Raw genomic sequence first — 43,679 nt, 5'->3', positions numbered from 1 at the left:
CGCACCAACGCACCAACGCACCAACGCACCAACGCACCAACGCACCAACGCACCAACGCACCAACGCACCAACGCACTGACGCACTGACGCACTGACGCACTGACGCACTGACGCACTGACGCACTGACGCACTGACGCACTGACGCACTGACGAGCATTGCACCCCCGCCCCCAGCGCGGACATTCGTTCAAGACCTACCCGAGCTCCCCGCGCGACAGTTGATCCATGACGTCCTCTCTCGACAATCGGATTCGCGCGATCGAACAGCGAGTTGCCAGCGCACACGGTCTGACCATCACCGAACATCGAGTGCCGCAACGTGATCCGCGTGTCAGAGTGCTCAGCGTCGGCTCGGGAAGTCCGTTGATCTACCTCAACGGCATCACCGCACCAGCGCTAGGCTTCGCACCGCTACTGGCCGAACTCCCCGGTTACCGCCACATTCTGGTCGAATTCCCTGGTCACGGACTGGCCCCCGCACCGCAGTGGACCGGCCCTTCACTGCGCGAATTCGCCGTCGCGACGCTTACCGGAACTCTCGACGCACTCGGCCTGCCGAAAGCGACCGTCATCGCCAACTCCCTGGGCGGCCTGTGCACACTCTGGACAGCATTGGACGCGCCCGACCGAATCTCGCGCGCCGTACTCATCGGCGCACCGGCTACTGCCCTGCCCGGCGCACGGCCCGTTCCCGCGATGGTCTCTCTCACCACCTCGTTCCGTGGCCGCCTGGAACAGGCGCTCATGGGTCTGCCCTCACCGCGGTTCCTCGCCGAAGCCGCCCTCACCGAGGCCCTCGGCGAGCAGGCGGTAGCCGCGATGTCCGACGACCTCGTCGACCTGCACCGGCTCCCCCTCCGCCGACCGGGTCAAGCCGCCGCCTATCGCTCGCTGCTGAGGCGGCTACTCGACGGCCGTGCACCACGCCCCGAAAATAGCCTCACCCCAACAGAATAGAGCCGACTCGACATCCCCTTGCTCTTCGTCTGGGGCCGCGACGACGTCATCCTCTCCCCCACCGACGCTCTCTCCAGCATCGAACACATCCCCACAGCGCACCTCGAAGAAGTCCCCGGCGGCCACAACCCCTGGTTCGACGACCCGGCCGCCTGCGCCACCCCGGTCCACGCCTTCGTCACCACCGGGCACGGTGCCGAAACCGACCCGGCACCCCACCCGATCCCCTGACGATCACCGACCGAACCCGTCTCAGAAGGGCCGAACCATGCGCAAACACGACCCCATCACCACCGCGAAAACCCTCGCCCAGTTCGACTTCCGCGAACTGGCCCCGTTCAACACCGGAGCGTTCTGCATGTATCACGGCGCCGAACTCCCCGGCTCCGACTGGGAACTGCACCCCGACACCGACGAATTCCTGATGGTCCTGCACGGCAGCGTCACCGTGGAGATCCTCACCGACGACAGCAGCCACCGAAACCGGCTCACCGCAGGACAATTCGTCGTCGTGCCGAAGGGCCACTGGCATCGCCACCTCGACATCGACAACGTCGTGGAGCTGTACTACACCCCGGGTGAGACGATCGAATCCACCGCCGACGACCCCAGGCTCGGCTGACCTACAGCGACCCGATCCAGTTGCGCAGCAACTGGGCACCCGCGTCGCCGGACTTCTCCGGGTGGAACTGGGTGGCCGAGAGCGGGCCGTTCTCGACAGCGGCGAGGAACGGCACACCGTGCTCGGCCCAGGTGAGTTTCGGCGGCGGGATGTGGTCGGCTTCGGGCAGCTCCCACTGCTGGGCCGCGTAGGAGTGGACGAAGTAGAAGCGGGTGTCGGCGTCCATGCCGGCGAACAAGGTGCTGTCGGCGGGGGCTTTCACCGTGTTCCAGCCCATGTGCGGGAGGACGGGGGCCTCGAGCCCCGCGACCGTGCCCGGCCATTCACCACAGCCCTCGGTCTCCACGCCGAACTCGACACCCCGGTCGAACATGATCTGCATGCCGACGCAGATGCCGAGCACCGGGCGTCCACCGGCCAGACGCTGCCCGATGATGCGCTCACCACGCACCGCGCGCAGCCCGGCCATGCAGGCCGCGAACGCGCCGACACCGGGGACGACGAGCCCGTCGGCCGCCAACGCCGCGGTCGGGTCGGCGGTGACCTCCACCTGGGCACCCGCCCGCACCAGCGCGCGTTCGGCGGAGTGCAGGTTGCCGGAACCGTAGTCCAGCAGCACAACGGATTTCACAGCACACCTTTCGTGGACGGCACACCGCTCACGCGGGGGTCGATCTCGACGGCCGCACGCAGAGCCCGTGCGACAGCCTTGAATTCGGCCTCGGTGATGTGGTGCTGGTCGCGCCCGTAGAGCACCCGGACGTGCAGGGCGATCCGCGCGTTCTGCGCGATCGACTCGAACACGTGCTTGTTGAGCACCGTCGAGTACGACGCCCCGGGGCCCGCGCTCGGAATGATGGTGTGCACCAGGTGTTCCGGCTCGCCGGTGAACACGCAGTACGGCCGGCCCGACACGTCGACGGCGGCGTGGGCGAGGGTCTCGTCCATGGGAATGAAGGCGTCGCCGAACCGGCGGATGCCCTTCTTGTCACCCAGCGCCTGCCCCAGGGCCTGCCCGAACACGATGGCGGTGTCCTCGACGGTGTGGTGTGCCTCGATCTCGATATCGCCTTCGGCGCGCACCACCAGGTCGAACCCCGCGTGGGCACCGAGGGCGGTGAGCATGTGGTCGTAGAACGGCACACCGGTGGAGATCTCGGTCTTGCCGCTGCCGTCGAGGTTCAGCTCCACCAGGATCGAGGATTCCTTGGTGACCCGTTCCACCCGCGCTGTTCTGCTCATGGTCTGTTTCTCCACGCTTTTAGTGAGTGAGGTCGGTGGCGGCGATATCGCGGCTCACGCGCAGGAACTCGTCGTTCTCGGCGGCGAGCCCGATGGTGGCGCGCAGGTAGCCGGGAATGCCGACATCGCGGATGAGTACCCCGGCGTCGAGGTAGTGCTGCCAGGCGCGGGCCGCGTCGGTGAACCGGCCGAACAGCACGAAATTGGCGTCGCTGGGGATCACCTGGAACCCGAACGAGGCGAGCGCCGCGGCGACCCGATCGCGCTGGGAGGCCAATTCGGCCACACTGGCGAGGGTTTCGTCGGCGTGGCGCAGGGCGGCGCGGGCGGCGGCCTGGGTGACCACCGACAGGTGATACGGCAACCGGACGAGCAGGATCGCGTCGATCACGGCGGGCGAGGCCGCCAGGTAACCGAGGCGACCACCGGCGAAGGCGAACGCCTTGCTCATCGTGCGGGTGACGACGAGCTTGGTCGGGTACCGGTCGATCAGGGTGATCGCGCTCGGCGCGGCCGAGAACTCCCCGTACGCCTCGTCGACCACCACGATGCCCGGTGCGGCGTCGAGCACACGCTCGAGGTCGTCGATCGGGACACTGTGCCCGGTCGGGTTGTTCGGGCTGGTCACGAACACCACGTCGGGACGGCGTTCGGCGATCTGCGCGACGGCGTAGTCGATGTCGAGGGAGAAGTCGCTGCCGCGCGCGGCCTCGAGCCATTCGGTGTCGATGCCCTCGGAGATGATCGGGTGCATCGAGTACGACGGCACGAAACCCAGTGCGCTGCGGCCCGGTCCACCGAAGGCCTGCAACAGCTGCTGCAGGATCTCGTTGGACCCGTTGGCCGTCCACACATTGCTGGTGTCGACGGCGACACCGGTCTGGCGGGTCAGGTACTCGGCCAGATCGTGGCGCAGCGCGACCGCGTCCCGATCCGGGTAGCGGTGCAGATCGGCGGCGGCGGCCCGCACCGACTCGGCGACATCGTCGATGAGCGCACGACTCGGCGGGTGCGGGTTCTCGTTGGTGTTGAGCTGCACCGGCACCGTCAATTGCGGTGCGCCGTACGGAGATTTGCCGCGCAGGTTGTCGCGCAGCGGCAGCTGATCGAGAGTCGCCGAGGCGCCGGGCACAGTCGGGGTGCTCATACCGTCACCCCGCAGGTGCTCGATGCAGGAACCACACGCGAGTCGGTCACGACAGCGCCTCGAATCGCGCCTGCACAGCCTGGCCGTGCGCGGGCAGGTCCTCAGCATTCGCCAGGGCCACCACGTGTCCGGCGACATCCTTGAGCGCCGCCTCGGTGTACTCCACGATGTGGATGCCACGCAGGAAGGTCTGCACACTCAACCCCGAGGAGTGCCGCGCGCAACCCGCGGTCGGCAGCACGTGATTGGACCCGGCGCAGTAGTCACCGAGACTCACCGGCGCCCACGGACCGACGAAGATCGCGCCCGCGCTGCGCACCCGCGCGGCTACGGCCGACGCGTCGGCGGTCTGGATCTCGAGGTGTTCGGCGGCGTAGGCGTCGACCACCCGAAGCCCCTGGGCGATGTCGTCGACGAGCACGATCCCGGACTGCTTGCCGCTCAACGCTTCCCGCACCCGGTCGTGGTGCTTCACCACGGCCAGCTGGGCATTGACGGCGGCGTCGACCGCGTCGGCGAGGGCGACGGAATCGGTGACGAGCACGCTGGCGGCGAGCACATCGTGCTCGGCCTGGCTGATCAGGTCGGCGGCCACGTGCACCGGGTCGGCGGTGGCGTCGGCCAGCACGGCGATCTCGGTGGGCCCCGCCTCGGCATCGATACCGACCAGGCCACGGCACAGCCGCTTGGCGGCGGTGACATAGATATTGCCCGGACCGGTGATGAGGTCGACCGGCTCCAGCGCAGCACCGTCGGTATCGGTGCCGCCGTAGGACAGCAACGCCACGGCCTGCGCGCCACCGACGGCCCACACCTCGTCGACACCGAGCAACGCGGCAGCCGCCAGGATCGTCGGGTGCGGCAGCCCACCGAACTGCGCCTGCGGCGGCGAGGACACCACCAGCGATTCCACACCCGCGGCCTGCGCCGGGACGACGTTCATCACGACCGAGGACGGGTACACGGCGTTGCCACCGGGCACGTACAGGCCGACCCGTTCCACCGGCACCCACTTCTCGGTGACGGTGCCGCCGGGGACCACCTCGGTGACCGAGTCGGTGCGGCGCTGATCGGCGTGCACCTTCCTGGTCCGCTCGATGGCGACCTCGAGCGCGGCGCGCACGGCGGGGTCGAGGGCGTCGAGGGCTTTGCCCAGCTCGGCGACCGGCACCCGGACCGCGCTGGGGCGGACACCGTCGAACTTCTCGCTGTAGTCCAGCGCGGCTTCGGCGCCCCGGTCGCGGATGTCTTCGACGACCGGCCGCACATGATGCAGCACCGAGTCGACGTCGACCCCTCCGCGCGGCAGCGCGGTGCGCAGCTCGGCGGCGGAGGGAGTACGACCGCGCAGATCGACGCGGGCGAGCTCGATGCGGGGAGTCATATCGGAGTGCGGTCCTGTTCTGTGCGTGGCATCAGGTCAGGTACCAGCCTAATGGGCGGCAACCACCGGTTTTCCGCCACATCCTCCTCGCGCGCCGATCCGCCCGTGTGTATCGGGCGGACCAGCGGTTTTCGGCGGCTGAGCTAGCGGGTGTCGCCGTCGATGCGCAGGTTGCCGTTGTAGTTCACCACGCGCATGACCATGGACTTGGTCTGGCCGTCGATGGTGATGCTGGCCAGGCGCATATCGGTCGAGCCGTCGGCGTTGTTGCCGCTGACGGCGGTGATGCTGGTGAAGCTGGTGATGACGCGCGAGTTCCAGTACTGCCGGAACTCGGCCTCGCTGCCGTACACCTGTTGCGCGGCGGGGGTGAGCATCGACCACGACCCGGCGGGATCGCTGAAGAAGTTCTCCACCAGCAGACCGGCCGAGCCGATGTTCACGGTGCCGGTATTGGGCGCCTGACCCAGCGCGGGGATCGCCGAGGTCGTCGTCGGCGCGACAGCGGCCTGGGCCGTCGTCGTCGAATTCGCCTGCACCTGAGGCGAATCGGAGTCCGACCCACTCATGGCGCTGATCGCGACGGCGATCGCGGCGATCACCGCACCCACACCCGAGCCGATCAGCACCGCACGACCCTTGCCCGGCTGCTTGCGGGGCGCGGGGGCGGGCTGGGCCTGGGTGGGCGGATGCGCGGCGGTGTCGTAACGCGGCTGCGGGCGCGGCTGCGAACGGATCTGACGGGTCGCCGCGCTGGACGCACCCGCGTGCGAGGCCCGCCTGCCGCCGGACTGCCGGATCACCTGCGTGGTGGCGGCCGAATTGCGGCGGCCGTACGCCTCGCTGGCGGGGACGAATCCCGCGGGCACCGCGTCGGCGTCGTCGGCGAAGGCGGCCAGCGCGTCGCGGGCCTCGGTCATCGTCGGACGATCGAGCGGTTCCGGGTTGAGCAGGTCGAGCAGGAAATCGGTGGCCGGACCGGCATTGTGCGGTTCGCGCACCTGGCCGTTGGCGGCCGCGTAGAGCACGGCGAGCGGGTTGGCGTTGGCGCCGTAGGGCGGTTCGCCTTCCAGCGCGTGGAACAGGGTGGCGCCGAGGGCGAACACGTCGGCGGCCGGTGTCGGGTCGGCGCCGCGCGCCACTTCGGGCGCCAAGTACGCGGCGGTGCCGCAGATGAGGCCGGTCTCGGTGAGGGTCACATCGCCCGCGGCCCGCGAGATGCCGAAGTCGGTGATCTTCACCTCACCGTGCTCGCCGAGCAGGATGTTGCCCGGCTTCACGTCGCGGTGCACGAGCCCGGCCTGGTGGGCGGCGATCAGCGAGGACGCCACCTGCTCACCGATGCGGGCCACCTCGAGCAGCGGCAGCGGGCCCTTCTGACCCAGTTCCGCGGCGAGGCTCACCGACTTCAGGTATTCCATCACCAGGCACGGATCACCGTTGTGCTCGGTGATGTCGAAAACGACGATGGCATTGGGATGCTGGAAGCGTGCCGCGTTGCGAGCTTCGCGAATCGCACGCTGGCGCAGCACATCTCGCTCGGCCTCGGGCAGGCTCGGCTTGATGTGGATCTGCTTCACCGCAACCGAGCGTTGGAGGCGTTCGTCGACAGCGCGCCATACAACGCCTGTGCCGCCGCTACCAATACGCTCGACCAGGCGGTAATGCTCCGCGATCTTCTGACCGGTATCGATGGCGCCTACTCCGAACCTTCTCGAAATTGTGACATCCCGCGTATTGACCATGGATATGGCCCGCCGACGAGTGTAGCTCGACTGGTGGTGACCGCGTGCGGCAGCGGGGGGATTGCACGCCTGCGGAGAGTGAGATGGCTCATCGTGTCACACGAAGCATCCTGCCCGCCGACTCGACCGCCGGTCCGGAGCTGCCCGCGTCGGCGACGAACACCGCGAAGGCGAGGTCGCCACGGATTCCGACGAACCACCCGTGTGCGTGTTCGTCGTCGATGTACTCGGCGGTGCCGGTCTTGCCGAGCAGGCCGGGAATGTCGCGCAGGGCGGTGGCGGTCCCAGCGCTCACGGTCTCGGCCATCATGGCTTCCACCTGCGAGGTCACCGCGGCGGGCACCGGTTCGGTGCGGCGATCGGCGGTGCCGGGACGGCCGACGACGACCGACGGCGCGGGCGCGGTTCCGTGGGCGAGCGAGGCGGCGACGAGCGCCATCCCGAACGGCGACGCGGTGACCGTGCCCTGTCCGATGCTCGCCTCCACCTGCTGCGCCGGATTCTGCGCGGCGGGAACTTTCCCGGTGACTGTCGTCAAGCCGGGTGTCACATAGTCCACGCCGAGTCCGAGCTGCGCGGCCGCCTGGGTGAGCCCGTCGGCGGGCAGGCGCACACCGAGCTGCGCCATCGTCGTATTGCAGGACCGGGCGAAGGCGGTGTGCAGCGGCACGTCCCCGAGGTCGAAACCGTCGTCGTTGGGGATGGTTCGGCCCTCGATGGTGGCGCGGCCGGGGCACGGCAGGACGGTGTCGGCGGTGACACCGCCCGCCTGCAACGCGGCCGACACGGTGACGGTCTTGAATGTCGATCCCGGCGGGTAGAGCCCGGTGAGCGCGATGGGGCCCTGCGCGTCGGCGGGTGCGTTCTGCGCGACGGCGAGCACCTCGCCCGTCGAGGGCCGCAGCGCCACGATGGCGGCGGGCGTCGGCACGGGTGCCAGCGCACCTTCGGCGGCGTTCTGCAGGTCGATGTCGAGGGTGGTGGCGATGTCGGTGGTCGCGGTGGCGTCGGGACCGGCGATGCGCTGGGTCCCCGAGGGGGTGTTGGCACGTATCGCCCAGCCCGCCGCGTCGTCGGCCTGGTGCTGCCACAGTTCGGTCAGTCCGGCCAGGGTCGGTGCCGCGAGGGTCTTGTCGACGGTCAGCAGCCTCGGCTGCGGTGCGAGGGTCACACCGCGCAGCCCGGTCAGCGTGTCACGAACCGGTGCGATGTCGGCCTCGCGCAGGGCGACCGCGGTGATCGGTTTGCCTTGGGCCGCATCGAGATCCGTTCTCAGGGTGGCCTCGGTGACGCCGTGCGGCGCGAGCGCGGCGGCCACGGCGGGCAGGTCGGCGTCCGGGGCGACGGTCACCAGCGTCACCACCTGCTCGGTCATCAGCTCACCACCGCTCGCGTCGAGTACGCGGGCGGGTTTCGGCGGTACGGGGCTGTAGCTGAGCGGGCCGAGGTCGAGGCCGGGCGCCACGGTGGCGGGGTTCCAGTCGATCGTCCAGTCGTTCTCGTCGGCCGTTCCGGTGCTGGTGTAGGTCCATTCGTCCTGACCGCCCGTGCCGAGCTTCCAGGTGGATTCGAGGGTGAAGCTCGCCTCGTCGGTGGCGCTCACCCGCACGGTGTCGTTCTTGCCGAGGTTCTCGAACAGGGTGGTGAGCGTCTGACGGGCCTGGTCGGGCGCGTCGGTGAGGGCCGCGGCAGCCGCCGCGTCACCGCTGCTCAGGGCCTTCGCGAAGGACTCGGCGACGGTCTGTGGCTGGTCCGGTCCGGACGAGCACGCGACGGGCACGACAGCGAGCGCGACGAGCAGGACCGATGCCTTGCGGGGTATGCGCACCGGTCCGAGGGTAGCCGGATCCGCGGCGCGCGTGGTGATCTCGCTCTCACCACCAGCCGGTGACGGCGGCGATCTGGCGGCCCAGTTCGGGGGCCAGTGATCGGGCGTAACTGGCGGTGAGGTGGTGTTCGTCGCGATAGATCAGCACATTGCCCTCCACGACCCGGCAGCGTTGCGGGCGGCACACGGCATCGGAGAGATCGAGCAGGTAGATGTTCGGATAGCCGGCGGCCGGTTCGGCGGCCGGGTCGACCGCGTCGAGCGCCTCGGCGCGGTCCATCCCGCAACTGTCGGGGTCGCCGCGATGGGCCAGACAGTCCGGGGCCCGGTAGAACACACCGTCGCGTCGCAGCCGCGGCGTGTCGCGCAGGGCGAGCACATTGAGCCCGCGATCCTGCAGCGCCGACCACACCTCGAGATATTCGCCGGGCACCTCGTCGCCCGGTGCGTCCTGGCGGTAGCGGGTCGACAGCGTGACCACCCAGTCCGGTTGCTCGGCGGCCAGCCGGTCGAGCACTTCCACCGACCATTCGTGACATTCGGGGAAGGGCCATTCGGCGTAGGACGGCTCGTCGACCAGCACCAGCGGGCACCCCTCCTTGAGGTAGGACACCACCCGGAAGCCGTGTTCGGCGCCGAGCACCTCGAGTGCGGGCAACCAGTGTTCGGAATGCGAACCGCCGACGAGCGCGATCGAGCGGGTGGCGTCGGGGTCACCGTAGACGCAGGTGCGGACCTCGCGGTTGGGCGTGATGCACCCGTCGGTGGTCGGCGACGGAGTGTCGACGTGACCTTCGAACACGGTGGGCCGCATGGGCGCCTTGGGGAATTCGGCGCCGGAGAGCAGCGCGGTTGCTCCCGGGTAGCGCAGGCTGTCGAGGTTTTCCGGTGGCACGGCCGGGTTGGCGAGCAGCACCATCTGCCAGCCGAGGGCCGAGGCGAGCACGGCGACGGTGAGCGCCCCGACGAGCGTCCCGGTGGCCCGGTGCGGCGGTGTCTCCTGACCGCGCGGCCCCATCCGCAGGGGTGCCTCGATCCAGCGCGCGGTGGCATAGGCGGGGATCAGGGAAACACCGATCACCACCAGCCCGTCGACGACACCGGCGTCGGTCCGCCCGGTCTCGCCCAGGTAGAAGATGAGAATCGGCCAGTGCCACAGGTACAGCGGGTACGCCATCGCGCCCAGTTCGGTGCACACCCGTCCCGACAGCAGCCGGGTCGCGGCGCCCGGTGTCGTGCCCGATCCGAAGCCGGCGGCGATCACCAGGCAGGCGGCGGTCACCGGCCACAGGGCGGCGACGCCGGGAAACTGGGTGGCGCCGTCGAAGAGCGGACCGCACGCGAACACCATGAGGAGCCCGACCGCAGCCGCCAGGCCGCGCAGCCGGGTCGGCAGGCGCAGCCAGGGCGCGGCGACCGCGAGTACAGCGCCCGCGAGCAGTTCCCACCCACGCGCGAGACTGTCGTAATAGGTCCAGGCCTGATGGTGGCCGGTGCCGATCGTGGCGTACCAGAACGAGAGCAGCCCGATTCCGGTCAGCGCCGCGATGAGCGTCGCCCGGTCGGCCCTGCCCCGGCGGCGCAACCACGCCCACCCGGCCAGCAGCGCGAAGATCACCAGGTAGAACTGTCCCTGCACCGACATCGACCACAGGTGTTGCAGCGGACTCACGGTCGGGTCGGGCGCGGTGTAGTCGAGTTCGGCGACGGCCAGATACCAGTTCTGGACATAGAACATCGAGGCGAGAGTCTGCGCGGCGGTTTCGCCGAGCAGGGTGTAGGGCCGCAGGGTGATCGTCGCCACCGCGACCGCCGCGAGCACGACGACCAGCGCGGGGGTGAGCCTGCGCAGGGTCCGGCGCGCGGTCTCGGTGGCGGCCACCCGGCCGCTGCGTTCCACCCCGCGCACGATCGCGCCGGTGAAGAAGAAGCCCGAGAGAACGAGGAAAACGTCGACGCCACCGGAGACCCGGCCCGCCCACACGTGGAACGCCACGACCAGCGCGATCGCCACGCCGCGCAGCCCGTCCAGGTCCGACCGCCAGCCGGGCCGGGCAGCGGCCCCGCTCGAACGGACCCCCTGCTCCGGCTGACCCGGCCACGCGAAATGAACCTTCGGCACAAACGACCCCACTGAATCGGACCCCACCGCAGCGATCGGGGTTTGTTTCCCGGCAAGTAACCATCAATTTGCCGTAGCGACACGATGGAAGCAAACCGCCGAGCCGTGTCGGTGGGACCGAAATCAGCTCAGGCGGTGCGCCAGGGTGTGGTGACGAGCACGTCCGCGTCGGCGGGCTCGAGTTCGATGTCGAACACCTCGGTCAGCACTTTCGGCAGGTCGGTGGCATCGATTTCGCGGCTTTCGCTGGTGCCGTCGGGGTATTCGGTCACCAGGGTGAGGTCGTCGAGCACGTGGTGGACGTCGGGCCGGAAGCGCTGCAGGAACGGCCGGGTGGTGAACGGTGAGTGTGGCGAGGTCGACACGAAGTGGTTGCCTACCGCGAAGTCGATGCGGTACTGCGGGTTCTCGGTGAAGGTGTAGCGGTCGATCCAGCCGTCACGGCCGAACTGGTAGAGCACCCACAGGTTGTCGCGGTGCTCGAGCCGGAAGCGCCAGGCGCCCATCGTGAATTCGCCCGCGCTGTCGGCCAATTCGAACGGTGCGAGTGGACCGGCACCGAACCCGACATCGCAGATCCAGACCCGGTCGTCGTCCGGGGCGGTGACGCGAAGCAGGGCGTGGGTGGCGGGCCGGATCGCCCCGGTGGCCAGCGAGCCGAACGTCACCCGGCCGCTCAGGCCACGCACCTCGAAGCCGAGGCGTTCCAGCGCGGCGGCGAAGAGACCGGCGTTCTCGTAGCAGTATCCGCCGCGAGCGTGCCGGACCAGTTTGTCCTGCAGGGATTTCAGGTCGAGCGGGATGCCGCGGCCGAGGATGATCTCGAGGTTCTCGAAGGGGATGGTCGTGGTGTGGGCGCGTACGAGGGCGCGCAGGGTGTCGACCGAGGCCGTGCGCGGCCCGTCGTAGCCGATCCGTGCCAGATAGGCGTCCAGATCGAGCTCCTCGCCCAGCCAGCGTTCGTCGCGTGCCACGGCCTCGGTCATCGCATCCTCGTTTCGGTCGGCGTCTGTTTCGCACAACCGAGCCACGCCACGGGTTGTTCCCGCACAGCACACGGTCCCCGTCACCCCTGGTAGCCGGGGGTGGCGGGGACCGTGGCACCCGCGTGTCGGGCGCGGGTGGCGGCGGGCGACGTCAGCGCAGGGCTACCTCCGAGCCGCGGTGCAGCTCTACGGGCGCGGTCTTGCTCGCGGTGTCGGCATTGATCCCCTTGGCGGCCGGATTCGCCTGCTCGAGTTGGGGTTTGCGGTCGAGCAGGGTCTTGGTGAGGACGCAGGCGAGGTTCGCGTCGAGGTCGTCGCGGACCACGAGCAGGTTGGGCACGACCACGGTCGGCACGTCGGCACTCAGGCCGTAGGTGGCGGCCGGGATCGAGCCCGCCTCGTAGACGGGGTTGATCTCCTTCAGCTTCGGCAGCGCCCCCGTGATGTCGAGGAACCTGACCTTGTCCTTCGCGGTGGTGAACAGGTCGGTGATGCCGGGCGTCGGCAGGCCGCCCGACCAGAACATGGCGTCGATCGAGCCGTCCTTGAGACCGTCGACGGTCTTGGTGAGGTCGAGGCGCTGGGCGGAGATGTCGGTGTCGGGGTTGAGACCCGACGCCTGCAGGACGCGCTGGGCGATCACCTCGGTGCCCGATTTGGGCGAGCCGGTGGAGACCCGTTTGCCGCGCAGGTCGGCCAGGGAGTTGATGCCCGCGTCGGCGCGCACGATCACCTGGGTGTAGTTGTCGTAGAGCCGGGCCAGCGCGCGGACCGGCTGGACGCTGGTGAAACTGCCCTTGCCCTGCACGGCGTCGGCGGCGGAGTCGGCCAGCGAGAAGCCGACCTGGTAGGTGCCGCCGACCACCTGCTGGATGTTCTGCACCGAGGCACCGGTCTCGGCGGCGGTCGCCTTGACCTTGCCGTCGGTGGCGGCCGAGATCTGTTCGGCGTAGGCGTTGCCGAGCGCGAAGTACACGCCGGTCGCATTGCCGGTGGCGATGCCGATCCTGGTGTCCTGCTTCACTTCACAGCTCACCTCGCCACCGGTGTCCGCCGTCGGCGAGTCCTGCCTGCCGCCGCAGCCGGTGAGCAGGGCGGCGGCGGTGCTCGCCGCGACAACGATGCCAAGTGTTCTGATCATGACGACCTCTCTCCTCGACGGCGGCGCCGCCTGCTGACCGATCACGGTGTGCCCGTGGCTTTTCGATGACGCACGCGTTCGACGACCCCCGCCGCCGCGGCGACGGCGAGCACACCGAGCCCGATCGCCGTCGCCGTCGGATGCGGGTACAGCAGCGTGAGGCCGGCGGCGCCCGCGAGCACGCGCGGCACCGCTCCCACCGCGCCGAGGCCGAGGATCCAGCCTCCGGTCGCGGCCGCCAGCGCCGCGACGCCGACGCACGCGGCCGCGGTCACCCACAGCACGTCGAGCAGCGCGCCACGGCCGAGCAGGTGCTGCCCGGAATCGGTGAGCACGAACATCAGCGGCACGAGGAACGCGGGCAGCGCGTAGCGCAGCGCCGACCACATGGTCGGCATGGCCTTCGCGCCGGTGACGGCGGCGGCGCCGACGGCGGCCAGCGCGGTCGGCGGGGTCACCTCCGAGAGCACCGAGAAGTAGAAGACGAACATGGCGGCGGCGGGCGCGGCGACGTGCAGGTCGAGCAGGGCGGGCCCGATGATCACCCAGCCGATCACGAACGACGCCGTCACCGGAACCGCGAGACCGAGCAGCGACAACGCGATCGCGGCGAGCAGCGCGGTGGTGGCGAGCACGACGGCGGGGTCGTCGGACAGCACCGAGCCTGCCCGTACCAGCAGCGAGGCCAGCTGGGCGCCGAGACCGGTCTTGGTGGTCATCGCGGTGATCACACCCGCTGCCGCACACACGGCGACGACCGGCAGCGCCGAGCGCATCCCGAGTGAGAGCGCGCGCAGGGCTTCGAACACGAACCTCTGCAGTGTTTTTCGCGTCCAGAGACCTGTGGGGGTCGACGGCTGTGCCGCCATTGCGCCCGACGACGCGTCGCCTTTTGACGCGTCGCCCGTTGACGCGTCGCCTGCCAACGTGCCCGATGCCGACTTGCCGTCAGTCGACGGGCCATCGGTCGACGTTTCGCCGGTCGATGACGCGGGTCCGTTCGCCTCGCGAGCTCGCAGCATCCGGTCCGGCACGGCCAGGATCAAGGCGAGTGCCGTGGCGTAGACGACGGCACGGGTCGCGCTCACGCCGGCGAGCAACAGCACCACGATGACGATCAGCGACGAGAAGTGATACCCGAAGCGTCCCAGCAGTTTCCACCACGGGGTCGGCAGCGGGCCGTCGGCGAGATCGGCCGGGGCGCGCCCTTCCGCATGGATGCGACGGGCATCGATCTCCACCGACAGCAGGATGCCGAGGTAGTACAGCAGGGTCGGGATGAGCGCCCAGCCCAGCACGGTCACGTACGACACGTCGAGGTATTCGGCGACGATGAACGCCGCCACCCCGAGCGTCGGCGGTGACAGGATCGCGCCAACACCCGCCGCCGCGAGCATGCCGCCCGCCTGTTCCGGCCGGTAACCCGCCCGCTTCAGAATCGGCCAGGTGACCGCGCCGGTACTCACCGCCGTCGCCGTGCCCGACCCGGACACGGTGCCGAGCAGGAATCCCGACGCCACCGCCGTTCGCCCGGCCGCACTGTGCGAGCGCCGGAACAGCGACACCGACAGGTCGACGAAGAACCTTGCGGCGCCGGAGAATTCGAGTACCGCGCCGTACAGGGTGAACAGCACGATGTAGCTGGCCGCCACGTCGAGCGGAGTGCCGTAGAACCCGCTGCCCGAGTTGTACAGCGCGTCGACGATCTGATCGATGTCGAGCCCGGCGTGCGCGATGGCCCAATTCTGCGGCAGCAGCCCGCCGTAGTAGCCGTAGGCGAGGAACACCAGGCACACGATCGGCAGGATGACACCGGTCGTGCGCCTGCATGCCTCGAGCACGAGGACAAGCAGCAACCCACCCATCGCCACATCGAGCGGGGCGAGCATGCCCTGGCGGTCGAGGAAGGCGTTGTAGCCGCCGCCCGCGTCACCGAAGGTCACCGGCAGGATCGGATACAGGCACACCACCAGGGCGATCGCCGCGAGCACCCAGTCGAGCACCGAGGGCGCGTCGGCCCGGTCGAGCCTGCCCCACCAGGACCGGTAGCTCAGATACACCAGCGGCAAGGCGATCCCGAGGAACACCACCAGGTAGTACTGGCTGCCCTGGGCCAGCGGCCGGAAGACCTGCCAGATCGACAGCAGCGCCACCGTGAGCGCGACGATCCCGACCAGCCTGGCCGGGAATCCCGACAGGGTCCGTGCGGGCCGTTCCTCGTCGTCCACGCCCAGCTCAGCCGCGGTGACAACGGGTGGCGCAACGCTCATGTGCGGACGATAGCAACGGGATTCGGGCGTCGGAGCGAAAACGGTGACCGGGCGGTCTGCACAAAATGGACACTATGTGGGCGGGCGTTTCTGTCGGTGCCCCCGCTTAGGATGCGGCCCATGGTCTCGATCGATAGCGCGCAGCGGCGGGCCCGCCTGGCGATCCGGCATCGCCTCGCCCCCTCCGCCCGGTCCACCGACCCGGTCGACATCGCCCGGTCGATGGTCGTCCTGCACGCCACCGACCCCGCGACGGTGTTCCTGTCGGTCGGCGCGCGCGGTATCGACCTCACCCCGGCGGATGTGGAGAAGGCGCTCTACGCCGACCGCACCCTGCTACGTCTGCTCGCCATGCGCCGCACCATGTTCGTCGCCCCCACCGAGCTGCTCCCGGTCCTGCAAGCCTCCACCTGCGACGCGCTCGCCCACAAGCAGCGCCGCGCCTACGGCCGCTATCTCGAGCAGGCCGGGATCGATGACGTCGACACCTGGTTGCGCGAGGTGGAGGCCGAGACCCACGCGGCGCTGCTGGCGCGCGGAGCGGCCACCGGCGCCCAGCTGGGCAAGGACGTCCCCCGGCTGCAGACCAAGATCGATACCGCGCCCGGCAAGTCGTACTCCAAGCCGACGAGCATCACCACCTGGGTCCTGGTGATCCTCGGCGCCGAGGGCCGCATCGTCCGCGGCCGTCCCAATGGCGGCTGGACGAGCAGCCAGTACACCTGGTCGCCGGTGGAAACCTGGCTCCCCCAGGGCTTTACACCGATGCCCGCAGACGATGCCCGCACCGAACTGGTTCGCCGGTGGCTCTACACCTTCGGTCCCGCCCCTCTCAGCGACCTGAAGTGGTGGACCGGCTGGACCCTCACCGAGGTCCGAAAGGCCCTGTCCCCCTTGGACACCACCGAAGTCGATCTCGACGGCACCCCCGGCATCATCCTGTCCGACGACCTCGCCCCCGTCCCCACCCCCGAGCCCTGGGCAGCCCTGCTCCCCGCCCTCGACCCCACCCCCATGGGCTGGCAGTCCCGCGACTGGTTCCTCGGCCCCCACGCCCCCGCCCTCTTCGACACCAACGGCAACATCGGCCCCTCCATCTGGGCCGACGGCCGCATCGTCGGCGGCTGGGCCCAACGCCCCGACGGCGAAATAGTCACCCGCCTCCTGGAAGACGTCTCCCCCGAAACCCGAAAACTCATCGACACCGAAATCGACCGCACCACCACTTGGTTCGGCACCACCCGCGCCATTCCCCGCTTCCGCACCCCACTCCAACGCGAACTCACGGCCTGACAGCCGGTCTATCCGGCAATATCCTGCCGATTTGCTGCATCATGTCGACGAATACGGCCGAAATCTGCGAATTCGGCAGAATATTGCCGATTACCTGGTGCCGAGCGTATGCTTCGGAGCGAAGACGATCATTTCGGCAACATTCTGCCGATCGGAGGCGATGGTGGGCACACTCGAAGACATCGGCGGGAAGATCCGGGCGGAGCGGCGACGTCATCGACTGACCCAGGAGGAACTCGCCGAGATTGCGGCAACTTCCACCCGCACGGTTCGCGATATCGAACACGGCCGCGGTTCGACCAGTATCGGAACGGTCGCCGCGGTGGCCGACGCTGTGGGCCTGACATTGACGGTGGTGCCGTGACCGATTTCGAAGCATTGCGCAGAGCCCGCAGCGCGGACGTCTACAAAGCGGGCCGTCTCGCCGCCAGGATCAGCAGGACGGCCGACGGAGGCACCGAGTTCCGCTACGAACCCGGCTACTCCGGTGATCCGCTCGCCTCTACCTTGCCTCTTCACACCGCACCGGTTGTCAGCGGATCGGGGTCCGTTCCGCCGTTCTTCGCAGGACTCCTGCCCGAGGGCCACCGCTTGACCGTGCTTCGCCGCGCGGTGAAGACGAGCGCCGACGACGAGCTCAGCCTGCTCCTGGCTGTGGGGGCGGACGCACCCGGTGACGTTCAGGTGTTTCCCCACGGCACAGACCCGATAGACGTTCCAGCGCTCGTCGACTGCATGTCGCCCGGAGAGCTCGAATTCGGCCGTCTGATCGATCATGTCGACCGGCAGGCCATCCCCGGTGTCCAGAACAAGGCCAGCGCGTCCATGATCAGCGCACCGATCGCAGCCGGCTTCGGTCGGTTCATCCTGAAACTCCCACAGCCGGAGTATCCCTACCTGATCGAGAACGAGGCCACGCACCTGTCCGCGGCTCGCGCATTGAAACTCGCAGTCGCCGATTGGGATCTTGTGCACGACAAAGCGGGGCAATCAGGCTTGCTCGTCCGCCGCTTCGACCGCCTTCGCGAGGGAGATACCTGGCGCCGCCTCGCGTTCGAAGACGCCACCCAGCTGCTGGGTATGCCGCCGTCCGCCAAATACAATGTCGACGCGGTCCAGGTTGTCGCAGCCGTCACCGGTGTAGTGCGCACCCCACTCCTCGCGGCACGAAACCTCTACCTACAGTTCCTGTTCGCCTGGTTGACAGGCAACGGCGACCTGCACGCGAAGAATGTCGGCGTCCTTCAGGACAGCGAGGGCCGCTGGGATATCGCGCCCATCTACGACATTCCCTGCACCTTGATCTACGACGACGAATCCATGGCACTGCCGATCGCCGGTCGGACCAAGGGCTTACGCGCCCGGCACTGGGCAGATTTCGCCACGGAGATCGGTTTGCCGGCCAAAGCCTCGGCTTCGGCGCAACGACTCGCGCTCCGCGCGGCTGCCGCGGTGGATCTTGACCGGATTCCCTTCACCGGTTCACCGCTGAACCGAGCGCGCCGCGAGCTGCGCCTACGTCGCGGCGAGCTCGAGCAAGCACTCGGCTCTTAGCACTGGCAGAGCTCCGCCGAGCGCCTCGGCGCTGGTGGCAACTCACATATCCAAGCCCAGGTCGAGGACGCGGACCGAGTGGGTGAGGGCGCCGATGGCGAGGTAGTCGACGCCGGTGCTCGCGTAGTCGGCGGCCTGGTCGAGGGAGAGTCCGCCCGAGGACTCGAGTTTCGTGTCGGGGGCAGTCGCGTCGCGGCGCTGGACGGCGGCCTGGGTCTGCCAGAGGGGGAAGTTGTCGAGCAGGACGAGTTCGACGTTCTCGGCCAGGACGGCGTCGAGTTGTTCGAGGCTGTCGACCTCGACCTCGCAGGCGATGTCGGGTGCCAGTTCCCGGACGGCGCGCAGGGCCTCGACGACCGAGCCCGCCGCCACGACGTGGTTGTCCTTGATGAGCGCGGCATCGCCGAGGCCCATGCGGTGGTTGACTCCCCCACCGACACGGACGGCGTACTTCTGCAGTGCGCGCAGGCCGGGCAGGGTTTTGCGGCTGTCGCGGATCTGGCACCGCGTGCCCTCGACCGCGTCCACCCAGGCCGCGGTGGCGGTGGCGATGCCGGACAGGTGACAGACCAGGTTGAGCATGGTCCGCTCGGCGGTGAGCAGACCGCGCGTCGGCGCGACGACGCTCAGCACGCTGGTACCCGGTTCCACCCGGGTCCCGTCGGCGACCCGGCCGGTGATCTCGTAGCTGCCCGCGCCGAGCACTTCGTCCAGCACCAGCAGACCGACATCGATGCCCGCTACGGTGCCGTGCTGTCGCGAAACCACCGACGCCTTGCTCACGGCGTCGGCGGGCACGGTCGCCACCGTGGTGACATCGGGTCCGTATCGCAGGTCCTCGTCGAGGGCGGTACGGATCAAGGCCAGCAGTTCGTCCTGGTCCAGCGCGGCATCGAGAGTCATTGCTGCACTCCTGTTCTCGGGGCGCACCTCGCGCCGGGTCGAGCGGGAGGTCATCGCCTCACCACAATTCGTCGGGTACTACAGGTTTTCGCCGCGCCGCCCAGGTGAGCGGCCGCCGGCGAGGGGCCATCGGCGGATCGGCCTGCGCGAGACCGTCGACGACCTCCCCGCACTGCGGTTGTCATCGGAACGGCCGACGACGCTCATCGCGCGCAAACCACCGCGGTAGCTGCCGGCATAGCCGACACATCGAATCCACCCTGCGGATCGAGGCGGACGATCGTGCTGTGCCGCCGGCCGTCGACAGCATCCGGGTGGTCCGTGCGGGTGTGACACCCTCGGCTCTCGGCGCGCACCGCCGCCGCACGCAACAGCGCCCGAGCGGTGACGGTCAACGCCGCGTCCTCGACATACCGCAGATGTCGCGCCCACACGGACGCGGATTCGCCGGCGTCCCCGAAAGCCACACCGGGCTCGGACTGCATCACCCCGCGAGAGTCGGTCAGCCCGGCCGCACCGGGTACCGACACCACGTCGGAAGCGGGCGGCCGCGCCTCACCGGAACAGGGATCCGGCACCGTCACAGTTCCGATCGCCGCCTCGATGCGCTCGAGCGCGTGCGCCAGACCGTCCCCGTCACGGACCACCGAGGCATGTTCGGTCATCGCCTGCTGCACAACCGCCCGCTCAGCGAATTCGGCTGTCCACGAACCGATCTCCGTAACCCGGGCCCGCACGCCAAGGCGTTCCACGGCGGCCGCGCCCGCACGTTCACCGACGACGAGCCCCTCGAGCAGGCTGTTGGACGCCAACCGGTTCGCCCCGTGCAGTCCGGTCCTGGCGACCTCGCCCGCCGCGTACAGCCCGGGCACTTCGGTGCGCCCGTACGTATCGGTCGATACTCCACCGCACTGGTAATGCGCGGCGGGCGCGACCGGAATCAGCTGTTGGGCCGGGTCGATACCCGCGGCCAAGCAGGATGCGGTGATCGTCGGGAACCGCTGCGCGAAACCGGGGAGATGACGCGCGTCGAGGAACACGTGATCGGTACCGAGCGCCCGCATCCGCGCCGCGATGGCCCGCGAAACCACGTCGCGTGGTGCGAGATCACCACGAGGATGGACCCCGGCGGTCACCGAATCACCGTGGGAGTCGACGAGTTTCGCACCCTCGCCGCGCACGGCCTCACTGATCAGCGGCCGCCGCCCGACCCCACCGGGGGTGAAGAGCACCGTCGGATGGAACTGCACGAATTCGAGATCGGCCACCGCCGCTCCCGCCCACAGCGCCAGCGCCACCCCGTCACCGGTGGCGCCGGGCGGATTGGTGCTCGCGGCGTAGAGTTGCCCGAGCCCACCGGTGGCCAGCAGCACCGAGGGTGTGTGCACCACGCCGAAACCGTTGTCCGACACCGCGACAACACCGCACACGCCCTCCGGACCGGTCACCACCCGCAGCGCGGCGGCACCGAAGAGCACCGGCAGTCCGGCGGCATTGAGCGCCCGCTGCACCTCCGCGCCGGTGGCGTCACCGCCGGCGTGAATGATGCGCCGCGTGCTGTGCCCACCCTCGCGGGTACGCGAGATCTGCCCGTCACGGCCGAGGTCGAAGACCGCGCCCAGGTCGGTCAGCGCCGCGATCGCCGCCTGACCGCCCTCGACGATCGAGCGCACCGCGTCGATCTCGCACAGTCCGGCACCGGCCTCGACCGTGTCGTGCACATGCGAGTCGACCGAATCACCTTGCGGTGCGACAACGGCGATGCCGCCCTGCGCGTACTGGGTGGAGGTGTCGGTGGGGCCGCCCTTGCTGAGGGTGAGCACCCGCAGGCCACGCAGCGAGGCGGTGCGGGCCGCGGTGAGCCCGGCGACGCCACCGCCGATCACCACCAGGTCGGCCTCGGCCTCCCACGAGACGTTCATGATCGTCTATCCGCTCGATCGCGCGGGGGAGATCACTCCCCACCGCCGGGATTGCCGATCGCGATCATCCGCTGCACCGACGCGCGACCGGCCTCGGCCATGGCCGGGTCGACGTGCACCTCGTCGGCGTTCTCCACCAGGCAGCGCAACAGCGCGGCGGGGGTGATCATCTTCATGTACTTGCAGGAGGCGCGGTCGTTCACGGCCTGGAAGTCGATGCCGGGCGCGGCCTTGCGCAGCTGGTGCAGCATGCCGACCTCGGTCGCCACCAGCACCTGGTTCGACGTGGACGCCTTGGCCGCGTCGATCATGCCGCCGGTCGAGAGGATGTGCACCCGCTCGGCCGGGAACGCGCCCTCACCCGCGAGGTAGAGCGCCGAGGTGGCGCAGCCGCACTCCGGGTGCACGAACAGTTCGGCGTCGGGGTGGGTGCGGGCCTGCTCGGTGAGTTCGTCACCGTTGATGCCCGCGTGCACGTGGCACTCACCGGCCCAGATGTGCATGTTCTCGCGGCCGGTGACCCGTTTGACGTGCGCGCCGAGGAACTGGTCGGGCAGGAAAAGCACTTCGGTGTCCGGGTCGATCGAGGCGACCACGTCGACGGCGTTCGACGACGTGCAGCAGATGTCGGTGAGCGCCTTCACCTCGGCCGTGGTGTTCACGTACGACACCACCATCGCCCCCGGGTGCTCGGCCTTCCAGGCGCGCAGTTCCTCGGCGGAGATGGAGTCGGCCAGCGAGCAGCCGGCCCGCTGGTCCGGGATGAGCACGGTCTTGGCCGGGCTGAGAATCTTGGCGGTCTCGGCCATGAAGTGCACACCGCAGAACACGATGGTGTCCTCCGGCGCCTCGGCCGCGATCCGCGAGAGGGCGAGCGAGTCGCCGACGTGGTCGGCCACGTCCTGGATCTCGGGCAGCTGGTAGTTGTGCGCGAGGATGGTGGCGTTGCGCTCACGCGCCAGCCGCCGCACCTCCTTCGCCCACTCCGGCGTCGCTTCGACACCCGCGTATCCGCCGGGTCCGTCGAAGACCGAACCCATCAGCGTCGGCTGCGTAGTCGTCGTCGCCATGGTGGCTCCCTTCCTCGTGCGAGCGGCATCCGCGCCACGATTCGCACCAAACCAGGTTTTCGACTTAGAATCGAAAACGTGCCCCATAGTAACACCATCCACGAATCGCTCACCGCGGTGTTCCAGGTTCGCCGCTTCGGCTCCGACGTTTCCGCAGGTAGAAACGGTAAGCACCCCGAGCTGGCGGTCTTGCTGTGGGAACGCGCGCTCGATCCACAGAAGGGAACGTGGTCGCTACCCGGCGGCAGGCTGCGCGACGACGAGGACCTCGACACCTCGGCCAGGCGTCAGCTCGCCGAGAAGGTCGACGTGCGCGAACTGGCCCACCTCGAGCAGCTGTCGGTGTTCAGCGCCCCCGACCGCGTGCCCGCCCCGCGACGCATCGCCTCGGCGTACCTGGGCCTGGTCCCGCTGACCACGGAACCCGAACTACCCGCCGACACCACCTGGCACCCGGTGTCGAATCTGCCGGACATGTCCTTCGACCACCGCACCGTCGTCGACCACGCCCGTACCCGCCTGGCCGCCAAACTCTCCTACACCAATATCGCCTTCGCCCTTGCCCCCGACACCTTCACCATGTCGACGCTGCGCGAAATCTACTGTGCCGCACTCGGATACGACGTGGACACCACCAACCTCCAACGCGTCCTCACCCGCCGCAAGGTCATCACCCCCACCGGTGCGACGGCACCCTCCGGCCGCGCGGGCGGGCGCCCCGCCGCCCTCTACCGCTTCACCGACTCGGGCCTACGCGTCACCGACGAATTCGCCGCCCTCCGCCCGCCCACCTGACCTCGGCGGACGTTGTCGGCGGCCCGAACTTGTCGGTGGTCGCTGTCACACTGCTCGTATGGACAACAACGCGGCGGATACGAAAAAAGTCACCTCCTACGACGATCCGGATGCCCCCTGGAACAAGGAATTCTCGGCCGAGGAGATGACCGGCTGGAACGACGACGTCATCACCGAGTTCCGGGAGAACGGCGGCCAGGTGGGCGGTGACTACGCGGGCGCCACCCTGCTGTTGCTCACGACCACGGGCGCGAAAAGCGGTAAGCCCCATGTGGTTCCGCTCGGCGCGCTGTATCGGGGAGATGTGCTGTACGTGTCGTCGTTCATCGAAGACCGGTACCCGGCCTGGTACCACAACGCCAAGGCGAACCCGAGTGTGACGATCGAGCTCGGCGGGGAGAAGTTCCCGGCCAGGGCCGACGTGCTCACCGGCGAGCGGTACGACGAGTTCGCCGCCTGGGCGCTCAGCGAGAACCCCCTGCTCGCCGACTACCAGTCCAAGGTGGACAAGCCGCTGCCGCTGGTGGTGCTGACCCGCGAAGCCGCGTAGCCGTCAGGATTCGTAGCGCCGATCACGGTGCTTGGTGGAGCGTCGGTAGGTGCGGCCACTCGGCACCGCGGTCGCCGCGGACGAACTGCGCAGTGCGTGGCGCTTGCGCCAAGCTGCCAGATCTGGCCGCTCGACGGGTACCCGCTTGTCTTCGGTCTTCATGTCCAGGTCCTCCCCCGAAATTCGTCGTCCCCAGGGTAGGCAGCGGGTCCGACGGAATCCACCGATTTACCGGCCCGCACGGATGCGGTCAGGCCGTTTTCATCTGGGGCGCGGGCGGCGGAACCTCGCTGCGGGTGGCGACCCGGCCGACCGCCCAGAAGAGCAGCTCCACGAACCAGAACACCACGAGTGCCGTGGTCACCACCACGACCGGGACGGCGAGGAACAGCACCGAGGGAACCGCGATCAGGAACCAGCCGAGGACATCGCCCGCCGTCGCCCCACGCAGGCGCGAACCGAATCGCACCGCGGCCCACATCATCCAGCGGCGCGGGATCGACACACCGGCTTCCCGAAGGCTGCGCCGGAACAGTCCGTCGGCGTCCGCCGGCCCGACTTCGCCTGTGCGGCACAGATAGTCGTGCAGGATCGCGGCGCGGGTGTAGGCGCCGTAGCGGGGTATGAGCCAGACGAGCGCACGGGGCACCGAGGCGAAGTCGGTGCGGAATCCCGCGGGCACAGTGAAAGTTTCGACCGCACCTCGATAGGTGAGCGGCTGGGTGAGCCGCCAGAATTTCGCATCGATCCCCTCGACGACGGGACCACCACCGATGAATGCCACGACTGCTCCTCTCGAGCCGCGCGCAGTCTCTCTACCTGCCGATATGCCGATGGTAGCGCGGTGGGGAGGCTCAGCCCCGAGGTTGCGAACTCGGGTCGAAATCGCCGCTGGGCCGATACTGTTCGGCTCCGTAGGGCAGGCGATAGTCCTCGTCGTCGAAATCGGCGGGGCGCAGATCACCGAGCAGCCCCGCCGCTCCCGACCCGAGGTCGGTGGCGGGATGCAGGGCGGCGAGGAACAGCAGCACGAGCGCGGCGAGGAACGGTTGCACGAGCAGCGCCATGTCCGTACCGATTTCGGCGGGCAGGGCGATGATCTGACCGACAGGCGGGTCATCGGGCCGCGGATACCGCAGGCCCGCAACCCATTCCCCCATCCACATCATGATCGCCGCACCGAGCGCCGAGGCGAACAGCAGTCCGAGCACGAGCGCGGGCCCACGCACGATCCGCACCCGCCAGGCCGCGATCGTGGTGAGCACCGCCACCGCCGCACCGATACACAGGAACATGCCGACGGCGTCGAACAGATGCATGCTCTCGCCGGTGAGCACCGCGGCCCGGCCGGGCTGGGTCACCCGCAACCGTTCGGTCGGTGCGAGCAGACCCCACACCACACCGGCGGCGGCGCTCACCGCGAGAACGGCGACGATCACGGCACCGACGCCGATCACCTCGCGGCGCAGCACCTGCGGCCGTGGCTCGCTCACCGCGTCCACCACTACCGGCGTTCCAGCTGGGCCGATTCGGTGACGCCGTGCCGCGAGCACTTGGCCCACCAGCCGTCGGGGCTGATCTGCACGACCATCCGGCGCCCGCACTGCTCACAGAACCGTGGCGGTTCCAGCCCGAGCGCGGCGGCCGCGGGCATCGCGTCGTCGAGCCCTGGCACGATCCGCTTGCCCGTGAACGGGTTGTAGCGTTCGTCCATGGCGGTCACCTCCTCGGTCGCCGTGTCGGCCCTGGTCGATTCCCGATCGTACACAGCGATTTACAGCGTTTCGTTGAGCGCCTTGATCGGCATCTTCAGTTCACCGAGCAGGTCGAGGTCGGATTCGGCGGGCCGGCCGAGGGTGGTCAGGTAGTTGCCGACGATCACCGCGTTGATGCCGCCGAGCATGCCCTGCTTGGCGCCGAGGTCGCCGAGGGTGATCTCGCGACCGCCCGCGAAACGCAGGATGGTGCGCGGCAGCGCGAGCCGGAAAGCGGCGATCGCGCGCAGCGCGTCGGCGGCGGGCAGCACCTCGAGGTCACCGAAGGGGGTGCCGGGGCGGGGGTTGAGGAAGTTCAGCGGCACCTCGTCGGGCTCGAGCGAGGCCAGCTGCGCGGCGAATTCCGCGCGCTGCTCGATGGTCTCGCCCATGCCGAGGATGCCGCCGCAGCACACCTCCATGCCGGCTTCGCGCACCATGCGCAGGGTGTCCCAGCGCTCCTCGTAGGTGTGGGTGGTGACGACCTTCGGGAAGTGCGACTTGGCGGTCTCGAGGTTGTGGTTGTAGCGGTGCACGCCCATGGCGGCGAGCTGGTCGACCTGCTCCTGGTTGAGCATGCCCAGCGAGCACGCCACCTGGATGTCGACCTCGTTGCGGATGGCCTCCACACCGGCGGCGACCTGTGCCATCAGCCGCTCGTCGGGCCCGCGCACGGCGGCGACGATGCAGAACTCGGTGGCGCCGGTCTTGGCGGTCTGCTTGGCGGCCTCGACCAGGCTGGGGATGTCGAGCCAGGCGGCGCGCACGGGCGACTGGAACAGGCCCGACTGCGAGCAGAAGTGACAGTCCTCGGGGCAGCCGCCGGTCTTGAGGCTGATGATGCCCTCGACCTCGACCTCGGGCCCACACCACTTCATGCGGACCTCGTGGGCCAGCTCGAGCAGCGCTTCGAGCTGGTCGTCGCCCAGGCGCAGCACCTCGACGGTCTGTTCCTCGGTGAGGCCGACGCCGCGCTCGAGCACCTGCTCACGGGCGATGGCGAGAATGTCGGTACGGACGGGTGCCTGCGTCACGACGTGATGTCCCTTCGTCGGGGGCGTGCACGCGCCGCTGGTGATGGTGGTGGCCGTGCAACTTGAACGGTGTTCAGGATAGGGTAGCGGGAAGTAGTGAGTCACGACACTCGGGTCGCGAATCGGCGGAAGGACACCTGTGCAGCTGCGGAAGACGGACGTGGTCGACGCCGCGGTGACGATTCTGGATCAGTACGGGCTGGCGGATCTGACGATGCGCAGGTTGGCCGGGTCGCTCCAGGTGCAGCCGGGGGCGCTGTACTGGCACGTCAAGGACAAGCAGTCGCTGCTCGGCGCGGTGGCCGACCGGATCCTCGCACCCATGGACGAGCCGATCGCCGCCACCGAGTGGCCCGAGCAGCTCACCGAGCTCGCGCATCGGCTGCGCGACTGCCTGCTCGCCTACCGTGACGGTGCCGAACTGGTCTCGGCGACCTACGCGTCACGGCTGACCACGAGCAAGGCGCGAGAACGGCTGGCGGGCATCGTGATCCGGGCGGGCATGACGAGGGAGGAAGCCGAACTCACGGCCTACACCCTGCTCTACTACGTACTCGGCCAGACCGTCGACGAACAGTCGCGCATGCAGATGGACTCGGTCGGCGCCCTGCCCGCCGACAACACTCCCCTGTTCGAGACACCGGACGCCACCGCGCGATTCGACTTCGGCCTGCAGTTGTTCATCGCCGGGGTGCGCACCATCCTCGGTTCCCGAGTGCGCTGATTCCTCACCGGCGGTCGCGGACCGCCTGCTGATAGCGGAACAGGAACGGCAGCACCTGCGACTCGATCGCGGCGTTGTATTCGCGCGGACGCTGGATCGGGTTGGCGTGACCGGTTCCGTTCGCCCGCACCACGAGCAGGTTGCCGCCGGGCCCGCCCGCGTGCTCGGTGAGCACCCGATGCGAGGACTCGACGTCGACTACGTCGTCGCGAGCGGCGTCGCGGGGGCGGATGAACACGATGGCCGGACGTTCACGGTCAGGGTTGGGGCGAGCCAGCGCCCGCAGATCGGCGGCGCCACCGCCCGCAACGATGGCCAGGAACTGCGATTCGATCAGGCCGTTGCTCGCCGCGTTCTCGGAGAAGATCTTGTCGCGCAACACTTCTTCGGTCACCTCGCGCAGTTCACCGAAGTCGATCCCGGGCAGCGGGGCACCGGGGACGGTGAAACGTTCACGCCGGGCGGCCATTTCGACAGTGAAGCGCAGCAGCCTGCTCTCCCGCGCGCCCGGCAGCCAGCCGGTCCAGCGCAGCAGTTCGGCTCCGCGACTGCGACTTTCGGGGCGAACGGCGTGGAGGTCGATCGGGGTGCAGTCGAGAACCACCCCGACCAATCGCCGATCACTGCCCAGATGGATGTGGCGGGCCACCTCGAGCGCGACCACCCCGCCCATGCTGTGCCCCACGAGCACGATATTGCGCACGGCGCCGTAGCGGGCGGCACGCACGATCATGTCGGCGATGACCTTGGTGTCGATGCCGGCGTCGTCGTAACGCACCGCCCACACCACACCGAGCCGGTTCAGCACGGGTAGCGCCGACGCGGTCGGGACGGCGTTCACCCCGCCGAGGCCGACCAGATCGACCACCGCGGTGTCCCAATCCCGGGAGTCGGCGGGCAACGACACCGGCAGCAGATCGGGTGCGGTCTGTTCGAGCCGAGCCCGCTCGGGCATCACGTCGTACTTCCAGTACTGGGCGAACACGATGAGCCCGACGAGGACCACCCCCACCGCTCGCATCGCCATCATCCGGACGCGCCCGCAGCGCCGGAGTCCTACCCGGGTTTCACGCAGCCGTGCCCGCCGTCGCGCGTCGTCGTAGTCCGCGACGGTGGACGGATGCCGCTCGAACGTCGACATATCTCCACTGTAGGGGCGCCCGCCGGGGCCCCGGCCCGACGATCGTCAGCCGCCGAAGCCGTCGTATCGCTGTGCGTAACCCGTCGGCGGCTCCCCGAAAACGGTGCGGAAATCCCGGCTGAGGTGGGCTTGGTCGGCGTATCCGAGGTCGGCGGCCAGCTCCGCCCAGTCGACCTCGTCCCCGGTCGCGAGGCGCTCGGTGATCTCCCGCAGCCGATACCGCCGAATCACCCATTTCGGACTGATTCCGACGTACTCCGCGAACAGCCGCTGCAGCCCGCGCACCGTGGTCCCGAACCGATCCGCCACCTCGTCGACCCTGGTCACGGTGGGGTCGGCGGCGATACCGGCCACCACCCGCGCCGCGAGATCGGCGCGGGAATCGGGCGCGGGCAGCCGGGCTTCGAGGAACCGGCAGGCCGCTTCGGCATCGGTGAGACTTGTCACGCTGGGTCCGAAAACCGTTGTGGCGTCGATCGTCCGGTCGCGCAACGACGCGACGGATGCGCCGAGGAACGGCCGGAACATCCCCGGCCGGAAGGCGACCCCGAACACGCAGCCGATGCCGGAGAGCTCTCGATACACGTGCGAGGACGACGGGCCGTGCAGTTCGGCGCGTCCGTCCCGACAGGTGAGGTGGACATTCGGCAGCGGTACGACCAGCTGGCGGTAGGGCCGGTCGTAATTCCAGGCGACCGCCCAGAACCGTTCCACGTATCCCGCCAGCTCGGCGGGCGGCTCGGTGAAGGTGTGGCGTTGCGAGGTCCGCCACGCACCGCCGAGTTCCCGTGGGTCTCGCTGCACGCCGGGAGTGTATGTCGCGTTTGTTCAAGACACGGGTGGGCGGCCGGTGGTTGGCTGGCCCTATGTCCGAGAACGAACGTGTGGCCCGCGCTGCGGTGCCGTTGTCGAAGATCATCCGAACTGTCACACCGGATCAGCTGACCGCGCCGACACCATGTGCCGAGTTCGATGTGCGTGCTCTGCTCAATCACCTGTTGTTCTGGGGCCCGTCGCTGATCGGGGCCGGTCGTAAGGAAAGTGTTCCGCCGCCTGCCGCTGCCGAATCCGACGTCGACCTGGTCACCGCGGAGTGGGCGGCGGCCCTCGAAACGCAGCTCGACGAACTCGCCACCATCTGGGGCGACCCCGCGGCGTGGAAGGGCGTCACCCACATGGGTGGCCCGACGGAACTGCCCTCGGCGATGATCGGCGGGATGGTCGTCGGCGAGCTGATCGTGCACGGCTGGGACCTGTCCCGAGCGCTCGGCACGCCGGTGTCGTGGGACGACGATCTCCTCGCGGACGTCTACGCCGAAACCGCCGCCACCGCCGAGCAAGGGCGCGGCATGGGAATCTACGGTCCCGAAGTACCGGTCTCCCCCGATGCTCCGCTCATCGACCGGATCCTCGGTGTCACCGGTCGCGATCCCGGGTGGCAGCCACCGGTTCGATAGCCGACAGCCGTGGGCCGCGGGGTTTCCTGGTCAGCCGTCGGTACGCGAGATCGGCCCGGGAAACCACCGATACATCGCGACCGACCCGAGCCCGAGGATGACCGCGAGTAGACCACCGGCGGCGGCCAGCCCGGCGAAGGCGCCGACCAGCCCGACCGCGACCGGCCCGGCGAACATCCCGGCGTCGTGGGTCACGCGCCACGCGCCGAGAAATTCGGCGCGCCGCTCCGGTGGGGCGGCGAACGCCCCGACGGTCATGATGAGACCGTTGCTCAACCCGTTCGCCAGGCCGAGCAGCATGGTGGCCGCGCCCATGGTGAGCACGGAATCGGTGAAAGGCAGTGCCGCGTAACCGGCGGCGAAACAGATGCCGCAGGCGACGCCGGTGACGCGGCTGCCCGCCCGGTCCAGCCACACCCCGGCCGGGTAGGACATGAGCACGTCGATCGCGCCCGCCAGCCCGAACAGCAGACTCGTCGTCGCGGCATCGATACCGAGGTGCACCGCCCACAGCGGCAGCAGCGCCGATCGCGACGCGCGCGCCGCCCCGACCGCGACCGCCGCGAGGCCGAGAGTGCCCAACGCCCTGCGGTTTTCGGAAACCACGGTGTGCAGCGGGTGTGACGACGGCTCGTCCGGTGCACCCGAGCGGATCGTCAGCATCGCCGTGGCCGCCACCACGGTGGTCACGAGCTGCAACCACAGTGCCCCGATCGGACCGAATCCGTGCACCAGTGCCGCACCGAGGAACGGCCCACAGAAGAATCCCAACCGGTGCGCGCCGGCCAATGTCGACATGGCTCGCCCACGCTGCTCCGGTGCGATCACCGAAACCAGATAGGTCTGTCGGGCCAGCCCCCACACCGCGCCCGCCGCACCGATGAGCAGCAAACCCACCGCCAGCACACCGAGATTCGACGCGAGGATCGCCGCGGCCACGCCGACCAGACCCAGCCCGCTGCCGACACCGATCGCGGCCCGCTCCCCGACCCGCGCGACGATCCGCCCGGCGGGCAGATCCGTGAGAACCATCCCGAGCCCGCTCAACGCGACGAGCAACCCGGCCGCACCCGCCGAGGCACCGAGATCGAGCGCCCGCAGCGCGTACATCGGTGCGGCGGCACCGGTCCCGATGCCGTACAACACCATCGGCGCGAAGACCGGCAGCACAAGCGTCCGCAGCCGAACAGGAGAATCGTCGAGCATCACCGCCCGGCAGCCGATCCATCGCTATGAGCCGGACAACAACTTTCGTCGCTCATCCAACACTCGCCGGTTCGGGCGCGAATCGGCTCGCGGGCCGGGCGAGACCGAAGTGATCGCGCAATGTCGTTCCCGAGTACTCGGTGCGGAACAGGCCGCGCTCCTGCAGGATCGGCACCACCGTCGAGGTGAACACCTCTAGCCCGCCGGGGTACCAGGGCGGCATCACATTGAATCCGTCGGCCGCGCCGTGGGTGAACCATTCCTCGATAGTGTCAGCGATCTGCTCAGGGGTTCCGGCGATCACCCGGTGCCCGCGCGCACCGGCCAGCCGGTGCAGCAACCCGCGCAGCGTCGGCCGTTCGCGCTCGACGATTCCGGCCACCACCTGCAGCCTGCTGCGCGCGTTGTCGGTGACATCGCCCGCCCCGGCGAAGACCTCCACGGGCACCACCTCGTCGAGCGCGTACCCGCGCAGCGACGTCCCGGTGATCGATTCCAGTTGCTTCAACCCGTATTCCGGCACGGTGAGCTCGTTGAACTCACGCTCCAGCCGCCGCGCCGCGGACTCGGTGTCGGCGATGAACGGGCTGATGCCCGGCAGGATCCGCACCTCCCCGGCGTCGCGCCCGTACTCCGCGGCCTTGGCCTTGATGTCGGCGTAGAAGGCCTGGGCATCCGAAAGGCGCTGGTGCGCCGTGAAAATCGCCTCGGCGTACCGGCCGGCGAACGCACGGCCCTCGTTGGAGGCACCGGCCTGCACCAGCACCGGGCGTCCCTGTGGTGTCCGGGCCGAACTGAAAGGTCCACGCACACGTAGGTATTCACCGACGAAATCGATCGGATGGATCTTGTCCGCGTCCGCGTAGATGCCCGCCGCCCGGTCGAGCACGATCGCGTCGTCCTCCCAGCTGTCCCACAGCGCGACCACCGCGTCGACGAATTCCCGCGCCCTGGCATACCGCTCCCGATGGTCGGGATGCCGGTCTAGACCGAAATTGGCTGCCGCCACGTCGGTTCCGGTGGTCACGATGTTCCAGCCGGCCCGGCCGCCCGAGATGTGGTCGAGCGAGGAGAACAACCGTGCGAGGTTGTACGGCTCGTAGTAGGTGGTCGACGCCGTGGCGATGAGACCCAGATGCGTGGTGGCGGACGCGATCGCGGTGAGCAGCGTGATCGGTTCGAGCCCGGGCGCGGCATTGTGGCGCACATCGGTACGCAAGGCGGGGCCGTCGGCGAAGAACACCGCGTCCAGCTTCGCCGCCTCCGCGGTGCGCCCGATCTCCTGGTAGTAGGTCACGTCGTAGATGCGGTCCGGCCGGCTGTCGGGATGCCGCCACGCGGCCTCGTGATGACCGGACGGGTAGATGAAGGCGTTCAGACTCAATTGCCGCGGTGCGTTCACGATGCCTGCTTCACTGTCTCGAGGTCGGTGGTGTCCACGCCGAGTCCGGCCAGCAGCACCTCACGCAACCGGATGAACTCGGGGTGGGCGTGCCTGCGCGGTCGGGCGATGTCGATGCGCTGATCGATGGCGATGCGGCCCTCGTCGAGGACAAGCACCCGGTCGGCCAGCAGCAGTGCCTCGTCCACGTCATGGGTCACCAGCAACACGGCGGGCCGGTGCCGTGCGCACAGCGCCTGCAGCAGCGAGTGCATGCGGATCCTGGTGAGGGCGTCGAGCGCGCCGAACGGTTCGTCGGCCAGCAACAGTTCCGGCTCACGCACCAGCGATCGGGCCAGCGCCACCCGCTGTTGTTCGCCACCGGAAAGCTCACGGGGCCAAGCCTTCTCGCGCCCACCGAGGCCCACCTCGGCCAGCGCTGACCGGCCGCGCTCGGCGGCGTCGCGGCCGGTGAGTCCGAGCACCACATTGTCGAGTACCCGTGCCCAGGGCAGCAGCCGCGAATCCTGGAACACCACAGCGCGCCGCCCGGGAACGGTCAGTTCTCCGGACCCTGGTACCTGCCCGTCGAGTTCGGCCAGGGCGCGCAACAGCGTGCTCTTACCGGACCCGCTGCGCCCCAGCAGCGCCACGAACTCTCCACGACGGATCGCAATATCTATACCCCGCAATATGACGCGCTGCCCGAAGCCCCGGGTGAGACCCCTGGTCCGCACCACCGCGCGGTCGTCGCGCTCGATCAGTCGCCCAGCGTCTGTCGCCATGCCAGCACCTTCCGTTCCGTTGCCCGCACGGCGAGGTCGCCGAAGAGTCCGAGAAGTCCGTAGATCACCAGGCCGACGACGATCACGTCGATCTGCCCGTAGGTGCGCGCCTGCGTCATCAGGTATCCGATGCCGCTGGTCGCGTTCACCTGTTCGACGACCACCAGCGCCAGCCACGAAATGGTGACCGCGAGCCGCAGCCCGAGAAAGAAGCCGGGCAGCGACCCGGGCAGTGCGACACGGCGCAGGAATCCCCACCGCGACAACCCGACCGTCTCGGCCAGCTCCACATAGCGCGCGTCCACACCGCGCAGATACGCGTGGGTGTTGAGGTAGATCGGGATCAGCACGCTGGTCGTGATGACGATCAGCTTCATCTCCTCACCGATCCCGAACCACACGATGAACAGCGGGATCAGCGCCAACGTCGGAATGGCGCGCTTGATCTGCACCGGGCCGTCGACCAGCGCCTCCCCGATCCGGCTCAACCCCGCGATCAGCGCGAGCACCACCCCGATCACCACACCGAGCACCAGCCCGATCGCCGCCCGTTGCAGCGAGGTGAGCAGATTGGACTGCAGTCGCCCGTCCGCGATCAGCTCCCCCGCCGTCCGCGCGACCGTCCACGGTGCGGGCAAAGTCTCGGGATCCAGTGCACCAGTGGCCGATCCGGCGACCCACGCGCCGACGAGCAACGCCGGACCGAGCGCGAAACCGAACGGAATGGGCTTGCCGGGGCCGAGCCTTCGCTTACCACGTCCACGCGGAGCCAATTCGGGCTCGCCAGTCCGGTGTGCCCGTACGCGCCGCACCACACCGGCTTCGAGGGTCGCCATCAGCTCACCGCCCCGGCGAAGGCCGCGCCGCTCGCGGTGACGGCCTCCGTGACCGCCGCGTCGAAACGCAGGTCGAAACCGTCGGCGGCGGTGATCTTCTTCGGCAACTCACCGGCGGCATCGATCGCGTCGATCGTGCTCTGTTGACGCGCGACCAACTGCGGGTCCAGGTGCGGGAACGTATAGGTGCCGAGCGATTCCACGATCCGCCGCGCGTCGTCGGGGCTCACCTTCTGGTTGCGCACGTAGTACGCGTCGGCCCATTCGGCGCTGTGGGTGTTGGTCCAGTGCCAGGCCCGCACGAACGCGCCGACCAAGGCCCGGGTCGCGGCCGCTTTCGCCGGATCCTGCACCACGGCACGCCGCGCGTACAGATAGGCGAGCCCGCTGTAGATGCCGCTCGTCTCCGAATCCGGGATCAGAGACGCGCCGGGAGTGCGCAGCAACCTGGTCACATTCGGTTCGATCAGCGGCGCCACATCGACCTGCCCGGTGCGCACCGCGTCGAGGAACTCCGCGAGCTGCAACCGGATCAATTGCACGTCACCGGTTTTCAGACCCGCCTTGCTCAGCGCCTTCAACACCGCCGCCTGCTGGGCGGTGCCCTCGGCGTAGGCGATCTTGCGCCCCTTCAGGTCCGTGAGCTTCGTGATCGACAAGCCCGGGGCGACAGCGAGTTTCAGCGCCTGCGGGTTGGTCTGGTACGAACCGACGATCGGCACGTCCTGTCCCGCCGCGAGTGCGTGGATCGGCGGTACGTCACCAACCTGGCCCACATCGGCCGCCCCGGCGCGGAACGCCTCGAGGATCGCGGGCCCGCCGACGAAGTTCGCGAATTCGATCTTGAAGGGCAGCTTGTCCAGCTCACCCGAGAGCCGAAGCGCGTTCTGCAACCGCTCCTGCTGGTCGGCGACCACGAGGGTGGTGCCCGGCGGCACCTCGGTCGGCAGCGGCGCGTCGGGGGTGCCGAGCGGCTTGTCGTCACCGCCCGCGCATCCGGTCAGGCCGAGAGTCGCGGCGGTGGTCACCGCGAGGAACGCGGCGGTGACGCGGCCACGCAGGCCGTGCCCGGAGGTGTTCGATCGGTACATACCCGGATTCAAGCAACCGGACAAACCGGCGAACACCCTTTGCCTTACCGTGAGCCGAACCCGGCGCTGTGCGGCACCCGGTGCCGCGCTACAGTCGGTGAGTCATCCCCGGTGGGTGCGGGAATCCGGTGCAATTCCGGGACGGTCGCGCCACTGTGATCGCCTCACGGCGAAAGTCAGACCTCCCTCGCCGGGCACCCTCTGAAAGGGCCGCGCCTTGCCTCTGGAGAACCCGCGATGATCCGTGCACGGATCTCGCTCGCACTACCCGTGCTCGCGGTGCTGCTGCTGGTCGCCATGATCGCCGCCACCGGCTTCGGCGCGGAGACCGTTCCCGTGCGCGCGGTACTCGACACCCTCGGCGCCCGGCTCACCGGAACCACCCCCGCCGACCCCGGCATCGACACCATCGTCTGGCAGCTGCGCGTCCCACGCACCATCCTCGCCGCCGTGGTCGGTGCCGGTCTCGCGGTGGCGGGCGCCGCGATGCAGACCCTGGTCCGCAACCCGCTCGCCGACCCCTACCTGCTCGGCGTCTCCTCCGGCGCGGCCGTCGGCGCGGCGGCCGTCATCACCTCCGGCCTGTTCGCGGGTGCAGGCATGTGGGCGTTGTCCGGCGGTGCGCTGGCGGGCGCTTTCGGTGCGGCGACCCTCGTGTTCCTCATCGCCCTGGCGCAGGGCGGACTCACCCCGTTGCGGCTGGTGCTCACCGGTACCGTGCTCGGCTCGGCCTTCGCCGCGTGCAGCAGCTACCTGGTGTTCCGCAGCACCGATCCCGCCGCTGCCGAATCGGTGCTGTTCTGGCTGCTCGGCAGCCTCGCGGGCGCCGACTGGTCGATCCTTGGTCTCCCGCTGGTCGTCGTCGCGCTCTGTGCCACGATCCTGGTCGCGATCGCGGGCTGGCTCGACGCCCTCACCCTCGGCGCCGACACCGCCTCCTCCCTCGGGGTGCCGGTGACCGGCCTGCGGATCGGGTTGTTCGTGCTGCTCGCGGTGCTCGTCGGTGTGCTGGTCGCGGTGTCGGGTGGGATCGGTTTCGTCGGCCTGGTCGTCCCGCATGCCGCGCGCATGATCGTCGGCCCACGACATCGCGATCTGCTGCCCGCCTGCGCACTGTGCGGGGCGGTGTTCCTGGTGGTCGCCGATGCCGCCACCCGGGTGCTGGTGCGCCCCACCGAGATTCCGGTCGGTGTCCTCACCGGGCTCATCGGCGCCCCCACTTTCCTGCTGCTGATGGGCAGACGCCGCTACCGGTTCGGCACCTCATGAGCACCCACGAACCGGCCGCCGAGCCGCCGCTTCTCGAACACGGCAGGCTCCATGCGCGCGAGCTCACCTGCGCCATCGGCCGGCGCACTGTTCTCGCGGAGGTGGACTTCTCGATCGAGCCGGGTGAGACTGTCGGCATCGTCGGCCCGAACGGCAGCGGCAAAACCACGCTGCTGCGCACCTTGTCCGGTGTGCACCGCCCCCGTTCCGGCCGGGTACTCGTCGACGACCAGGTCCTGCACGATCTGCGGCCCCGCCGCCGCGCCGCGACCGTCGCGCTCGTCGCCCAGGACGAGATACCACCCGACGACATGCTGGTCGGCGAGGTCGTCGCGCTGGGGCTCACCCCATACCTGCCGCCGTGGGGTCTCGACGCACCACGCGAACAACAGCGGGTGACACAGGCTTTGGCGTCGGTCGACCTGCACGGCTTCGCCGGACGACCGGTGCGCCAACTCTCCGGTGGCGAACGTCAACGTGTCCTGCTGGCCCGCGCGCTCGTCCAGAACACCCCCGTCCTGCTGCTCGACGAGCCGACCAACCATCTCGACGTCACCCATCAGCTCGAATTGCTCACCCTGGTCCGCGGTCTGCGCCGCACGGTGGTGGCCGCCCTGCACGACCTGTCGCTGGCGGACCGCTATTGCGATCGGATCATCGTGCTGCACAAGGGACGTGCGCGTCCGCCCGCACCGCCGGCCGAAGCGCTCTCCCCCGCCGTCGTCGCCGCGGTGTTCGGTGTCGACGCCAACCGAGTCCGGCATCCGGTCACCGGCGAGGACCACCTGTTGATCACCCCGCGAGAGGCACGACGATGAACAAGAACCCCGGCCGGATCCTGGCCACCACCGCACTCGCCGTCGTACTCGCGGCCTGCGCCGGAACGTCCGCCGAATCCGCGACCACCGTGACGGTCCGCAATTGCGGTGTGGAGACCCGTTTTCCGGCACCCGCGCAGCGCATGTTCGTCAACGACGGCAATCTCATCTCGATGGTGCTGGCACTGGGTGCCCAGGATCAAGTGGCGGCGGTCTCCAGCGTCAAACGCGACGCGGCCACCCTGCGCGCCCACTACGGTGCCGAGATCGTCGACGGCCTCAATGATGTCGCTCCCGAATACCCTTCGCGCGAAACGGTTCTCGCGCAACGCCCCGACGTGATGGTCGCGGGCTGGAGCTACGGTTACGACGAGGCGAGCAACCTCACCCCCGCCTCCCTACGCAAGGACGGCATCGCCGCCTACGTGCTCACCGAGAGCTGCCGCCAGGCCGACGGGGGCGCCGCGCGCGGCACCGTCGAACCGTGGACGGCGCTGCGCACCGATCTCACCGATCTGGGTGTCATCACCGGCCGCACCGCCCGCGCGAGCGAGGTCACCGCCGATCTCGACACCAGGCTGGCGGCCCTCGCGGCCGCACCGAAACCGGCGAAGGCCCCCACCGTCTTCCTCTTCGACAGCGGCACCGACACCATCTACTCGAGCGGGAAATTCGGTGCACCCCAGGCGATCCTGGAGGCGGCGGGCGCCCGCAACATCCTCGACGACGTCGCCGACACCTGGACCAAGGTCTCCTGGGAGCGCCTGGCCGCCGCCGACCCCGACGCCATCATGTTCGTCGACTACCCCGGCCAGACCTACGCGCAGAAGGTCGACATACTGCGCGGCAAACCCGGCATCAACAACCTGCGGGCGGTGCGGGAGAGCCGCTTCTTCAACCTGCCCTACGCCCTGTGGACGAGCGGACCGCTCAATATCGACGCCGCCGAACAGATCCGCAAGCGATTGGAGGCCTGGAACCTGGTGCCCGCCTCGACCGTGGTCCCACGCGCCGACGACGCGGTGCGCTGACCGGTCAGCGTGGGGTGAGCAGGACCAGCGGGATCTCGCGGGTGGTCTTGGTCTGGTAGTCGCCGTATCCCTTGTACGTCGCGACGACCTGCGGCCACAGGTCCGCCCGTTCGGCTTCCGTCGCGACGCGGGCGATCATCGGTGTGCGCGGACCGTTCTGCACGGCGACTTCGACCTCGGGGTTGTCGCGCAGGTTCAGGAACCAGGCGGGATGGGTGGGATCGCCGCCGCGCGAGGCGACGACGACGATCCGGTCCTCCTCCAGGATCGGAGCCGTGAGCATCACCGAACGCGGCTGACCCGACTTGCGTCCGATCGTGGTGAGTTCGAGCGACGGCATCCCCATCACGGTCTTGCCGATTCGCCCACCGGTGACGGCGAGCAGCGCACGGTGAACGCCGTTCATGATCTTCAGCTGCAGGTCACTTGGCATATCGGCAAATCTACTCGGTGCTCGCACGCAGGTCAGCTGTTTTGCGCGCGGGCCAGGGTCTGCAACGGATCGGTGAGCAGCTCGGCGAAGGCCAGTTCGGCGGCGCCGACGAGCGGGGCGTCGTCGGCGAGCGCGGAGGTGCGCAACCGGACCCGCTCGCGGACCGCCAGTAGCCCGTTGACCGCCAGCCGGCTGCGCACCTGCGCCGCGGCAGCCAGGTAGATCTCACGCAGGACGCCACCGAACACCACCATGGTCGGGTTGAACACGTTGACCAGGTTGGCCACGCCGTACCCGAGCCAGTCCCCCACCTGGTGCAGCGCGTCGCGGGCGTCGGCGTCGCCGCGCGCCGCCGCGTCGACGATCGCCGCGACCGCCGCCCGGCCGGTCAGGTCGCTGCGACCGGCCGCCGCGATCAGGGCGAGCTCGCCGGCCTCGGCTTCCAGACAACCCCGCGAGCCGCACCGGCAGGCCCGGCCGCCGGGATTCACGATCATGTGCCCGACCTCGCCGCCGTATCCGCCTTCGCCACCGAGCAGTTCGCCACCCATGATGACGCCGCCGCCGATCCCGACCTCACCGTGCAGGTAGATCAGGTCGCGTACCCCCGCCCCGACACCACGTTCACGCTCGGCGATCGCCCCGAGGTTCGCGTTGTTGCCCACCGCGACAGGCACACCGAGGCTTTCGGACAGCAACGCCCCGACCGGCACATCCACCCACCCGATATTGGGCCCGTACCGCACCACCCCGTCGCGCTCGCGCACCATCCCGCAGAACGCGAGCCCCACACCGACACACACCGCACCTTTTGCCGCGGCGTCCATCATCGATTCCGTCATCCGCGCCAGTTCGGCGATCACCTCATCCGGATCGAAAGTGCCTGTGTCACGCGGCATTTCGCACCGGTCGATGATCGCACCACCCAGACCGACGCGCGCCACCGCGAGCCGGTCGGCACCCACGTCCAGCGCGAGGACATAGACCCGGTCGGATTCGGGGCGCACCACCAGCGACGGCCGCCCCGCTTTCCCGGTCTGTCCCGGCAACTCCTCCCGCACCAACCCCGCGGCGGCGAGGTCGGTGGTCAGGGCGAGGATCGTGCTGCGGTTCAAGCCCATTCGCTCGGCGAGCTCCGCCCGCGACAACGGTCCGCTCACGTGGACGTGGCGCAGCAGCACCGCGAGATTCCGGCGGCGGATCTCGTCCGGGGAGGGTGCTGCTTTCATCCGGCCCTCCCTTCCCCGTCGTCGGTCAACTTCCTGGCAGCGAACGCTTGCGCGACAGCGCGTCCACCCCCGCCGCGAGCAGCAGAACAAATCCTGTCACAACGAATTTCGTGCCCGCGCTGTAGCCCATCAGGCCCATCCCGTTGTTGATGACCGCCACCACGGCGGCACCGAGCACCGCGTCGAGCATCCGGCCGCGACCACCGAACAGGCTGGTGCCACCGATCACCGCCGCACCGACCGCCGTCAGCAACACATCGGACCCACCGGTGTTCGGATCGACCGAGTTGGCTCGCGACGCGGCGATCAAACCGCCGACCGCGGCCATCGTCGAACAGAGCACGAAGGCGCTGATCTTGATTCGGTCCACCGGAATGCCCGCGCGCCGAGCCGCTTCCACATTGCCGCCCACCGCGTAGATGTGGCGCCCGAACGAGGTGCGGTTGAGCACGAACGTCCACAGCAGCAACAACGCCACGATGATCGGCACCACGATCGGCATGCCCTGCAACGAGTTGACTTCGGGATTGCGGCTGCGTTCGTCGTTGAGGATCGCCACCGCGACACCGGCGACCACCGCCACCGCCGCGATCCGCAACGTCACCACCGCGGCACTCTCACCGGTGAGCCCGAGCTGGGTACGTGCCCGCAGCTTCCGGTACTGCACGAACCCGAACCCGGCAAGCAGCACCGCGTACATCGCCCAGCCGAGCAGCGGCGGCACGTTCTTGTTCGCGATGGCCAGGATGGTCTCGTCGTGGATGGAGATATTGCGCCCGTTGTCCATGATCTTGAGCGCCACGCCCTGCAGCGCCAGGAACGCCGCGAGGGTCACCACGAACGAGGGCACCCCGATCTTCACCACGATCGCCCCGATGGCCAGCCCGATCACCACACCGGTGAGCAGCGCGACGAGCACCGCCGAATACCAGGGCCAGCCCTTGTCGGTGAGCAGCACCGCGAGCACCGCCGCGCACACACCACTGGTGAACCCGGCCGACAGGTCGATCTCGCCGAGCAACAGTACGAAGATCAACCCCATGGCGATCACCGCGATGGCGGCGCCCTGGGTGAACAGATTCGCGATATTGCCCTGCGTCATGAACACCGGCCGCGCGATCCAGAACACCACCGACAGCACCACAAGCGCGATCACCGAGGGCAACGCCCCCATGTTCCCACTGCGCACCCGTCCGACATACGAGTTCACCAGTTCGCTGACCGGAGCCGTCGCGGCCGTGCTCTTGTCCGTCACCGTCGTGCTCATGCCTTCACCCCGAGACTGCCGCTGCGGCCGGAGGTGATCAGCTCGACCACCTGCGAATGGGTCACGTCGGTGGTGCGGACCTGCGCGGCCATCCGGCCCAGATACAACGCCGCGATCCGGTCGGAGACCGCGAACACGTCGTTCATGTTGTGCGAGATCAGCACCACCGCAAGCCCCTTGTCGGCCAGCCGTCGCACCAGTTCCAGCACCTGCTGGGTCTGGGCGACGCCGAGTGCGGCGGTCGGTTCGTCCAGAATCACCACCTTGCTGTTCCACAGCACCGCTTTGGCGATGGCCACGGTCTGACGCTGACCACCCGACAGGCTCGCCACCTTCTGCCGCACCGATTTGACGGTCCGCACCGACAGCCCGGCCAGGGTGCGCCCGGCCAGTTCCTCCATGCCGTATTCGTCGAGCACGATCCCGTGCTTGCGTTCGCGGCCGAGAAACATGTTCTGCACGATGTCGAGGTTGTCGCAGAGCGCAAGGTCCTGATACACGATCTCGATGCCGAGCTCGGCGGCGTCACGTGGGTTGCCGATCTGCACCGGCTCGCCCTCGAACAGGATCTCGCCCGCATCGATCGGATGGGTGCCGCCGATGCATTTGACCAGGGTCGATTTGCCGGCGCCGTTGTCGCCGACCAGCGCGGTCACTTCGCCTGGGTAGACCGAGAAATCAACCGTGTGCAAGACGTGGACGGGGCCGAAACTCTTGTCGATACCCCGTAATTCGATGACCGGGGTGTCCATCAGCGCACGCCGTTGTCGGCACAGAGCTTGGCGAATTCACCCGCGCACAGCTCGGCCTTGTCGACGAATCCGTCGGCGACCACATCGTTGACGTTGTTCTTGAAGATCGCCTTCGGCTCCAGCAGTACCGCGGGCACCTTCGTCTTCGACTCGGGGTCGTCGACGGTGCTGTTCGCCTCAGCCTTCTCCCCCTTGGCCAGCGCGATCGCGAGCTTCGCGCCCGCGGCGGCCTCGAGCTTGATCGCCTTGTAGACGGTCATGCACTGATCGCCGGCGAGCACGTTCTGCAGTCCCTGCACGGTCGCGTCCTGGCCCGTCACCGGCACCTGACCGTTGAGCTTCTGCTTCTTCAGCACCGCGATGGCGGCGTTGGCCAGCCCGTCGTTCGCCGCGACGACGCCGCCGAGGTTCGGTGTGCCGGTGAGCATCTGCTCGAAGATCGTGCCCGCCTTGGTGTTGTCCCACTCCGGCACGGCCTGGTCCGGCCCCTTCACCAGCTCGCCCGCGGCGAACTTCGGCGCCAAGGCACCGTCGTAGCCGTTCTTGAACAGGGTCGCGTTGTTGTCGGTCGGACCGCCGTTGAGATACGCGACGACGGGCTTCACGGCCTGCTTGTCGGTCAGACACTTGGCCAGACCATTGCCCATCAGCTCGCCGACCTTCACGTTGTCGAACGAGACGTAGTAGGGCGCACCGCCGCCCAGCGTGAGCCGGTCGTAGTCGATGACTGTGACACCCTGAGCCTTGGCCTTCTGGATCACGGCCTTGCCGGTGCCGCTGTCGAGGTTGGTGATCATCAGCACCGAGGCGCCGTTGGTGATCATCTGGTCGGCGATGGTCTGGAAGGCGTTCTTGTCGCCCTGCGCGTTCTGGATGTCGGCCTTGATCCCGGCCTCGTCGAACGCCTGCTGCAGGTACTTGCGGTCCGCCGTCTCCCACCGCGCCGAGGTCTTGCTGTCGGGCAGGATCACGCCGATCTTGGCGCCGCTGCCTGAGCTGGAGCTGCTGTCGTCACCACCGCAGGCGGTGACCGAGGTGAGAAGTGCGATCGAGACGGCCGCGATGCCGAAGATCCCCTGACGCATGAGGGTGGGCCTTTCGTGGAACCACCGCCCGCTGGGCGGACGAGCTGGAGCGAATGTTGTGCTCGACAACTTATTCGAGGCCGTCCGATTGCACAGCGGATTGAGCAAAGGATTTGTTGTCGGCGATAACAATCAAGCAACGAGCTGTCGCATGTCCGACCTCATGACCGATGAGAGAACGTCGGTCTCCGGTCGCGCTACCACAGCATCGGGGCGTTACGTCTGCTCCGCCATGGCCGCGAGCTTGGATAGTGCCGTGCGCCAGACGGCCTCGTTGTCGGCCGGATCCAGACCTGGTGGCAGGTCGTCGTGCACCACGTCCAGCTCGGTGCCACCGTCGGCCCCGTCGGACAGCGTGAAGACGACACTCTGTGCCCCTGCCAGTTCCGGCTTCTCGGTGACGAACTCCAGAACTTCGACGACCTCTTCGTCCTCGGTGAGGGCAAGGTAGCGCCCGTAGTAAGCGTCGTGCTGGGGTTCCTCACCGACGTCGTAGGACAGGGTGATCGAGAAGGAACCACCGACCTCGGGCTCGAACCGGTGCACCACCCCGGTCATGCCGTCGGGCACCATCCAGACCTTCACCGCATCCGGGTGGAGCAGCAGTCGGTATACGGTCGAGCGGGCCGCACGGATATGCGTCCGGATCTTGGTCGTAGCCATGATGCTTCACCGCCTTCCGCTCCATGTTGCGCCGAAGCCTAGCAGCTGGCCGCTCGTCGACAGCCCGTCGAAGGTGACGGGTCGGGACCACTCGGATAACACACAAGGGCACGGAAACGACGAAAGCCCCCTGACCGTAGTCAGAGGGCTTTCGTGAATGATTGTCCGGCGGTGTCCTACTCTCCCACAC

At 68.9% G+C, this 43,679-nt stretch carries 44 protein-coding genes; 13 read left to right on the top strand and 31 right to left on the bottom strand.

The features are described from left to right. Window positions 1-227 precede the first annotated feature (227 nt). The 3 genes from ACSVDM_RS29070 to ACSVDM_RS29060 are packed head-to-tail and all read left to right on the top strand — an operon-like array spanning window position 228 to window position 1,581. Window positions 228-959: an alpha/beta fold hydrolase gene (locus tag ACSVDM_RS29070; RefSeq protein ID WP_439268934.1), complete on the top strand. Its 732-nt coding sequence runs from the start codon at window positions 228-230 to the stop codon at window positions 957-959. A gap of 18 nt (window positions 960-977) precedes the next feature. Then, the gene (locus ACSVDM_RS29065) at window positions 978-1,190 is read left to right on the top strand and encodes an alpha/beta fold hydrolase (protein ID WP_439268933.1); all 213 of its coding nucleotides are present in this window, start codon (window positions 978-980) and stop codon (window positions 1,188-1,190) included. 37 nt (window positions 1,191-1,227) lie between these two features. Further along, window positions 1,228-1,581, top strand: coding sequence for a cupin domain-containing protein (locus tag ACSVDM_RS29060; protein WP_181697632.1), 354 nt, complete (start codon window positions 1,228-1,230; stop codon window positions 1,579-1,581). 1 nt (window position 1,582) lies between these two features. Here the strand turns inward: ACSVDM_RS29060 and hisH are convergent, their stop codons facing one another. The 10 genes from hisH to ACSVDM_RS29010 all read right to left on the bottom strand — a co-directional run bounded on the left by hisH (window position 1,583) and on the right by ACSVDM_RS29010 (window position 15,446). Beyond that, window positions 1,583-2,212: an imidazole glycerol phosphate synthase subunit HisH gene (hisH, locus tag ACSVDM_RS29055; RefSeq protein ID WP_067644773.1), complete on the bottom strand. Its 630-nt coding sequence runs from the start codon at window positions 2,210-2,212 to the stop codon at window positions 1,583-1,585. Further along, the gene (gene hisB, locus ACSVDM_RS29050; RefSeq protein ID WP_157105161.1) at window positions 2,209-2,823 is read right to left on the bottom strand and encodes an imidazoleglycerol-phosphate dehydratase HisB; all 615 of its coding nucleotides are present in this window, start codon (window positions 2,821-2,823) and stop codon (window positions 2,209-2,211) included. Before hisB ends, hisH begins: the two co-directional genes overlap by 4 nt. 19 nt (window positions 2,824-2,842) lie before the next feature. Beyond that, window positions 2,843-3,970 (bottom strand): histidinol-phosphate transaminase, encoded by a 1,128-nt coding sequence (locus tag ACSVDM_RS29045; RefSeq protein WP_439268932.1) that lies wholly within the window; start codon window positions 3,968-3,970, stop codon window positions 2,843-2,845. Between the two features lie 46 nt (window positions 3,971-4,016). After that, complete coding sequence (gene hisD, locus ACSVDM_RS29040) at window positions 4,017-5,354, bottom strand: histidinol dehydrogenase (RefSeq protein WP_067644779.1); 1,338 nt, start codon at window positions 5,352-5,354, stop codon at window positions 4,017-4,019. Between the two features lie 143 nt (window positions 5,355-5,497). Next, window positions 5,498-7,099 (bottom strand): serine/threonine-protein kinase, encoded by a 1,602-nt coding sequence (locus tag ACSVDM_RS29035; RefSeq protein ID WP_084457573.1) that lies wholly within the window; start codon window positions 7,097-7,099, stop codon window positions 5,498-5,500. An 88-nt stretch (window positions 7,100-7,187) separates the two neighbouring features. Beyond that, window positions 7,188-8,927 (bottom strand): penicillin-binding transpeptidase domain-containing protein, encoded by a 1,740-nt coding sequence (locus ACSVDM_RS29030; protein ID WP_439268931.1) that lies wholly within the window; start codon window positions 8,925-8,927, stop codon window positions 7,188-7,190. 46 nt (window positions 8,928-8,973) lie between these two features. Next, on the bottom strand, window positions 8,974-11,049 hold the full coding sequence (locus ACSVDM_RS29025) for an acyltransferase family protein (RefSeq protein ID WP_439268930.1): 2,076 nt from the start codon (window positions 11,047-11,049) through the stop codon (window positions 8,974-8,976). A 128-nt stretch (window positions 11,050-11,177) separates the two neighbouring features. Then, the gene (locus tag ACSVDM_RS29020; RefSeq protein ID WP_439268928.1) at window positions 11,178-12,035 is read right to left on the bottom strand and encodes an arylamine N-acetyltransferase family protein; all 858 of its coding nucleotides are present in this window, start codon (window positions 12,033-12,035) and stop codon (window positions 11,178-11,180) included. A gap of 151 nt (window positions 12,036-12,186) precedes the next feature. Next, window positions 12,187-13,176, bottom strand: a complete 990-nt coding sequence (locus ACSVDM_RS29015) for a TAXI family TRAP transporter solute-binding subunit (RefSeq protein ID WP_439268926.1) — start codon at window positions 13,174-13,176, stop codon at window positions 12,187-12,189. A 41-nt stretch (window positions 13,177-13,217) separates the two neighbouring features. Beyond that, on the bottom strand, window positions 13,218-15,446 hold the full coding sequence (locus ACSVDM_RS29010; RefSeq protein ID WP_439268925.1) for a TRAP transporter permease: 2,229 nt from the start codon (window positions 15,444-15,446) through the stop codon (window positions 13,218-13,220). A 120-nt stretch (window positions 15,447-15,566) separates the two neighbouring features. On the opposite strand from ACSVDM_RS29010, the gene ACSVDM_RS29005 reads away from it, so the two are divergent. Genes ACSVDM_RS29005 through ACSVDM_RS28995 form a run of 3 tightly spaced genes read left to right on the top strand, consistent with a single transcriptional unit; the run spans window position 15,567 to window position 18,293 of the window. Next, window positions 15,567-16,739: a winged helix DNA-binding domain-containing protein gene (locus ACSVDM_RS29005; protein ID WP_439268924.1), complete on the top strand. Its 1,173-nt coding sequence runs from the start codon at window positions 15,567-15,569 to the stop codon at window positions 16,737-16,739. A 31-nt stretch (window positions 16,740-16,770) separates the two neighbouring features. Then, on the top strand, window positions 16,771-17,103 hold the full coding sequence (locus ACSVDM_RS29000) for a helix-turn-helix domain-containing protein (protein ID WP_439268923.1): 333 nt from the start codon (window positions 16,771-16,773) through the stop codon (window positions 17,101-17,103). Next, window positions 17,100-18,293 (top strand): type II toxin-antitoxin system HipA family toxin, encoded by a 1,194-nt coding sequence (locus tag ACSVDM_RS28995; protein ID WP_439268922.1) that lies wholly within the window; start codon window positions 17,100-17,102, stop codon window positions 18,291-18,293. The genes ACSVDM_RS29000 and ACSVDM_RS28995 overlap by 4 nt, the downstream gene beginning before the upstream one ends. A 42-nt stretch (window positions 18,294-18,335) precedes the next feature. On the opposite strand, the gene nadC is transcribed toward ACSVDM_RS28995, so the two are convergent. The 3 genes from nadC to nadA all read right to left on the bottom strand — a co-directional run bounded on the left by nadC (window position 18,336) and on the right by nadA (window position 22,188). After that, entirely contained in the window at window positions 18,336-19,196 is an 861-nt protein-coding gene (nadC, locus tag ACSVDM_RS28990; RefSeq protein ID WP_439268921.1) for a carboxylating nicotinate-nucleotide diphosphorylase, read from the bottom strand. Window positions 19,197-19,399: 203 nt separating this feature from the next. Continuing rightward, window positions 19,400-21,118: an L-aspartate oxidase gene (locus tag ACSVDM_RS28985; protein ID WP_439268920.1), complete on the bottom strand. Its 1,719-nt coding sequence runs from the start codon at window positions 21,116-21,118 to the stop codon at window positions 19,400-19,402. 32 nt (window positions 21,119-21,150) lie between these two features. Next, window positions 21,151-22,188, bottom strand: coding sequence for a quinolinate synthase NadA (nadA, locus tag ACSVDM_RS28980; RefSeq protein ID WP_067498729.1), 1,038 nt, complete (start codon window positions 22,186-22,188; stop codon window positions 21,151-21,153). A 78-nt stretch (window positions 22,189-22,266) separates the two neighbouring features. Here nadA and ACSVDM_RS28975 point away from each other — a divergent pair, with 78 nt between their 5' ends. Beyond that, window positions 22,267-22,983: an NUDIX hydrolase gene (locus ACSVDM_RS28975; RefSeq protein WP_067498728.1), complete on the top strand. Its 717-nt coding sequence runs from the start codon at window positions 22,267-22,269 to the stop codon at window positions 22,981-22,983. 58 nt (window positions 22,984-23,041) lie between these two features. Beyond that, complete coding sequence (locus tag ACSVDM_RS28970; RefSeq protein WP_067644803.1) at window positions 23,042-23,533, top strand: nitroreductase/quinone reductase family protein; 492 nt, start codon at window positions 23,042-23,044, stop codon at window positions 23,531-23,533. 3 nt (window positions 23,534-23,536) lie between these two features. Here the strand turns inward: ACSVDM_RS28970 and ACSVDM_RS28965 are convergent, their stop codons facing one another. The 5 genes from ACSVDM_RS28965 to bioB all read right to left on the bottom strand — a co-directional run bounded on the left by ACSVDM_RS28965 (window position 23,537) and on the right by bioB (window position 26,321). Next, window positions 23,537-23,695, bottom strand: a complete 159-nt coding sequence (locus ACSVDM_RS28965) for a hypothetical protein (protein WP_439268919.1) — start codon at window positions 23,693-23,695, stop codon at window positions 23,537-23,539. A gap of 88 nt (window positions 23,696-23,783) precedes the next feature. Continuing rightward, window positions 23,784-24,317 carry a DUF1353 domain-containing protein gene (locus tag ACSVDM_RS28960; RefSeq protein ID WP_439268918.1) on the bottom strand — a complete coding sequence of 178 codons (534 nt, stop codon included), beginning with the start codon at window positions 24,315-24,317 and terminating at the stop codon, window positions 23,784-23,786. Between the two features lie 70 nt (window positions 24,318-24,387). Further along, the gene (locus tag ACSVDM_RS28955) at window positions 24,388-25,026 is read right to left on the bottom strand and encodes a DUF2567 domain-containing protein (protein WP_439268917.1); all 639 of its coding nucleotides are present in this window, start codon (window positions 25,024-25,026) and stop codon (window positions 24,388-24,390) included. A gap of 11 nt (window positions 25,027-25,037) precedes the next feature. Continuing rightward, on the bottom strand, window positions 25,038-25,247 hold the full coding sequence (gene bsaP / locus ACSVDM_RS28950; RefSeq protein WP_067498764.1) for a biotin synthase auxiliary protein BsaP: 210 nt from the start codon (window positions 25,245-25,247) through the stop codon (window positions 25,038-25,040). 60 nt (window positions 25,248-25,307) lie between these two features. Further along, window positions 25,308-26,321 (bottom strand): biotin synthase BioB, encoded by a 1,014-nt coding sequence (gene bioB / locus ACSVDM_RS28945; protein WP_067498720.1) that lies wholly within the window; start codon window positions 26,319-26,321, stop codon window positions 25,308-25,310. A gap of 139 nt (window positions 26,322-26,460) precedes the next feature. On the opposite strand from bioB, the gene ACSVDM_RS28940 reads away from it, so the two are divergent. Then, the gene (locus tag ACSVDM_RS28940; protein WP_067498719.1) at window positions 26,461-27,045 is read left to right on the top strand and encodes a TetR/AcrR family transcriptional regulator C-terminal domain-containing protein; all 585 of its coding nucleotides are present in this window, start codon (window positions 26,461-26,463) and stop codon (window positions 27,043-27,045) included. 4 nt (window positions 27,046-27,049) lie between these two features. On the opposite strand, the gene ACSVDM_RS28935 is transcribed toward ACSVDM_RS28940, so the two are convergent. Together ACSVDM_RS28935 and ACSVDM_RS28930 are read right to left on the bottom strand one after the other, a co-directional pair. After that, a complete protein-coding gene (locus ACSVDM_RS28935) occupies window positions 27,050-28,186 on the bottom strand; it encodes an alpha/beta fold hydrolase (RefSeq protein WP_439268916.1) in 1,137 nt (378 codons plus the stop codon). A 45-nt stretch (window positions 28,187-28,231) separates the two neighbouring features. Next, window positions 28,232-28,990, bottom strand: coding sequence for a helix-turn-helix domain-containing protein (locus ACSVDM_RS28930; RefSeq protein WP_439268914.1), 759 nt, complete (start codon window positions 28,988-28,990; stop codon window positions 28,232-28,234). A 62-nt stretch (window positions 28,991-29,052) separates the two neighbouring features. On the opposite strand from ACSVDM_RS28930, the gene ACSVDM_RS28925 reads away from it, so the two are divergent. Then, on the top strand, window positions 29,053-29,643 hold the full coding sequence (locus ACSVDM_RS28925; protein WP_439268913.1) for a TIGR03086 family metal-binding protein: 591 nt from the start codon (window positions 29,053-29,055) through the stop codon (window positions 29,641-29,643). Between the two features lie 30 nt (window positions 29,644-29,673). Here the strand turns inward: ACSVDM_RS28925 and ACSVDM_RS28920 are convergent, their stop codons facing one another. From ACSVDM_RS28920 to ACSVDM_RS28900, 5 genes are read right to left on the bottom strand one after another with little or no spacing between them, the layout of a single operon-like run. Beyond that, the gene (locus ACSVDM_RS28920; protein ID WP_439268936.1) at window positions 29,674-30,849 is read right to left on the bottom strand and encodes an MFS transporter; all 1,176 of its coding nucleotides are present in this window, start codon (window positions 30,847-30,849) and stop codon (window positions 29,674-29,676) included. Window positions 30,850-30,901: 52 nt separating this feature from the next. Next, complete coding sequence (locus tag ACSVDM_RS28915) at window positions 30,902-32,254, bottom strand: LLM class flavin-dependent oxidoreductase (protein ID WP_439268935.1); 1,353 nt, start codon at window positions 32,252-32,254, stop codon at window positions 30,902-30,904. Then, complete coding sequence (locus tag ACSVDM_RS28910; RefSeq protein WP_439268912.1) at window positions 32,248-33,015, bottom strand: ABC transporter ATP-binding protein; 768 nt, start codon at window positions 33,013-33,015, stop codon at window positions 32,248-32,250. Before ACSVDM_RS28910 ends, ACSVDM_RS28915 begins: the two co-directional genes overlap by 7 nt. Next, a complete protein-coding gene (locus ACSVDM_RS28905; protein ID WP_439268911.1) occupies window positions 32,991-33,851 on the bottom strand; it encodes an ABC transporter permease in 861 nt (286 codons plus the stop codon). Before ACSVDM_RS28905 ends, ACSVDM_RS28910 begins: the two co-directional genes overlap by 25 nt. Continuing rightward, a complete protein-coding gene (locus ACSVDM_RS28900) occupies window positions 33,851-34,942 on the bottom strand; it encodes an ABC transporter substrate-binding protein (protein ID WP_439268910.1) in 1,092 nt (363 codons plus the stop codon). The genes ACSVDM_RS28905 and ACSVDM_RS28900 overlap by 1 nt, the downstream gene beginning before the upstream one ends. A gap of 237 nt (window positions 34,943-35,179) precedes the next feature. Between ACSVDM_RS28900 and ACSVDM_RS28895 the strand changes: the two genes are divergently transcribed. Genes ACSVDM_RS28895 through ACSVDM_RS28885 form a run of 3 tightly spaced genes read left to right on the top strand, consistent with a single transcriptional unit; the run spans window position 35,180 to window position 38,060 of the window. Beyond that, the gene (locus tag ACSVDM_RS28895) at window positions 35,180-36,211 is read left to right on the top strand and encodes a FecCD family ABC transporter permease (protein ID WP_439268909.1); all 1,032 of its coding nucleotides are present in this window, start codon (window positions 35,180-35,182) and stop codon (window positions 36,209-36,211) included. Further along, a complete protein-coding gene (locus ACSVDM_RS28890) occupies window positions 36,208-37,029 on the top strand; it encodes an ABC transporter ATP-binding protein (protein ID WP_439268908.1) in 822 nt (273 codons plus the stop codon). The genes ACSVDM_RS28895 and ACSVDM_RS28890 overlap by 4 nt, the downstream gene beginning before the upstream one ends. Next, entirely contained in the window at window positions 37,026-38,060 is a 1,035-nt protein-coding gene (locus ACSVDM_RS28885) for an ABC transporter substrate-binding protein (protein ID WP_439268907.1), read from the top strand. Before ACSVDM_RS28890 ends, ACSVDM_RS28885 begins: the two co-directional genes overlap by 4 nt. A gap of 4 nt (window positions 38,061-38,064) precedes the next feature. Here the strand turns inward: ACSVDM_RS28885 and ACSVDM_RS28880 are convergent, their stop codons facing one another. From ACSVDM_RS28880 to ACSVDM_RS28855, 6 genes are all read right to left on the bottom strand, one after another. After that, a complete protein-coding gene (locus ACSVDM_RS28880) occupies window positions 38,065-38,493 on the bottom strand; it encodes a nitroreductase family deazaflavin-dependent oxidoreductase (RefSeq protein ID WP_067498711.1) in 429 nt (142 codons plus the stop codon). Window positions 38,494-38,525: 32 nt separating this feature from the next. After that, the gene (locus ACSVDM_RS28875) at window positions 38,526-39,722 is read right to left on the bottom strand and encodes an ROK family protein (RefSeq protein ID WP_439268906.1); all 1,197 of its coding nucleotides are present in this window, start codon (window positions 39,720-39,722) and stop codon (window positions 38,526-38,528) included. Window positions 39,723-39,747: 25 nt separating this feature from the next. Beyond that, complete coding sequence (locus ACSVDM_RS28870) at window positions 39,748-40,989, bottom strand: sugar ABC transporter permease (protein ID WP_439268905.1); 1,242 nt, start codon at window positions 40,987-40,989, stop codon at window positions 39,748-39,750. Next, the gene (locus ACSVDM_RS28865; protein ID WP_067498705.1) at window positions 40,986-41,741 is read right to left on the bottom strand and encodes an ATP-binding cassette domain-containing protein; all 756 of its coding nucleotides are present in this window, start codon (window positions 41,739-41,741) and stop codon (window positions 40,986-40,988) included. The genes ACSVDM_RS28870 and ACSVDM_RS28865 overlap by 4 nt, the downstream gene beginning before the upstream one ends. After that, window positions 41,741-42,826 (bottom strand): sugar ABC transporter substrate-binding protein, encoded by a 1,086-nt coding sequence (locus ACSVDM_RS28860; RefSeq protein ID WP_439268904.1) that lies wholly within the window; start codon window positions 42,824-42,826, stop codon window positions 41,741-41,743. Before ACSVDM_RS28860 ends, ACSVDM_RS28865 begins: the two co-directional genes overlap by 1 nt. A gap of 216 nt (window positions 42,827-43,042) precedes the next feature. After that, on the bottom strand, window positions 43,043-43,489 hold the full coding sequence (locus tag ACSVDM_RS28855; protein ID WP_084457577.1) for an SRPBCC domain-containing protein: 447 nt from the start codon (window positions 43,487-43,489) through the stop codon (window positions 43,043-43,045). Window positions 43,490-43,679: the final 190 nt, after the last annotated feature.

Origin of the sequence: Nocardia sp. JW2 (genome assembly GCF_051843015.1) — a bacterium.
GTDB classification, from domain to species: Bacteria; Actinomycetota; Actinomycetes; order Mycobacteriales; family Mycobacteriaceae; genus Nocardia; species Nocardia coubleae.
Note: the sequence above shows the minus strand (reverse complement) of the source record. Positions and strands in the feature narration are given on the sequence as shown.

What these genes read in the sequence shown, in the direction of transcription:
- ACSVDM_RS29070 (WP_439268934.1), top strand. Translation starts at nt 228, where the DNA reads ATGACGTCCTCTCTCGACAATCGGATTCGCGCGATCGAACAGCGAGTT.
- ACSVDM_RS29060 (WP_181697632.1), top strand. Translation starts at nt 1,228, where the DNA reads ATGCGCAAACACGACCCCATCACCACCGCGAAAACCCTCGCCCAGTTC.
- hisB (WP_157105161.1), bottom strand. Translation starts at nt 2,823, where the DNA reads ATGAGCAGAACAGCGCGGGTGGAACGGGTCACCAAGGAATCCTCGATC.
- ACSVDM_RS29045 (WP_439268932.1), bottom strand. Translation starts at nt 3,970, where the DNA reads ATGAGCACCCCGACTGTGCCCGGCGCCTCGGCGACTCTCGATCAGCTG.
- hisD (WP_067644779.1), bottom strand. Translation starts at nt 5,354, where the DNA reads ATGACTCCCCGCATCGAGCTCGCCCGCGTCGATCTGCGCGGTCGTACT.
- ACSVDM_RS29035 (WP_084457573.1), bottom strand. Translation starts at nt 7,099, where the DNA reads ATGGTCAATACGCGGGATGTCACAATTTCGAGAAGGTTCGGAGTAGGC.
- ACSVDM_RS29020 (WP_439268928.1), bottom strand. Translation starts at nt 12,035, where the DNA reads ATGACCGAGGCCGTGGCACGCGACGAACGCTGGCTGGGCGAGGAGCTC.
- ACSVDM_RS29015 (WP_439268926.1), bottom strand. Translation starts at nt 13,176, where the DNA reads ATGATCAGAACACTTGGCATCGTTGTCGCGGCGAGCACCGCCGCCGCC.
- ACSVDM_RS29010 (WP_439268925.1), bottom strand. Translation starts at nt 15,446, where the DNA reads ATGAGCGTTGCGCCACCCGTTGTCACCGCGGCTGAGCTGGGCGTGGAC.
- ACSVDM_RS29005 (WP_439268924.1), top strand. Translation starts at nt 15,567, where the DNA reads ATGGTCTCGATCGATAGCGCGCAGCGGCGGGCCCGCCTGGCGATCCGG.
- nadC (WP_439268921.1), bottom strand. Translation starts at nt 19,196, where the DNA reads ATGACTCTCGATGCCGCGCTGGACCAGGACGAACTGCTGGCCTTGATC.
- ACSVDM_RS28985 (WP_439268920.1), bottom strand. Translation starts at nt 21,118, where the DNA reads ATGAACGTCTCGTGGGAGGCCGAGGCCGACCTGGTGGTGATCGGCGGT.
- nadA (WP_067498729.1), bottom strand. Translation starts at nt 22,188, where the DNA reads ATGGCGACGACGACTACGCAGCCGACGCTGATGGGTTCGGTCTTCGAC.
- ACSVDM_RS28970 (WP_067644803.1), top strand. Translation starts at nt 23,042, where the DNA reads ATGGACAACAACGCGGCGGATACGAAAAAAGTCACCTCCTACGACGAT.
- ACSVDM_RS28965 (WP_439268919.1), bottom strand. Translation starts at nt 23,695, where the DNA reads ATGAAGACCGAAGACAAGCGGGTACCCGTCGAGCGGCCAGATCTGGCA.
- bsaP (WP_067498764.1), bottom strand. Translation starts at nt 25,247, where the DNA reads ATGGACGAACGCTACAACCCGTTCACGGGCAAGCGGATCGTGCCAGGG.
- ACSVDM_RS28935 (WP_439268916.1), bottom strand. Translation starts at nt 28,186, where the DNA reads ATGTCGACGTTCGAGCGGCATCCGTCCACCGTCGCGGACTACGACGAC.
- ACSVDM_RS28925 (WP_439268913.1), top strand. Translation starts at nt 29,053, where the DNA reads ATGTCCGAGAACGAACGTGTGGCCCGCGCTGCGGTGCCGTTGTCGAAG.
- ACSVDM_RS28920 (WP_439268936.1), bottom strand. Translation starts at nt 30,849, where the DNA reads ATGCTCGACGATTCTCCTGTTCGGCTGCGGACGCTTGTGCTGCCGGTC.
- ACSVDM_RS28910 (WP_439268912.1), bottom strand. Translation starts at nt 33,015, where the DNA reads ATGGCGACAGACGCTGGGCGACTGATCGAGCGCGACGACCGCGCGGTG.
- ACSVDM_RS28905 (WP_439268911.1), bottom strand. Translation starts at nt 33,851, where the DNA reads ATGGCGACCCTCGAAGCCGGTGTGGTGCGGCGCGTACGGGCACACCGG.
- ACSVDM_RS28900 (WP_439268910.1), bottom strand. Translation starts at nt 34,942, where the DNA reads ATGTACCGATCGAACACCTCCGGGCACGGCCTGCGTGGCCGCGTCACC.
- ACSVDM_RS28895 (WP_439268909.1), top strand. Translation starts at nt 35,180, where the DNA reads ATGATCCGTGCACGGATCTCGCTCGCACTACCCGTGCTCGCGGTGCTG.
- ACSVDM_RS28890 (WP_439268908.1), top strand. Translation starts at nt 36,208, where the DNA reads ATGAGCACCCACGAACCGGCCGCCGAGCCGCCGCTTCTCGAACACGGC.
- ACSVDM_RS28885 (WP_439268907.1), top strand. Translation starts at nt 37,026, where the DNA reads ATGAACAAGAACCCCGGCCGGATCCTGGCCACCACCGCACTCGCCGTC.
- ACSVDM_RS28880 (WP_067498711.1), bottom strand. Translation starts at nt 38,493, where the DNA reads ATGCCAAGTGACCTGCAGCTGAAGATCATGAACGGCGTTCACCGTGCG.
- ACSVDM_RS28875 (WP_439268906.1), bottom strand. Translation starts at nt 39,722, where the DNA reads ATGAAAGCAGCACCCTCCCCGGACGAGATCCGCCGCCGGAATCTCGCG.
- ACSVDM_RS28870 (WP_439268905.1), bottom strand. Translation starts at nt 40,989, where the DNA reads ATGAGCACGACGGTGACGGACAAGAGCACGGCCGCGACGGCTCCGGTC.
- ACSVDM_RS28865 (WP_067498705.1), bottom strand. Translation starts at nt 41,741, where the DNA reads ATGGACACCCCGGTCATCGAATTACGGGGTATCGACAAGAGTTTCGGC.
- ACSVDM_RS28860 (WP_439268904.1), bottom strand. Translation starts at nt 42,826, where the DNA reads ATGCGTCAGGGGATCTTCGGCATCGCGGCCGTCTCGATCGCACTTCTC.
- ACSVDM_RS28855 (WP_084457577.1), bottom strand. Translation starts at nt 43,489, where the DNA reads ATGGCTACGACCAAGATCCGGACGCATATCCGTGCGGCCCGCTCGACC.